This window comes from Nonomuraea sp. NPDC001831, from assembly GCF_042892035.1.
Taxonomy (GTDB): domain Bacteria; phylum Actinomycetota; class Actinomycetes; order Streptosporangiales; family Streptosporangiaceae; genus Nonomuraea.
Genome location: NZ_JBIATU010000004.1, coordinates 1 through 56746 on the forward strand (window position 1 = coordinate 1; position 56746 = coordinate 56746).

The 56746-nt window shown below is 72.0% G+C and carries 48 protein-coding genes and 1 pseudogene (1 of these 49 cut by a window edge); 22 read left to right on the forward strand and 27 right to left on the reverse strand.

Annotation, left to right across the window (positions count from 1 at the left end; all coding sequences use genetic code 11):
- Positions 1-164: 164 nt before the first annotated feature.
- Together ACFYYW_RS15185 and ACFYYW_RS15190 are read right to left on the reverse strand one after the other, a co-directional pair.
- Positions 165-569: an STAS domain-containing protein gene (locus ACFYYW_RS15185; RefSeq protein WP_387648920.1), complete on the reverse strand. Its 405-nt coding sequence runs from the start codon at positions 567-569 to the stop codon at positions 165-167.
- Entirely contained in the window at positions 569-952 is a 384-nt protein-coding gene (locus ACFYYW_RS15190; protein WP_387648923.1) for an STAS domain-containing protein, read from the reverse strand. The genes ACFYYW_RS15185 and ACFYYW_RS15190 overlap by 1 nt, the downstream gene beginning before the upstream one ends.
- Positions 953-1179: 227 nt before the next feature.
- Between ACFYYW_RS15190 and ACFYYW_RS15195 the strand changes: the two genes are divergently transcribed.
- From ACFYYW_RS15195 to ACFYYW_RS15205, 3 genes are read left to right on the forward strand one after another with little or no spacing between them, the layout of a single operon-like run.
- Positions 1180-1497, forward strand: coding sequence for a helix-turn-helix domain-containing protein (locus ACFYYW_RS15195; RefSeq protein ID WP_352326291.1), 318 nt, complete (start codon positions 1180-1182; stop codon positions 1495-1497).
- A 51-nt stretch (positions 1498-1548) separates the two neighbouring features.
- The gene (locus ACFYYW_RS15200) at positions 1549-2121 is read left to right on the forward strand and encodes a dienelactone hydrolase family protein (protein WP_387648926.1); all 573 of its coding nucleotides are present in this window, start codon (positions 1549-1551) and stop codon (positions 2119-2121) included.
- A gap of 51 nt (positions 2122-2172) precedes the next feature.
- Positions 2173-2295 carry a hypothetical protein gene (locus tag ACFYYW_RS15205; RefSeq protein WP_352326287.1) on the forward strand — a complete coding sequence of 41 codons (123 nt, stop codon included), beginning with the start codon at positions 2173-2175 and terminating at the stop codon, positions 2293-2295.
- Between the two features lie 19 nt (positions 2296-2314).
- Here ACFYYW_RS15205 and ACFYYW_RS15210 read toward each other — a convergent pair whose 3' ends face one another.
- Together ACFYYW_RS15210 and ACFYYW_RS15215 are read right to left on the reverse strand one after the other, a co-directional pair.
- Positions 2315-2800 carry a DUF4232 domain-containing protein gene (locus ACFYYW_RS15210; protein ID WP_387648929.1) on the reverse strand — a complete coding sequence of 162 codons (486 nt, stop codon included), beginning with the start codon at positions 2798-2800 and terminating at the stop codon, positions 2315-2317.
- A gap of 165 nt (positions 2801-2965) precedes the next feature.
- Positions 2966-5971: a M4 family metallopeptidase gene (locus tag ACFYYW_RS15215; protein ID WP_387648931.1), complete on the reverse strand. Its 3006-nt coding sequence runs from the start codon at positions 5969-5971 to the stop codon at positions 2966-2968.
- 240 nt (positions 5972-6211) lie between these two features.
- On the opposite strand from ACFYYW_RS15215, the gene ACFYYW_RS15220 reads away from it, so the two are divergent.
- Both ACFYYW_RS15220 and ACFYYW_RS15225 read left to right on the forward strand, forming a co-directional pair.
- Entirely contained in the window at positions 6212-6412 is a 201-nt protein-coding gene (locus tag ACFYYW_RS15220; protein WP_387648933.1) for a hypothetical protein, read from the forward strand.
- Positions 6409-8622: a hypothetical protein gene (locus tag ACFYYW_RS15225; RefSeq protein WP_387648936.1), complete on the forward strand. Its 2214-nt coding sequence runs from the start codon at positions 6409-6411 to the stop codon at positions 8620-8622. The genes ACFYYW_RS15220 and ACFYYW_RS15225 overlap by 4 nt, the downstream gene beginning before the upstream one ends.
- Positions 8623-8637: 15 nt before the next feature.
- Here ACFYYW_RS15225 and ACFYYW_RS15230 read toward each other — a convergent pair whose 3' ends face one another.
- The 3 genes from ACFYYW_RS15230 to ACFYYW_RS15240 all read right to left on the reverse strand — a co-directional run bounded on the left by ACFYYW_RS15230 (position 8638) and on the right by ACFYYW_RS15240 (position 14360).
- Positions 8638-10053, reverse strand: a complete 1416-nt coding sequence (locus ACFYYW_RS15230) for an amino acid permease (RefSeq protein WP_352326281.1) — start codon at positions 10051-10053, stop codon at positions 8638-8640.
- Positions 10054-10142: 89 nt separating this feature from the next.
- Positions 10143-13511: an OmpL47-type beta-barrel domain-containing protein gene (locus ACFYYW_RS15235; RefSeq protein ID WP_387648940.1), complete on the reverse strand. Its 3369-nt coding sequence runs from the start codon at positions 13509-13511 to the stop codon at positions 10143-10145.
- Positions 13512-13925: 414 nt separating this feature from the next.
- On the reverse strand, positions 13926-14360 hold the full coding sequence (locus ACFYYW_RS15240) for a hypothetical protein (RefSeq protein ID WP_387648943.1): 435 nt from the start codon (positions 14358-14360) through the stop codon (positions 13926-13928).
- 137 nt (positions 14361-14497) lie between these two features.
- On the opposite strand from ACFYYW_RS15240, the gene ACFYYW_RS15245 reads away from it, so the two are divergent.
- Both ACFYYW_RS15245 and ACFYYW_RS15250 read left to right on the forward strand, forming a co-directional pair.
- Entirely contained in the window at positions 14498-16486 is a 1989-nt protein-coding gene (locus ACFYYW_RS15245; RefSeq protein ID WP_387648946.1) for a sensor histidine kinase, read from the forward strand.
- Positions 16487-16497: 11 nt separating this feature from the next.
- Positions 16498-17124 (forward strand): response regulator, encoded by a 627-nt coding sequence (locus ACFYYW_RS15250; RefSeq protein WP_387648948.1) that lies wholly within the window; start codon positions 16498-16500, stop codon positions 17122-17124.
- 403 nt (positions 17125-17527) lie between these two features.
- On the opposite strand, the gene ACFYYW_RS15255 is transcribed toward ACFYYW_RS15250, so the two are convergent.
- Genes ACFYYW_RS15255 through ACFYYW_RS15275 form a run of 5 tightly spaced genes read right to left on the reverse strand, consistent with a single transcriptional unit; the run spans position 17528 to position 21055 of the window.
- On the reverse strand, positions 17528-17707 hold the full coding sequence (locus tag ACFYYW_RS15255; RefSeq protein WP_352328482.1) for a hypothetical protein: 180 nt from the start codon (positions 17705-17707) through the stop codon (positions 17528-17530).
- Between the two features lie 27 nt (positions 17708-17734).
- Positions 17735-18190 carry a S26 family signal peptidase gene (locus ACFYYW_RS15260; protein ID WP_352328490.1) on the reverse strand — a complete coding sequence of 152 codons (456 nt, stop codon included), beginning with the start codon at positions 18188-18190 and terminating at the stop codon, positions 17735-17737.
- 5 nt (positions 18191-18195) lie between these two features.
- Positions 18196-20016, reverse strand: a complete 1821-nt coding sequence (locus ACFYYW_RS15265; RefSeq protein WP_387648952.1) for an ABC transporter ATP-binding protein — start codon at positions 20014-20016, stop codon at positions 18196-18198.
- Positions 20013-20543, reverse strand: coding sequence for a hypothetical protein (locus ACFYYW_RS15270; protein WP_387648954.1), 531 nt, complete (start codon positions 20541-20543; stop codon positions 20013-20015). The genes ACFYYW_RS15265 and ACFYYW_RS15270 overlap by 4 nt, the downstream gene beginning before the upstream one ends.
- Positions 20540-21055, reverse strand: a complete 516-nt coding sequence (locus ACFYYW_RS15275) for a MauE/DoxX family redox-associated membrane protein (RefSeq protein WP_387648956.1) — start codon at positions 21053-21055, stop codon at positions 20540-20542. Before ACFYYW_RS15275 ends, ACFYYW_RS15270 begins: the two co-directional genes overlap by 4 nt.
- Before the next feature lie 128 nt (positions 21056-21183).
- On the opposite strand from ACFYYW_RS15275, the gene ACFYYW_RS15280 reads away from it, so the two are divergent.
- Entirely contained in the window at positions 21184-24555 is a 3372-nt protein-coding gene (locus tag ACFYYW_RS15280) for a BTAD domain-containing putative transcriptional regulator (protein ID WP_387648960.1), read from the forward strand.
- A gap of 474 nt (positions 24556-25029) precedes the next feature.
- Here ACFYYW_RS15280 and ACFYYW_RS15285 read toward each other — a convergent pair whose 3' ends face one another.
- Positions 25030-25437: a VOC family protein gene (locus ACFYYW_RS15285; protein WP_387648963.1), complete on the reverse strand. Its 408-nt coding sequence runs from the start codon at positions 25435-25437 to the stop codon at positions 25030-25032.
- Positions 25438-25516: 79 nt separating this feature from the next.
- Between ACFYYW_RS15285 and ACFYYW_RS15290 the strand changes: the two genes are divergently transcribed.
- A complete protein-coding gene (locus tag ACFYYW_RS15290) occupies positions 25517-26266 on the forward strand; it encodes a helix-turn-helix domain-containing protein (protein ID WP_387648965.1) in 750 nt (249 codons plus the stop codon).
- 387 nt (positions 26267-26653) lie between these two features.
- Here ACFYYW_RS15290 and ACFYYW_RS15295 read toward each other — a convergent pair whose 3' ends face one another.
- A complete protein-coding gene (locus tag ACFYYW_RS15295) occupies positions 26654-27562 on the reverse strand; it encodes a hypothetical protein (RefSeq protein ID WP_387648968.1) in 909 nt (302 codons plus the stop codon).
- A gap of 657 nt (positions 27563-28219) precedes the next feature.
- On the opposite strand from ACFYYW_RS15295, the gene ACFYYW_RS15300 reads away from it, so the two are divergent.
- The gene (locus tag ACFYYW_RS15300) at positions 28220-28405 is read left to right on the forward strand and encodes a hypothetical protein (protein WP_387648970.1); all 186 of its coding nucleotides are present in this window, start codon (positions 28220-28222) and stop codon (positions 28403-28405) included.
- Positions 28406-28723: 318 nt separating this feature from the next.
- Here the strand turns inward: ACFYYW_RS15300 and ACFYYW_RS15305 are convergent, their stop codons facing one another.
- Positions 28724-29470, reverse strand: coding sequence for an enoyl-CoA hydratase-related protein (locus tag ACFYYW_RS15305; RefSeq protein ID WP_387648973.1), 747 nt, complete (start codon positions 29468-29470; stop codon positions 28724-28726).
- A 159-nt stretch (positions 29471-29629) separates the two neighbouring features.
- On the opposite strand from ACFYYW_RS15305, the gene ACFYYW_RS15310 reads away from it, so the two are divergent.
- From ACFYYW_RS15310 to ACFYYW_RS15320, 3 genes are all read left to right on the forward strand, one after another.
- Complete coding sequence (locus ACFYYW_RS15310) at positions 29630-30964, forward strand: PLP-dependent aminotransferase family protein (protein ID WP_387648975.1); 1335 nt, start codon at positions 29630-29632, stop codon at positions 30962-30964.
- A gap of 3 nt (positions 30965-30967) precedes the next feature.
- Positions 30968-31195, forward strand: coding sequence for a hypothetical protein (locus ACFYYW_RS15315; protein ID WP_387648978.1), 228 nt, complete (start codon positions 30968-30970; stop codon positions 31193-31195).
- 288 nt (positions 31196-31483) lie between these two features.
- The gene (locus tag ACFYYW_RS15320; protein ID WP_387648981.1) at positions 31484-31864 is read left to right on the forward strand and encodes a hypothetical protein; all 381 of its coding nucleotides are present in this window, start codon (positions 31484-31486) and stop codon (positions 31862-31864) included.
- A gap of 83 nt (positions 31865-31947) precedes the next feature.
- On the opposite strand, the gene ACFYYW_RS15325 is transcribed toward ACFYYW_RS15320, so the two are convergent.
- Positions 31948-34497, reverse strand: a complete 2550-nt coding sequence (locus ACFYYW_RS15325) for a hypothetical protein (protein ID WP_387648984.1) — start codon at positions 34495-34497, stop codon at positions 31948-31950.
- 221 nt (positions 34498-34718) lie between these two features.
- On the opposite strand from ACFYYW_RS15325, the gene ACFYYW_RS15330 reads away from it, so the two are divergent.
- Positions 34719-35498, forward strand: a complete 780-nt coding sequence (locus tag ACFYYW_RS15330; RefSeq protein ID WP_387648987.1) for a neutral zinc metallopeptidase — start codon at positions 34719-34721, stop codon at positions 35496-35498.
- An 824-nt stretch (positions 35499-36322) separates the two neighbouring features.
- Here ACFYYW_RS15330 and ACFYYW_RS15335 read toward each other — a convergent pair.
- Positions 36323-37771, reverse strand: coding sequence for an FAD-dependent monooxygenase (locus ACFYYW_RS15335; RefSeq protein ID WP_387648990.1), 1449 nt, complete (start codon positions 37769-37771; stop codon positions 36323-36325).
- Positions 37772-37834: 63 nt separating this feature from the next.
- Between ACFYYW_RS15335 and ACFYYW_RS15340 the strand changes: the two genes are divergently transcribed.
- Together ACFYYW_RS15340 and ACFYYW_RS15345 are read left to right on the forward strand one after the other, a co-directional pair.
- On the forward strand, positions 37835-38506 hold the full coding sequence (locus ACFYYW_RS15340; protein ID WP_387648993.1) for a TetR/AcrR family transcriptional regulator: 672 nt from the start codon (positions 37835-37837) through the stop codon (positions 38504-38506).
- A gap of 420 nt (positions 38507-38926) precedes the next feature.
- Positions 38927-39259 (forward strand): hypothetical protein, encoded by a 333-nt coding sequence (locus ACFYYW_RS15345; RefSeq protein WP_387648996.1) that lies wholly within the window; start codon positions 38927-38929, stop codon positions 39257-39259.
- Between the two features lie 103 nt (positions 39260-39362).
- Here ACFYYW_RS15345 and ACFYYW_RS15350 read toward each other — a convergent pair whose 3' ends face one another.
- A complete protein-coding gene (locus tag ACFYYW_RS15350) occupies positions 39363-40979 on the reverse strand; it encodes an RICIN domain-containing protein (protein WP_387648999.1) in 1617 nt (538 codons plus the stop codon).
- A 713-nt stretch (positions 40980-41692) separates the two neighbouring features.
- On the opposite strand from ACFYYW_RS15350, the gene ACFYYW_RS15355 reads away from it, so the two are divergent.
- Positions 41693-42241, forward strand: coding sequence for a hypothetical protein (locus tag ACFYYW_RS15355; RefSeq protein ID WP_387649002.1), 549 nt, complete (start codon positions 41693-41695; stop codon positions 42239-42241).
- A gap of 125 nt (positions 42242-42366) precedes the next feature.
- On the opposite strand, the gene ACFYYW_RS15360 is transcribed toward ACFYYW_RS15355, so the two are convergent.
- From ACFYYW_RS15360 to ACFYYW_RS15370, 3 genes are all read right to left on the reverse strand, one after another.
- Entirely contained in the window at positions 42367-42606 is a 240-nt protein-coding gene (locus tag ACFYYW_RS15360) for a hypothetical protein (RefSeq protein WP_352324544.1), read from the reverse strand.
- 14 nt (positions 42607-42620) lie between these two features.
- Entirely contained in the window at positions 42621-42773 is a 153-nt protein-coding gene (locus tag ACFYYW_RS15365) for a hypothetical protein (RefSeq protein ID WP_387649005.1), read from the reverse strand.
- Positions 42774-43025: 252 nt separating this feature from the next.
- The gene (locus tag ACFYYW_RS15370; protein WP_387649008.1) at positions 43026-43496 is read right to left on the reverse strand and encodes a MarR family winged helix-turn-helix transcriptional regulator; all 471 of its coding nucleotides are present in this window, start codon (positions 43494-43496) and stop codon (positions 43026-43028) included.
- A 135-nt stretch (positions 43497-43631) separates the two neighbouring features.
- On the opposite strand from ACFYYW_RS15370, the gene ACFYYW_RS15375 reads away from it, so the two are divergent.
- Positions 43632-44987, forward strand: a complete 1356-nt coding sequence (locus tag ACFYYW_RS15375) for an MFS transporter (protein ID WP_387649010.1) — start codon at positions 43632-43634, stop codon at positions 44985-44987.
- Between the two features lie 13 nt (positions 44988-45000).
- Positions 45001-45648: a nitroreductase family protein gene (locus tag ACFYYW_RS15380; RefSeq protein WP_387649012.1), complete on the forward strand. Its 648-nt coding sequence runs from the start codon at positions 45001-45003 to the stop codon at positions 45646-45648.
- A 15-nt stretch (positions 45649-45663) separates the two neighbouring features.
- On the opposite strand, the gene ACFYYW_RS15385 is transcribed toward ACFYYW_RS15380, so the two are convergent.
- From ACFYYW_RS15385 to ACFYYW_RS15395, 3 genes are all read right to left on the reverse strand, one after another.
- Positions 45664-46059, reverse strand: a complete 396-nt coding sequence (locus tag ACFYYW_RS15385; RefSeq protein WP_387649015.1) for a hypothetical protein — start codon at positions 46057-46059, stop codon at positions 45664-45666.
- Positions 46060-46151: 92 nt separating this feature from the next.
- Positions 46152-46376, reverse strand: a complete 225-nt coding sequence (locus ACFYYW_RS15390) for a hypothetical protein (protein ID WP_387649018.1) — start codon at positions 46374-46376, stop codon at positions 46152-46154.
- Between the two features lie 459 nt (positions 46377-46835).
- A complete protein-coding gene (locus tag ACFYYW_RS15395; RefSeq protein ID WP_387649021.1) occupies positions 46836-47648 on the reverse strand; it encodes a MurR/RpiR family transcriptional regulator in 813 nt (270 codons plus the stop codon).
- Between the two features lie 55 nt (positions 47649-47703).
- Here ACFYYW_RS15395 and thrC point away from each other — a divergent pair, with 55 nt between their 5' ends.
- Positions 47704-48768, forward strand: coding sequence for a threonine synthase (gene thrC, locus ACFYYW_RS15400; protein ID WP_387649023.1), 1065 nt, complete (start codon positions 47704-47706; stop codon positions 48766-48768).
- A 141-nt stretch (positions 48769-48909) separates the two neighbouring features.
- Positions 48910-49524: pseudogene (locus tag ACFYYW_RS15405) on the forward strand (transposase); the annotation flags it as partial.
- Positions 49525-49621: 97 nt separating this feature from the next.
- Here the strand turns inward: ACFYYW_RS15405 and ACFYYW_RS15410 are convergent.
- The 3 genes from ACFYYW_RS15410 to ACFYYW_RS15420 all read right to left on the reverse strand — a co-directional run bounded on the left by ACFYYW_RS15410 (position 49622) and on the right by ACFYYW_RS15420 (position 55767).
- A complete protein-coding gene (locus ACFYYW_RS15410) occupies positions 49622-50620 on the reverse strand; it encodes a CU044_5270 family protein (protein ID WP_387649026.1) in 999 nt (332 codons plus the stop codon).
- Positions 50613-51203 carry an RNA polymerase sigma factor gene (locus tag ACFYYW_RS15415; RefSeq protein WP_387649029.1) on the reverse strand — a complete coding sequence of 197 codons (591 nt, stop codon included), beginning with the start codon at positions 51201-51203 and terminating at the stop codon, positions 50613-50615. The genes ACFYYW_RS15410 and ACFYYW_RS15415 overlap by 8 nt, the downstream gene beginning before the upstream one ends.
- A gap of 259 nt (positions 51204-51462) precedes the next feature.
- The gene (locus ACFYYW_RS15420; RefSeq protein WP_387649031.1) at positions 51463-55767 is read right to left on the reverse strand and encodes a trypsin-like peptidase domain-containing protein; all 4305 of its coding nucleotides are present in this window, start codon (positions 55765-55767) and stop codon (positions 51463-51465) included.
- 264 nt (positions 55768-56031) lie between these two features.
- On the opposite strand from ACFYYW_RS15420, the gene ACFYYW_RS15425 reads away from it, so the two are divergent.
- A protein-coding gene (locus ACFYYW_RS15425; protein WP_387649033.1) for a winged helix DNA-binding domain-containing protein crosses the window boundary here: on the forward strand, positions 56032-56746 show its 5' portion. It continues 410 nt past the right edge of the window; the window shows 715 of its 1125 coding nt (coding positions 1-715); it begins with the start codon at positions 56032-56034; its stop codon lies beyond the right edge, outside the window.

The following is a 56746-nucleotide window of genomic DNA, read 5'->3' on the forward strand; positions in this document are numbered from 1 at the left end:
GACCTCACCGGCCGGTCAGCGTCACCACAGCTCCCCGAATCAGGGACGAAATACACCTCAAGTGGTGACCCTCATCCTCATAATCAACTCACTAGCCGGCGGTGGCAGGGCGGGATCTGCAGGTGAGCACCCGGTGGCCGCCGGCCGCCTCACCCACGAGACGGTCAGACGGCCTCGGACGGCTCGGCGGGCTCACCCGGCTCCCCGGGCTCCCCGGGCGCGGCGTCCCGGAGCGCCTCCACCGCGGTGACGGCCTGGGAGACGCGGTCGTGGAGCGTCACGAGCTCGGCGGTGCCGGTGATCTCCAGTATCCGGGCCACCGTGGGCTGGAGGCCGGCCAGGTGCACGTCGACGCCGTGCGCGCGGGCCAGCGTGGCGGCGGCGAGCAGCACGGACAGGCCGGAGCTGTCCAGGAACGTCAGCCGGTGCGCGTCGATGACCAGGTGCTCGTCCAGGCGGCGGCGCACCTGGTCGAGGTAGGTCTCCAGGTGGCCGGAGGCGGTGGCGTCCACCTCGCCGGCCACCGTGATCACGGTGATCCCCGGCAGATAGCTGCTGGCCAGGTGCATCACAACCGCTCCACATCATCCGGCAGTCGATCGGGCTGGGCGTCCGCGGCCGCGCCGGCGGCCTCCTCCACGCAGGCGTGGATGTGCAGCGCGTCCCACACCCCGGTGATCTGCAGGATGCGGGCCGGGATGTCCCGCACGGCGGCCAGGCGCAGGCTCCCGCCCGCGTCGTGGACGTCGTCGTGCGCCTGCAGCAGCACGTGCAGGCCGCTGCTGTCCATGAAGGTCAGCTCGCCCAGGTCGAGGATCACGGACCGGCCGGGGCGAAGGGCGTCGCGGATGGCGCCCTCCAGGCGATCGGCGTTGGTGGCGTCGAGCTCACCGGAGACCGTGACCAGCGCGCCGGCCGGAACCGGCCGGCAGCTCATGTCGAGCACGGACATGGCGGCCTGGTGGCGGCGCTCGACGCGACGGCAAGGTACGTCTGGGTGACGGACATCTGTTGTTCCCCAAGTGGGCCTGGCCGGTAGGGACGGCGTCTGAGCCGCCCTCGACCCAAGGTTAGGGGCGAAGAGGGTTGCAGGAAAGAGCTTTCGTCATAGGATCTTCAGGTAAGCATTTTCGTCCGCCCCGCGGAACCGGGACGTCCAGGTAGAAAGCGTCAGAGGCTGTGCCCGACCCTGAAGACCATCCGGCGACGTGGACCTTCCTGACCCATCACGCCCGCGTGCTGGTGGAGATCGCCCGTGACCCCGGCGTGCGGCTGCGCGACATCGCCGCCCGCATCGGCGTCACCGAACGCACGGTGCAGAACATCGTCTCCGACCTCTTCCAGGCCGGCTACCTGACCCGCGAGCGGATCGGCCGCCGCAACCGCTACAGCCTCGACCTCGACCGGCAGTTCCGCTACCCGACCGAGGCCGGGCTGCCCGTCCGCCTGCTGATCGACATGTTCACCGCCCGCGACCTGCCCGGCGAGGACGGCTGACCCGCCGCGGCCGGGCCGGGCGCACTCGTCCAGGGCCGCTAAGCTGCGCGTATGGCGCGGATTCTCCTCCTGCACTCGATGTACGGCCTGCGGCCCGCCGTCCACCAGGCCGCCGAAATGCTCCGGGGGGCGGGGCACGAGGTGCACGTCCCCGACCTCTACGACGGCCGCGTCGTCGACACGCCCGAGGAGGGCATCGCGATCAAGGAGGAGATCGGCAGCGAGGAGCTGCTGAAGCGGGCCATCACGGCGGCGGCCCCGCTGTCCGGCGACGGCCTGGTCTACGCGGGCTTCTCCCTCGGCGCGGCCATCGCCCAGAACCTCGCGCTGGGCGACGAGCGTGCCCAGGGGCTGCTGCTCATGCACGGCACCTCCGACATGGCCGAGGGCGCCGCCGCCGACGACCTGCCGGTGCAGCTGCACGTCGCCGACCCCGACTTCTACGAGCCGGTCGACTGGCTCAACGCCTGGTACCTCCAGATGCGCCGGGCGCGGGCCGACGTCGAGGTCTTCCGCTATCCGGGGGTCGGCCACCTGTTCACCGACCCCGGCCTGCCCGACTACGACGCCCCGGCCGCCGAGCGCGCCTGGGCGGTCGCCCTCGACTTCGTCGCCGGCCTCTGACGCCCGCCCCGGCCCGGGTACGACCCCGGCCGCGCCGGGTAGGGGCCGGGGATGAGGTTCGGGAACTGGGAAGTGCGACCGCTGGGCGGCTGGCCGGGCTGCCTGGCGATGATCCTGATCTCGCTGCTGCTGTCGGCCGTGCTCACGGTCGTCGTCAACCTGCTGCTGCGCTGACCGGCCCCCCGTCTGGAACTCAGGCCAGCGGGGTGACGTCGAGCCGTCCGCCGTCGCACACCTGGCCGGCGTCGAAGGGCACGTTCAGGTACGACCGCTCGTCCGGCGGGATGACCAGCAGGCGGGCGGGGCTCGGGCAGGCGGTCTCGTCGCCGGTCTCGACGACCGTCCAGTGCAGTGTGGTGCGGGCGCTGCCGCCCGGCTTGACCGTCACCCGGTGCTTGGGGCCGGTGGCGCGGCGGACGCGGGTGCGCAGGGTGTCGCCCTGCTTGTCGATCATGATCAGGCCGGGGTGGCCGTACAGGGTGCAGGCGGTGCGTGAGCTGTTGGTGAACACCAGCGGCGCGTTCCTGTTGCCCGCTCCGGCGTCGATCGTGCCCAGGCGAACCTGGAGCTGGCCGGCCGAGCAGCGGCGGACGGGGGCGGACTCGCCGGCCAGCGCCGGCGCGGCGCCGCCCGCCAGCAGCAGCCCGGCCACGAGCGTGGCGGTGGTGAAGCGTCTCATGTGGTGTTCGACGCAGGGAACGCGGTGAAAGTTACGGCCGGACGCTCCCGGACTTGATCGGACGGTGCCGGAGCGCCCGGAAACCAGAACGGAGGGGGTCCGGTGGGACCCCCTCCGCTCCGGCCCTCAGTCACCCCCCGGGTACGTGGGGCACCGGGCGGACCGTCATCCGATCCGCTGCCACAGAGCCGGTACGACGTCGGGCGTCCAGTCCGGCTGCGAGGTGTGGGCGATCACGCAGCGGTAGCGGACACCCTGGTAGGTGACCTCGTCACCGGCGTTGTAGGCGTGCCATTCCTGCCAGGTGTCACCGCTGCCGCCACCGTTCACCGTCAGCGAGAACGACGTGCCGTGGCTGGCGGAGCCGTTCGCGTTGAGGGTGATCGTGTACGTCTGCGCCGGCGTGCTGGACGACGTGGTCACCGTCACCGTGGACGACTCGCCCGAGTTGATGGACGACGGGCTGAAGGTCACGGTCGCGCCCGGCGGCACGCCGTCGGCCGCCAGCGTGAGCGGGATCGGTCGGCCGGTGGTGACCTGCGTGCTCAGCGTGGTGGTCGCCGTCGCGCCCGCCGTGACGGTGGCCGACGACGGGTTCGCGGCGACGGTGAAGTCGCCCGCCGGCGTGCCGCCGGTGACCGTGAGCGCGTAGCTCGCCGTCTGCGTCTGGGCCGTGCCGGTGGCCGTCACCGTGATCGGGTACGTGCCGTTCTTCGCCGTCGAGGCCACCGTGAAGGTCAGCCTGGACGACTGGCCCGACTGGATCGTGGCCGGGTCGAAGGCCGCGGTGACGCCGTTCGGCAGCTTGGCCGCCGACAGCGTGACCTGCTGGGGCTGCCCGCCGGTCGTCGCCGTGTTCACCGTGGTGGCCACGGTGCCGCCGGCCGTCGCGGTGCCCGCCTCCGGGTCGAGCCGGACGGAGAACGCGTCCGGGTCACCGGGCCGGGAGACGGTCAGGGTGTAGTTCTGCGTCTGCGTCTGGGCCGTGCCCTGGGCGATCACCTGGACGGTGTACGTCCCGGCCGGCACGGAGGACGCCGTCGCGAGCGTCAGCGCCGACGACTGGCCGGACTGGATGGTGGCCGGGTTGAACTGGGCGGTCACGCCCGCCGGGAGCGTGCCCGTCCTGAGCTGGATCTGCTGGGCGTTGCCGCTCGTGGTCGTGGTGGTCAGCGTCGAGGCGGTGCTGCCGCCCGCGTCCACCGACCCCGACGTGGGGCTGAGCGTCAGCGAGAACTGGTCGGGGATCGGCCGGTTGACGGTCAGGGTGTAGTTCTGCGTCTGCGTCTGGGCCGTGCCCTGCGCGATCACCTGGACGGGGTACGTCCCGGGGGCCGCGTTCGCCGCCACGTTGAGGGTCAGCGTGGACGACTGGCCCGACTGGATGGTGGCCGGGCTGAACTGGGCGGTCACGCCCGCCGGGAGCGTGCCCGTCCTGAGCTGGATCTGCTGGGCGTTGCCGCCGGTCGTCACCGTGCTCAGGGTCGTGGCGGCCGAGCCGCCCGGGTCGGCCGCGCCGGAGCCGGGGCTGACCTGCAGCGAGAAGGTGTCCGGGTTGGCCACGCAGGTCGGGTCGCTGGTGCCCCGGACGCTCACGGCGTCCCAGGCCGACTTGACCGCGTTGAACTCCACGCAGCTGTTCGGGAACAGCGCCTTGGCCGCGTTGAGCGAGGCCACCCGCGCCTTGGCGTGGGTCCACGGCTGCGTCTTGGCCTGCAGCGTGCCCATGAAGATCTTGCCGGCCTTCTGGATGCCGATGCCGGTCACCGAGGACGGTCCGCCGGTGCAGATCGGGCTGCTCGGCTTGCCGCCGCCGGGGTTGTTGCCCTCGGCCAGCAGGTAGAACCAGTGGTTCTGGGGCCCGGCCGCCGCGTGCACCTCGGTGGTGGGGATCGCGGTGCTGTAGCAGTTGGGGTCGCCGACCTGGGACGGGTTGTACATGTACCGGATCGGGCCGTTCCCGACGAGGTTGACCTCTTCGCCCACCTGGTAGTCCGGCGGGTCGTTCGGGTTGTTGGCGTAGGCCTCGGTCAGCGCGCCGAAGATGTCGCCCGTGGACTCGTTCAGGCCGCCGACCTCGTTGTTGCCGGTGTCGCCGCCGGGGGTGTTGGTGAAGACGGAGTGGCCGAACTCGTGGCCGACGACGTCCATCGGGGTGGCCTGCTGGTTGCCGGCCTGGTTGTGGCCGAAGGTGGTGTACGAGCCGTTCCAGAAGGCGTTGACGTCGTTCAGCCCGACCCGGATGGGGAACGAGCGGCCCGTCCCGCTGTGGCCGTTGCGGCCCAGCCAGTCGCGCAGCATGTTCCATTCCATCTGGGCGGCGTACAGCGCGTCCACGCAGGCCGTCTCCAGGTCGGTGCCCGAGCCGTTGCCCCACGAGTCGCTGCTCTTGGTGTAGGCCGACCCGTTCTGGCCGCCGCACTGGAGGCCCGGCCTGGTGGTGTCCACCATCCGGTACGAGCCGGCGGAGCCGCTGGTGTCGATCGTCACCGTGCCGTCGTAGAAGCCGCGGCCGGTGCCCTCGTGCACCTTGTCGAACTTGTCGATCAGCGAGCCGGAGCGCGCGTCCACGAACACGTCGAGGATGCTGGGCCTGCCGGTGGCCGTCCGCCCGGTGACCTGGACCCGCCAGGCCAGCTTGGGGGTGGCGCTGGTGGCGTGCACGACCAGCTTCGCCGTGGTCACCTCGTCCACCTGGGGCAGGAGGGCCCTGGCGGTGGCCGTCGCCTGCCTGGCCGTGACCGAGGGCTCGGTGCCGACCTTGATCTTCGCGGTCTGGCCGGTGACCACCTGCTGGATCACCTGGCCGGCCCGGTCGGTGCCCACGACGACCTCGCCGCCGTAGACGGGCAGGCCCTTGTACGTACGTTCGTAGGTCAGATATTGCAGGCCGTAGGTTCCGGCGACGTTGGACGAGAGAGTGAAGGCGTCGCCGGAGCCCTTGTGCAGGCGTTCGGCGCCGGCGGCGAGTGCCGCGTCGGCGTTCACTTTCGCGCGGTCGCGCGATTTGGCGTCCGCCGGCGCGAACGCCGGGGGTTCGGTCCTGGCGACGGTGGTCGCCGCGGTGGATAAGTGCGCCTTCGAGGTGGCGCCGGCGGCGCCTGTCATCGAGGCGGTAAGGGCCGCCGCCGCCAATATGGCGATCGTGCCCGACTTGAACGTGCTGTTCACTCTGGGTGACTCCTCTCACATGTCCCCGGGGGTGTGGGGATCGAAGGAGCCCTTTGGCTGGGGCTTGCTTAAAGTTGTCACCCAGGGTGGTCAGGCGAACAGCTCACAAATTTCCATAACGCCACGGTATGCCGGGGGCACCGGCAGATCCGGCTCCACAAATCCTTGATCTTCAGCAAATGGACGCTGATATCCTCCGAAAAAGGGCGGGCTCGAAGGCTCGAAGGACGGGGAGCGCACGTGCGGCACGCACCGGACCAGGCAGACCGGATCCGCGCCCGGGAGCGCGTCGTGCTCGACGCGCCCGGCCCCGAGCCGGAGCCGCCGCCCCCCGGGGCCGAGCCCGCGCCGTGGCTGGCGCGCCTGCTGGACTTCTCCGGGCAGGCGTTCGACGGCGACCGCACGTGGCCGGCCCTGTGGCCGAGGGACGCGGCCCGATGAGCGACTCGACAAACGACCCGACGAACGGCTCGACGAACGGCTCGACGAACGGCTCGACGAACGACGCGATGAACGGCCCGGCGAACGACGCAACGAGCGGCTCGACGAGCGGCTCGACGAGCGGCCCGGCTACCGGCGCGACGGGCGGTACTGAGCGGGCGGACCTCGTCCTCGGACGGCGTCTCGGGCGGGGCGGCCGGGGCACGGTCCACGAGGTGCCCGGACGCCGGATCAACGGCCAGTTCGAGGTCGTCTACAAGGAGTACGACCCCGCTGTCCTGCCTGGCCTCGACGCCGGGGTGCTCACCGAGATGGCCGGGCTGATCGGCCGGCTACCCGGATGGGACGCGGCCTGGTTGTGCGACAAGGCCGCCTGGCCCGCCGAGATCGTCCGGCACGACGGCGCGGTCCGCGGCTTCCTCATGCGGTCGGTGCCCCACCGATTCTCCTTCGACCTGCGGACGCCGTCGGGAACCGAGCGCCGACCAGCCACGATGGAGCTCCTGCTCAACCACGACGCCCACACCCCTGCCGACGATCCTGCCCACGTCAGCACCGGCGACCCCGCCGACGCCGGCTCTCACGTCGGCGCCCATGACGGCTCTCACGTCGGCTCTCATGACGGCGCTCACGGCGGCGGCATCGGTCGGCGGGTCGGCGATCGCGACCGCCTGCTGCTGCTCGCCGACCTGGCCGACACGCTTGCCCGCCTGCACGCGATGGACATCGTCGTCGGCGACCTGTCGCCCGAGCACCTGCTGTTCGCCACGGACGGTTCCCCGGAGTGCTTCCTCATCGGCTGCGACACGATGCGGCTCGCCGAGGCGGCGGCGTTACCCCAGGTGGAGACGCCCGGCTGGGAGATCCCCGCCGACGAGCCCGACGGCACCCCGCAGGGCGACGCCTACAGGTTCGCGCTGCTGGCCGTACGGCTCCTGGCCCGCGACCGGACCTCCACGGACCCCGGCCGGCTGGCCGCCGTCGCCCCCGCGGCGGCCGACCTCGCGGCGGCGGCGCTCAATGGGCCCGCTGACGAGCGGCCGCGTCCGGAGCAGTGGGCGGAGGAGTTGCGGCAGGCCGCCGCGTCGGCCACGCCCGCCCACGCACCGCCCCCACCACCCCCGCTCCTGCCCCCGCCACCCCCGCCGTCACTCCCACTGGTGCCATCACCGTCATCCCCACCCCTGCCTCCGCCACCATCGCAGGGACCGCCGCTGGTGCCACCGCCACCGCCATCGGCACCGTCGCGGGGGGCGCCGTTCCTGCCGTCGCCCGCACACATGTCGCCGCCACCGCCGCAGGGGCCTTCGAGGCCGCCTTTCCCAGGGCCCGGGGGGCCGCACCCGTCCGGTGCCGGTCTCAGTACGGGGATGAAGGTCGGTCTGGGGGTCGGCTTGGGAGTGGTCGGTGTGGCGCTCGTCGTGGCGGCTGCGGTGTTCGTGGTCTCGGTGGTGAAGGATCTCGGCCCGGAGCGCGGGGACAGCAGGCTGACGGCGGCGTCCTCCGGCTCGCCGGACGCGGTCGTCCCCACCCCGTCGCCGTCCCCGGCCACCCCGGGGCCCAGCGAGCAGCCCACTGAGACGCCCACTGAGACGCCCACTGAGACGCCCACTGAGACGCCCACGCTCGAACCGCCCACCGAGGAGCCGTTCGACCCGGGTGACCTCGACCGCCAGGACACCGACCCGATCCCGCTGACGCCGAGCGCCCTGCTGCCCAGTTCCTTCACCACGGCCAAGGGCGTGCGCTACACCCTCCGGTCGAGCGGCGTGGACAAGTGCCCGGACGCCTACCACGCGGCCAACGTCCGCTCGGTCCTGCGCAAGGCGCGCTGCTCGAAGATGGTCAAGGGCTCGTACGTGAACCCCGGAGCCCCCGGGAACAAGCGCATCATGGTCTCGGTGTGGGTCGTGCCGCTGAAGAACGACGGCCGGGCCGACACCGCGTACGCCCGGCTCGACGACGCCTACGCCGACGCCTGGGGGATCGTCTGCCCCAGGAAGGGCCCCGGCTCGGGCCTGTGCCACTCGACGAGCTGGAGCCGGGCCCAGACCTGGGGATGGGTGGGGTACACCCACCGCTACCTGCTGCACACCATGGCCGTCTACACCAACCGCGCCAACTCCACCAGCACCCGGCCGTGGCTCAAGGACGCCTCCAAGGCCGCGTACAAGGCGATCGGCCCCAAGGTCTACCAGGACACGAACTGACCCCGCCGCCGGACGTCAGTCGGGGCGGTTCAGCGCCGAGTGGCGGCGCCCGTAGGCGAAGTAGATCACCAGCCCGATCAGGAACCACACGACGAACCTGAGCCAGGTCAGCGGCTCCAGGAACGTGATCAGCCAGAGGGAGAAGAGCACCCCGATCGCCGGCACCACCGGCATGCCCGGCATGCGGAAGCCGCGCGGCAGGTCGGGACGCCGGTAGCGGAGCACGATCACCGCCGCGCAGACCACCACGAAGGCCAGCAGGATGCCGATGTTGGTCAGCTCCGCCGCCTCCCTGATCGGCAGGAACCCGGCGATGAGCGCGGACCCGGCGCCGACGATCCAGGTCACCCTGGACGGCACGTGCCGCACGGGGTGGAGCTTGGCGAACCAGGAGGGCAGCAGCCCGTCCCGGCTCATCGCGAACCACACGCGGGTGACGCCCAGCATGAACGTGAACATGACGGTCAGGATGCCGACGATGGCGCCGACCGCGATGACGCTGGCCAGCCCGGACAGCCCGACGGAGGCGAACGCCGAGGAGAAGCCGCTCTCGGGGTCGATGTCCTGGTAGTTCTGCATGCCGGTGAGCACGAGGCAGGCCAGCACGTACAGGACCATCGAGATGGCCAGGGAGTAGAGGATGGCCTTGGGCATGTGCCGCTGGGCGTCCTTCGACTCCTCGGCCGCCGTGCTCATGGCGTCGTAGCCGAAGACGGCGAAGAACACGGTGGCCGCGCCGGTCACCGCCCCGCCGAAGCCGAAGGGGAAGAACGGCGTGTAGTTGGCCGTCTCGATGTAGAAGAAGCCGACCACGATCACCAGCAGCACCACCGCGACCTTGATCGCGACGACGAACGTCTCGAACCGGGCGGCCGACCGCATGCCGAGGTTGAGCAGGAACGCGATGAACAGGCACAGGATCGCCGCGAACAGGTCCACGACGTGTCCGGGCCCGGTGCCGGGAGCGCCGAGCATCCAGGCGGGCAGGTCGATGCCGAACTGGCCGAGGAGGAAGCCGAAGTAGCCGGAGATGCCGATCGCCACGACCGCGACGATGGCGGTGTACTCCAGCAGCAGGTCCCAGCCGATGAACCAGCCGACGATCTCGCCGAGCACCGCGTACCCGTACGTGTACGCCGATCCGGCCTTCGGGATCATGCCGGTGAACTCCGCGTAGGAGAACGCGGCGGCGGCGCTGGCGATGCCGGCGATCAGGAAGGAGATCACCACGGCGGGCCCGGCGGTCTGGTTGGCGACGGCGCCGGCCAGCGCGAAGATGCCGGCGCCGATGATGCCGCCCACCCCGATCGCGGTGAGCTGCCAGAGCCCGAGCACGCGGTTGAGCTCGCCCTCGTGCTCGGTGGCGATCTGTTCTACTGGTTTGCGGCGGAATATCCCGGACCCGCCGTCGAAGCCTCGCGCAGACGTCATGGCGGGGTCCTGCCCTGACAGGAAGCCCGCCACGCGCATGACGGCGGAAGTCGGACAGACCGGCTGGAAGGAGCCGGTCCGTCCGCTGCCTACCCGGCGTGTCCCACGGTGACCTGGGCGCGGGCCTCGGTGGCGTTGCCCGCGCGGTCCACCGCCCGGTACGTGATCGTGTAGACCCGGTCCTGGCCGCCGTCCCGCTCGGCGCGCAGGGCGAAGGAGCTGTCGGCGGTGCCGGTGGCGGCCTCGCGCACGTCGTCCCGGGCATCGCCCTGGGAGCTGGTGATCGAGACCAGGGTGACGGTGACGGGCCCGGCGTCGGACTCCTTCAGCGCGACCTCTACCGGCACCAGCCTGCGGTTCGGCGGCCACAGCCGGGCGGGGTCCGGCGTGACGGTCAGGGCGGGGGCGGTCGCGTCGATCCGGACGGTGACCGACTTCGGCTCCTCGACGTTGCCCGCCCGGTCGGCGCTGCGGAAGGCCAGCACGCTCTCGTCTTCGCGGTCCACCCGGACGGGGGCCGTGTAGGGCTGCCAGGGGCCGTCGCCGATGCGGTACTCGGTGCGCGCCACGCCGGAGCCGGCGTCGGCGGCGGTCAGGACCACCTCCACGGGCCCGTCCGACCAGCCGGCGGGCACCCCGGACGCGGTCGTCACCGGGGGCTCGCCGTCCTCGTTCGCGGGGGCGGAGTGGATCTTGAAGCCGTCCACGATGAAGTACGAGCCGTCCTTCTTGACGCCCTTGAGCGTGTGCGGGCCGGGCGCCAGCCCGGTCCTGGTGTAGACGACCTTCTGGTACTCCCGGGTCGGGTTGCTGTTGTCGATGGTGGCGTCGAGCTTGCCGTCCAGGTAGAGGTCGACCTTGCCCTCGTCGGAGTTGACCTGGGCGATGTACTCCACGCCGGTGCCGTGGAAGGCCAGCTCGAAGGAGTCGCCGTCGGTCTGGGTGGCGTGCAGGTCGTCGAGGGTCGAGCCGCCGCCGCCGCGCCGGTCGTTCTTCCAGTCCCATCCCTCGCCGGTGTAGGTGACGCCGGAGACGTTGTCGATGGTCTCCACGCCGTACGCCTTGGTCAGGCTCAGCTCGGTCAGCGCCTGCGTGCGCCAGACCTTCAGCGGCACCGGACGCCCGGCGGGCGTGCGGTTGTAGACCTTCCAGAAGCTGTCGCGGCCGGTCACCTTGGTCCCGGCGATCTCCCTGATCACGTCGCCGGTGCGCAGCCCCTGGCCGTGGGCGTGGGACCCGGCCGGGACGGCGGCCAGGAACAGGCCGTCGTAGTCGGTGAGCCCGACCGAGGACTTCACCTCGTCGCTGTGGACCTCGGTGGCCGTCGCGCCCATGAGCGGCTCGGCCAGGTTGCCGATCGTCATGCCGGTCTCGGGCGCACGCCAGGTGAGCGGCGGCGGCGTGGGCGAGCCCGGCTTGCCGAACCCGGTCATCGGGAACGGCTGGAAGCCCAGCGCGAGGGCGGGGGAGCCGGCCCTGAGCGTGTAGTCGAGCTTGGCCGGGTCGGCGTACGGGCTCTGCCCCTCGAACAGCGGGTCGGCGACCACCGAGCGGGTGTCCAGCCCGCGGGCCCGCCACGCGGCGGTGATGTCGGCGACCGGCTTGCCGTTGTTCCAGAACAGGTTGTCGTCGTAGACCGTCCCGGACGTGGACGGGTCGCTCTGGATGAAGTCGTAGGGGTCGTCGGTGACGAAGACGTTCTTCTCGACGACGTCGCCGTTGCTCGCGTAGGAGACGTGGAAGTGGCCGCCGCCGTTGACGAAGATGTTGCCGCGCACGGTCCTGAAGAAGCCCTCACGCAGCTTCACCCCGCCGTTGAGCAGTAGGTTCCCGGTGACCTCGTAGTTGGAGGAGCCGTCGTCGAGGTCGACGTCCCAGTGGGAGGAGTGCCGGATCCGGTTGTGCCGGATCTTCGTCGTCTCCATCGCGTCGAGCTTGGCGTACGCCTTCTTCTGGGTGTCGCCGGCGGTCAGCGGCCAGAAGCGGTCGCGGCCCCAGGTGTTGATCGGCCCGTGGTCGGAGGTCTCCTTCACGCAGTCGAAGATGTCGTTGTCCTCGATGACGTGGCCGCCCCAGGTGCCGTCGTTGATGTCGACGCAGGCGCGCGGGCCGTCGTGCACGGTGTTGCCGGACACCGTCACCCGGCGGCTCATCGAGATCTGCACGCCCGAGCTCTGCTTCTCGAACCGGCCGTTGCGGGTCATGTGGTTGCCGCTGATGGTGATGTCGCGCGGGTAGTCCTCGGTCTTCGGGCCCGGCGTGGTGTCGGTGATCGTGCGTCGCATGTCGTCCCAGGTGGACGGCTCGCGGACGGCCGCCGGCGAGCCGACGACCGCGACGTCGCTGGCCCCCGACCCGCGGAACTCGCCGCCGGAGACGACGTTGCCGTCGGCGTACCCGTCCATGAAGACGGCGTTGCCGCCGACCTGGTCGAACCGGGCGTCGCGGATGGCGACCCGCTGGGTGTCGCGCAGGTAGACCGCGCCGGCGCGGACGATGGCCCAGTCCCCGAGCTGCAGTTTCTCGTACGGGCGGCTGAAGAGCGTGCGATGGGTCTGGGTGAAGGTGAACCCGGTGAAGGTGAGGTCGCGTACGGGCGCGGAGGGCGAGTCGCCGACCACCCGCACGAGCTCCTCACGCTCGGCGGTCTCGACGCGGGCCGTGGCCGGGTCGAGGCCCGCCGGCGGCTGGAGGTAGAGGCGGCCGGTGTCCTTGTCGTAGAACCACTCGCCGGGGGCGTCCAGCTCCTCCAGGACGTTCTCGACCATGCGCTTCTGCGGATGCAGGCCGTCGCCCCGGTTGTTGTCGCCGACCCACTTCAGGATCGGGGCGCCGCCGGCTCCGACGCCGGTCACCCTGAACGAGTTCCCGCCCCATTCGCCCTGGTGCAGCCCGCGGACCAGCGCGGTCGTGGGGTTCTTCCAGCGGGCCACCCGTTCGGGGGAGATGGCGTCGGCGGCGTACCCGTCGAGCACGGGCTCCCTGGGATCGACGTTGGGGTAGCGGGCCAGGATCTGCCGGGCGCCGTCGAGGAAGAGCTCGTCGAAGTCGAGACCCGCGCCGATGTCGGCCACCAGGGTCGCGCCCTGGTACGGGGTCCAGGCGGGGGTCAGCCGGCGTCCGCCGCTGAGCACGACCTGCTCGCCGGGGGCCGCCTCGTAGACGGCCCCGGAGTCGGCGGGGGTGAAGGTGAGGGGCTCGGCGAGGTGGTAGACGCCGCCGCGGACGCGTACCCGGGGCGGCTCGGGCGCGGTGGGCAGGATCGCGCGCACCGCGCGCCGGGCGCGGTCGATCGTACGGAACGGCGCCGCCTCGGTGCCGGCGGCGGCGTCGTCGCCGTCGGGGGAGACGTGGAAGACGGTGCCGGCCGCCTGGGCGGAGGCGGGGGAGAGAGCGGTCAGTCCGGTCGCGGCGAGCGTTGCCGCGAGGAGCAGCCGCCAGGGCTTGCCGTGGCGCACAAGGGCCTCCAGTGGGGGGATGGCCCTCATTGTGGCCAACCCCTCAGACGAAGGCGATCACGCCAAGGTCACATTTCATCCGACCAATCACCCTCTTGAAGCTCCTGATACGTCGAAAACTACGTTTTGTCCGCCATATGATCGGATCTCTCTGGGTGTGGCCCATGCCCGAGCAGGTGGTTGTGGCTCGTCTTGAGGGTCAGGCCTCCCAGTGCCCCGCGCCGTTTGCAGCACACGCAGATGGCGGTCATCGCATGGCAGGCTCGGCCGTCACGTGCTCTTGAGGATCCTGGCGACCTGGACGCGGCTGCCGCTGACCGGGAGTGGCTGGCTTCCATGATGGCTGGACGTGCTGCGCACGGGTCGTGATGGTCCACCTTGCGCCGCCGGTTCCGGCGATCGACGTTCTCCTGCTCACGCAAGTGGCTTACGGCGGCGCAGCAGCCTGACCAGCCGGATCGCGGCCAGCACGCCCACCCCCAGATGCGCGCACACCAGAACGATCTGGAAGATCCGCTGCCCGCCGGTGAGGTCGGCCGCGTAGCCTCCGTCGTAGAAGCCGGACATGAACGCCAGCACCCCCGCCACGACCAGCAGCCCGGCGGCGGGCGCGGCGAGCGCCCGGCGGCGGCTGGTCGCCCCCGCGACCAGGACGACCTGCGCGACCATCATCGGGATCGGCGCCGACAGGCGCGCCTGGGGGCCGAGCGCGTCCAGGAACGTGGCGTTCAGCCCCGCCGTCAGCGAGATGACCGCGCCGGCCAGATCCAGGGCGAGCAGCAGCCCGACCCCGGCGAGCAGCGAGACCTTCAGCGGCCGATCGGTGGTGGTCGTGGTGGCGACGGACATGTTCTTCTCCTGAGGTCGTAGGGAACGGCCTCAAGGATGTGCGGGGCGGCCGCCGGGCGTCATGAGTCTCATGTCCCGACCCGGAGGGGACTTCTCGTCCCGTGACGGCGGGACACCCGGGTGGCACGATTCACTCCATGAAGGACAGATCGGTACGGCGAGCCTCGCTGGTCGGCGGGGTGCTCGTCGCCCTCGTGGTCGGCTCGCTGGCGGTCGAGCCGCGGCTGCGGGCGCTCGGCGTCACGGGGATCGTCGAGCGGTTCGACGCCTTCCGCGGTGTGGCGGCGCTGTCGTTCGGCGTGCCGGGGCTCTTCGTGGTGTCGCAGCGGCCGGGCGGGCCGGCGGGCCGGGTGGGCTGGGTGATGGTGTTCACCGGGGCGGCCCAGGCGGTGGGGCTGGCGCTCGGCACGTACGGGCTGCTCGGCATCAACCAGGGTGTCGAGGGCGGCGTCGGGGGCGGGCGGCTGCCGGGTGACGACTGGGCGATGTGGGCGTCCAACTGGTTGTGGATGCCGGCTTACCTCGTCGTGCCGACGGTCTTCCTGCTGATCTTCCCGGACGGGCGGCTGCCCTCGCGCCGCTGGCGGCCCGCGCTGGTGGCGGCGCTCGTCGCGATCGGGGCCAACACGCTGGACTGGATGCTGCGGCCGGTGCCGTACGAGAACGTGCCCGGCCTGTTCCCCGACGGGTACGCGGGCGTGCTGGCCGGTCTGCGCGGCCTGCCCGACGTGCTGGACGGGCCGGTCGTCGCGTGCACGGCGGGGGCCGTGGCCGCCGCGGTGGCCTCGCTCGCCGTCCGCTACCGGTCGTCGGGCGAGGAGGTGCGCAGGCGGCTGCAGTGGGTGGTGGCCGCCGCGCTGATCACGGTCGCGCTGGCCGGGGTGGCGCTCGCCGCGCCGTGGGGGGCGGGCGCGCTCGTGCTGGCGGCGGTGCCGCTGCCGGTGGCGGTCTCGGTCGCGATCGTCGCCCACCGCCTGTGGGACCTGGACCTCCTGCTGTCGCGGGCGCTCGCCTTCGGCGCGCTCAGCGTCGGGCTGCTGATCATGTACGCGCTGGTCGCGTTCACCCTCGGTGGCATCGTCGGCGCGGGCGTGTCGGCGGTGCTCGTGGCGCTCGTCGTGCATCCCCTGTACGCCCGGGTCCTCGCCGCCGCCAACCGTCTGGTGTACGGCGACCGCGACAACCCGGCCCGCGCGCTGCGCATGCTCGGCACCCGCCTGTCCGGCGCCGGCGTGCCGGGCGAGTTGCTCGACCAGATGGCCGCGGAGGTCGGCAGGGTGTTGCGCGTCCACTACGTCGCGGTCGAGGAGTCCGGCGCGGTCGTCGCCTCCTGGGGCCGTCCGGGCGAGGTCGCCGAGAGCGTGTCGCTGCTGCACCGGGGCGAGCCGGTCGGCGCGCTGCTGCTCGGCGAACGGCTGCGCCCGAAGGACCACAGGCTGGTGGGCGAGCTCGCCCCGCACGTCGCGGTGGCCGTGCACGCCCACCGCCTCGGCGCCGACCTGGAGCGCTCGCACGGCCGTATGCTCGCCGCCCGCCAGGAGGAACGCGACCGCCTGCTGTACGAGCTGCACGACGGCCTCGGCCCCAACCTGGCCGCGCTCGCGCTCCAGACCGACCGCGCCCGCCGCCTCGTGGACACCGACCCCGCCAAGGCCAAGGGGGTGATGGACGAGCTGTCCAGGCGCATCCGCGCCACCGTCGAGGACGTCCGCACGATCGTCAACGACCTGCGGCCGCCGCCCCTGGACGACCTGGGCCTGGCCGGCGCGCTGGCCGAGCTCGGCAGGGGCTTCGCCGGCGACCTCGCGGTCGACGTGGAGGTGCCGCCCGACCTGCCCGTGCTGCCACCGCCGGTCGAGCTCGCCGCCTACCGGATCGCCGCCGAGGCGCTGACGAACGCCGTACGGCATGCCATGGCCTCCCGCTGCACGGTCACGCTGCGTGCCACCGACACCCTGGAGCTGCGCGTGCAGGACGACGGCGTGGGCGTCGGCGCGCCCGTCCGGCGCGGGTTCGGCCTGGCCTCGATGCGGCGCAGGTCCGAGGAACTGAACGGCACGTTCGAGCTGGTCACCGGCTCGGGACCGGGCACGCTGCTGCTCGTCAGACTCCCGCTGGCGGCCTGATGATCAGGGTCATGGTGGTGGAGGACCACCCGGTGTTCGCCGAGGGCCTGGTCGCACTCCTCGGCGACGCGCCGGAGATCGACGTCGTGGGCGTCGCGAGCACCGGCGAGGCCGCCGTCGCCCTCGCCGGACGGGTCGCGCCGGAGGTGGTGCTGATGGACCTGCACCTGCCGGGCATCAGCGGCGTGGAGGCGACCGCCCGCATCCTCGCCGACCGGCCGGAGACGGTCGTGCTGGCGCTGACGATGCTCACCGACGACGAGAGCGTGCTCGCCGCGATCCGCGCCGGGGCCCGCGGCTACCTGCTCAAGGAGTCGACCGGCGAGGACATCGTACGCTCGGTGCGGGCGGTCGCGGCCGGGCAGGTGGTGTTCGGCGCCTCTACGGGCGAACGCCTGCTGTCGGTGCTCGCCACGACCGCGGCACGCCCGCGCCCGCTGCCCGAGCTGACCGACCGCGAGGTGGAGATCCTCGACCTGGTCGCGGTCGGTCTGAACAACCAGGCGATCGCGCGGCGGCTCGTGCTGAGCGAGAAGACCGTGCGCAACCACGTCTCCAACATCTTCGCCAAGCTGCACGTCTCCGACCGTTCGGCGGCGGTTGTCCGGGCGCGGGATGCCGGGCTCGGCTCCGGCTGATCATCGCCGACTTCCGTCCGCCCGCGACGTGCTCGGCGAGGCGTTCAATACATCGCACGCCCCGTCAGAACACGGGCCTCGGATCGGTGCGTGATCTGTCACACCAGGTCAGACCTGCCAAGGGCCCAGCCGGGGGAGCCGGCAGGGTGTTTGCGCCCGATCACCGGGGTAGGCCCCGATCGTGCGATGGTCTGGCGTGCGGGCTGGACCCTGTCCGTGGTGATCTGCCGCCCCGCGCTGTGCGTGCGGGGCGGCCACCTCGCGCAGCAGGCCGATCGTCGCGCTGTCGTGGGATTCGCCCGGCTGGAACGCTGCGCCGGCCGCCCTCACCTTGAACGACGTCCACGGCTGGTGACTGGGCCGGAGGCCGGGCGGCGGGCTGCCGTCCGGCCTCCGAGGTTGGTCAGAACGAGGGGCAGGGGTTGTTGCAGGCGGTGTAGTTCGACGTGCAGTCGGTGTAGAAGAAGATCCGCTTGTAGTAGGAGCCGCCACAGTGGTCGCACCAGGTGCGGTACGTGCAGCCGGCGCCGGCGGTCGTCTGGGGGAGGACACGGGCGAGCACCCGCTCCGCGAGCTTGACCATTGCTGTTGTCCTTTCCTCACCTTTTCCTCACCGCCCGGCGGGACGCCGGCGCGGAGTTCGCGGCAGGTGGCCGACGACCACGCCCAGGAGCTGCCGGGCGGGTACGTAGCCGAGCCTGCGGGAATCGAGGCTGATCGGCCGGTTGTCACCGAGCACGACCAGCTGTCCGGGTGGTACGACGGGCTCCGGCCGGGTCGCCAGCGCGGGCACTTCGGCGCGCGGCACCGGATCCCCGGGCACCGCCGCCGCCCGCTTGACCATCCACTTCATGCCCAACCCGGGAGCCGCGGCGACCACCACGAGCCGTCCTGGCCGCACCCGGGCCAGGGGCGACCTGCGCACCAGGACACGATCGCCGTGCCGCAACGCGGGCTCCATGCTCCGCCCGCGTACGGTCACCGTGAGGAACCGCGCCCGCAACACGAGAACCAGGACGACGAGGAGAACCAGGACGACCACGCCGACGACGCCCGCCACGGCCACCGCGGTCAACGGACGCCCGCCGGGGCGTAGCCGCGGGCCTGGGTCGCGAACAGCTCGGCGTACCGGCCGCCGGCGCGTACCAGGTCCTCGTGGTCGCCGCGCTCGACGATCCGGCCGTCGGCGAGCACGGCGATCGTGTCGGCGTCGCGTACCGTGCTCAGCCGGTGGGAGATCAGCAGTGTCGTCCGGCCGGCGCGGTGCTCGCGCAGGACGGTGTGCACCTCGTGCTCGGCGGCCGGGTCGAGACCGGCGTTCGGCTCGTCCAGGATCATCAGCTCGGGACGGTCCCGCAACAGCCCTCTGGCCAGCGCGATCCGCTGCCACTGCCCTCCCGACAACGTCACGCCCGACTGCTCGTCGTCGGAGAACAGCTTGGTGAGCAGCGTGTCGTAGCCGCGCGGCAGCGCCCGTAGGATCGCGTCGGCGCCCGCGCGGACGGCCGCCGCCTCGATCCGCGCGCGCCCGGCCGTCAGGTCGCCGACCGCGATGTTCTCGGCCGCGCTGAGGTCGTAGGCGGCGAAGTCCTGGAAGACCGCGCCCAGTCGTTCGCGCAGCGCCGCCGGGTCGAGTTCGCGCAGGTCCACGCCGTTCCAGAGGATCGCGCCGCGCTCGGGGTCGTAGAACCGGCACAACAGCTTGACCAGGGTGGACTTGCCCGCGCCGTTCAGGCCGACCAGCGCCAGCGAGTGGCCGGAGGGGATGTCGAGATCGACGCCGCGCAGCACCCACGGCTGGTCGGGCCCGTAGCGGAACCACACGTCCCGCACCTCGATCCCCCGCGGGACCGGGCCGGGGGACGGCGCGCCGCGCCCGGACGGCGTGCGCGGGGCCAGGTCGGGTGCGGTGTCCAGGACCGCCCGGTAGTGGCCGAAGAGCAGCAGCGCCTCGTGCGCGGCGGCCAGGCTGCGCACGCCCGCCGCCAGCCCGCCCTGCGTGCCTGCCACCGCCGCCACGAACACCGACAGATCGCCCACCGACGCCCGGCCCGCGGCCGCCTCCGCCACGATCCACACCAGCCCGGCCCCCCAGATGGCGGCGGCCAGCAGCGCCTGCCCGCCCTGTCCCCGGAGCTGCCGCAGCGCCACCCGCCGCCGCTCGGCGTCGATGGCCCGCAGCTCGGCCAGCATCCGGCCGCGGAAGAAGTCCCCGAGACCGAACAGGCGGATCTCCTTGGCGGCGTGCGGCATGCTCAGCAGCCGGGCGAAGAACAGCTCCCTGCGCTGCCCGTGTCCCGTGGTCCGCATGACCTCGGCCTGCTCCCGTCCCAGCCGCAGGTGCACGCGGAGCAGCGGCAGCGCCGCGACGGCGACGAGGACCGCGACGGCCGGGCTCACTCCGGCCAGCGTGGCCAGGAATCCCGTCGTCATGAGCACGGCCTGCGCCAGGCCCAGCGCGCTGGTCACCACCCGGCCGGGCCCGGCACTGCCGGCCCGCTCGGCCAGGTGCAGCCGGTCCTGGAACGCGGGCTCCTCCAGCCGGGCGAGGCCGGGCAGCGCGTTCACGGCCGTGTAGAGCCGGTCGCGGACGAGCAGGCCGACCCGGCGCTCGAACTCGGCGCCGGCGAAGGTCAGCACGTACGGGCCCGTCCCGGCGACCGCGGCCAGCGCCAGCAGCGCGGCGACGTACGGCGCCAGGGCCGCCGCCGTGGTGCCCCGCCCCGCCACCTCGTCCAGGACGAGCTTGGTGTACCAGGCGGTGAGCACCGGCGCCACGCCCGTCGCCGCGGTCAGCACGGCCTGCAGCACGACGTACCATCGGCCCGCCTCCCAGGCGAGCGCCACGGCCTGCCAGAGCGACCGCGCCGGGCTCCCGTCGCCCGGCCTCACACCGGCTCCGCGGTCGGCAGCGCGGCGGGCTCGGTGCCCGAACCGCTGATCACGCCGCGTTCGTCCAGCAGGTAGAAGGCGGGCAGCCCGCGCAGTCCGAAGGCGCGCCACACCGGCCCCTCCGGCTCCTCCTCGATCACCACCTTGGCCGCCGGTCCGATCCTGGCGGCCAGCTCCGCCACCTCGTCGGGCGTGCCGATGAGCACCGCCAGCACCTCCTCCTGGCGGAAGCGGCCCCGGCGCACGTAGTCCAGGAGGCCGGGCAGGCGCTCGCCGCACAGCGAGCAGGCGGGGCTGAAGAAGCCGACCAGGCGGATCGCGCCGGCGTCCACAAGCTCGCCGTCGCGGGTGGTGGCCGTGAACGGCGCGGGCGTCGTTCCGGGCGGGAGCACCGGCAGGGGGATCCGTTCCGGCGCGGGCCCGGCTCCGCGGGCGCCCCCGCTGCCGCGGAGCCGGGCGATGAGCGCCAGCACCAGCAGGAGGTTCAGCACGCTCAGCACGGTGACGAAAATGATCAAGTACGTCATCGGAACACGCTCCTGAGATCGTCGATCTTGATGAGCAACAGCGCCGCGACAGCTCCGGCCAGCCCCGCGACGGCGCTCTGCGCCAGGGCGCCGGCCAGGACCGTCGCCGCCGGGGCAGCGCCGGCGACGTACCCGAGGACGCTCACGCCGGTGAGCAGCACGTTCCTGACCACGTGCACCGGCCGCAGCGTGCGCGGCGGGCCGCCGAAGCACAGGCAGGACGTCGGCGTACGCCGGGCCACGGTGAACGCGACGGCCGCCGTGAAGACCGTGCAGACCGCCGCGGCCAGGGCGAAGCCGTACCGCGGCGGGACCGGCGCGACCAGCAGCACGACGACCGCCGACTCGGTCGTCGTCACCGCGCCCGCCGCCCACCCGCGCCACCGGCGGCGGACGATCCCGCTCTCTTCCAGCGACCGCGCGAAGGCGGGCAGGTCGCGTGCCTTGCCCGCGACCGCGGCGCCGAACACCACGACGAGGGCGACGCCACATCCGACGGCGAGAAGGTCCATGCGCCGAACCGTAGAAAATCGGCGCCTCGGATTTACTGGCAAGCTTCTTAACTATTTGCCAGTATGTCCACCAGGCACACGGGGTGTCTGAGGCGGGGCGACCGGCAGGAATCGCGGCGGGAATCCATATGAGCTCGGGCGGTGAAGCGCTCCGGCGCAGGCGGGTGGCGGCGGGATGGAGTCAGCTCGAACTGGCCACCCGCGCCGGTGTAGGCGTGCGCACGCTGCGCGACATCGAGCGGGGACACGTACGCCGCCCGCAGCGCGCCTCCCTGGAACGCCTGGTCGCCGCGCTGCCCCTGGCCGACGCCGACCGGGCCGAGCTGCTGGCCGGCTTCGAGCGCGCCGCGCCGCCGTGGATCGGGGTGCTCGGCCCCCTCGCCGTCCGACAGGGCGGCGTCGAACTGGACGTCGGCGCGGCGATGCCCCGGGCCCTGCTCGGCCTGCTGGCGCTGCACGCCGGGCGGCCGGTCCCGTCCGACGAGATCGTGGACGTGTTGTGGGAGGACCGGCCGCCGCGCACGTACGACAACCTCATCCACGTGTACGCCGGCCGGCTGCGCGCGGTCCTCGGCACAGAGGCGATCCGGCGCACGTCCGCCGGCCACCTCCTCGCGTCCGCCGCCGATTGCCTGGACCTGGCCGCCTTCGAGGCGCTGACCGCCCGCGCCGGCACCCTCCCCGACGAGCCCGCGGACGACCTCGCGGCGGCGCTCGCGTGCTGGCGCGGTCCGGTGCTCGCCGGATCGCCCGGCCGTCTGCGCGAGCACCCGATCGCGGTGGCCGCCGCCAGGACGCGCGTCGCCGCCGCCCTGGCCTACGCCGACGCCGCCTCCGGCGCCGGGCCGCAGGTGGTGGCCGCGCTGTGGCGGGTGGTGCACGACGAGCCGCTGCACGAGGGCCTGGCCGCCAGGCTGATGACGGCGCTGGCCGAGCAGGGCGAGCAGGCGGCGGCCCTGCGCCTGTACGGCGAGATGCGGGCCAGGCTGGCCGCGGAGCTGGGCGTGGAACCGGGGAGCGAGCTGCGCCGGGCCCGCGAACGCATCCTCACCCGCCCGCCCGAGGTCCCGGCCGGACGGCAACCGGAACGGGCGGTGACCGTGCCCGCGCAACTGCCCGCCGCCGTGGCCGCCTTCACCGGCCGTGCCGCCGCGCTGCGCCGCCTGGACGGGCTCCTGGAGGGGCGGCGGGAGGGGCGGCGGGAGAGCGCGGCCATCGCGGTGCTCACCGGCACGGCGGGCGTCGGCAAGACGGCGCTCGCCGTCCACTGGGCGCACCGCGCCCGCGACCGGTTCCCCGACGGCCAGCTCTACGTCAACCTGCGCGGCTACGCCGCCGCGCACCCGCTCGGCCCGATCGACGCGCTCGCCCGCTTCCTGCACGCACTCGGCGTGCCACCCGAGCAGGTCCCCGCCGACCCGGACGAGGCCGCCGCCCTCTACCGGACGATGCTGGCGGGCAAACGGGTGCTGGTCGTGCTGGACAACGCCTCGGACCCCGGCCAGGTGCGCCCGCTGCTGCCCGGCACGGCGGGCTCGGCCACGCTGATCACGAGCAGGGACACGCTGGCCGGGCTGGTCGCGCTCGACGGCGCCCGGGTGCTGCCACTGCCGGCGCTCACCGAGGCGGAGTGCCGCGACCTGCTCGCCCGGCTGCTCGGCCGCGCGCAGGTCAGGGCCGAGCCGGCGGCGGTGGCCGAGCTGGCCGCCCTGTGCGCCCACCTCCCGCTCGCCCTGCGCATCGCCGCCGCCAACCTGCTCGGCGCGCTCGCGCCCGCCGCCTCCAGTCAGCCCGTACGGCCCGCACACCGGCCCGCACACCGGCCCGCACACCGGCCCGCCGCCGGGCCCGTCGCCGGGCCTATCGCCCGGTACGCCGAGCGGTTGCGGGCAGGTGACCGGCTGGACGCGCTCCAGATCCCCGGGGACGTCGAATCGGCCGTGCGGACCACGTTCCACTTCTCCTACACCGCGCTCACGCCGCCCGCGCGCCGCCTGTTCAGGCTGCTGGGCCTGATCCCCGGCCCCGACATCACCGTCCCGGCCATGGCCGCGTTCCTGGAGACGACCGAAGAGGAGGCCGAGGCGCTGGCGGCCGCGCTGCGCTCGGCGAGCCTGCTGGACGAGCACCTGCCGGGCCGGTTCGCCCAGCACGACCTGCTGAGGTTGTGCGCCGCCGAGTACGCCCGCGACGAGCGGGCCGAGCTGGTCCGCCTGCACCGCCACTACCTCGACCGGGCCGACGCGGCGGCACGTACGCTGTACCCGCAGTTCCTGCGGCTGCCCATGCCGCCCGCCGCCGAACGCTTCCCCGACCACACGGCCGCGTCCGGGTGGCTCGACGCCGAGTTGCCGAACCTGCTGGCCACGGTGACCCACACCGCCGAGCACGGCCCGTACGAGCTGGCCTGGCTCATCGCCGACACCCTGCGCGGCTACTTCTTCCTGCGTCACCAGGTGGCGGAGTGGCGCACGATGGGCTACACCGGCCTGACGGCGGCCAAGGCGGCCGACGAGCGACGGGCGCAGGTCGCGCTGCTGCTCAGCCTCGCCGGGCTGAACGGGTTCCAGGGCCGCCAGCAGCAGGCGCTCGACCATTACGCGGAGGCCATGCGTCTGGCGGAGGAGACCGGCTGGCACGAGGCGCTCACCGCCGCCCTGTGCAACGCCGGCGCCACGTACGCCGACCTGGGCATGCTCCGCGAGGCCGTCGATCACCTCGAACGCGCGCTCGCCCTCAACGAGGACCTCGCCCATACCCCGGCCAAGGCCATCAACCTGGGCAATCTCGGCTGCCTCTACCTGGAGATGGGCCGCCTGCACGATGCCGAGGCCAGCCTGACCCGTTCGCTGAGTCTGTGCCGCGAGCTGGAGCACCGGGCCAGCGAGGCGAACGGCCTGGCGATCATGGGCGAGGTGCTGCACGGCCTGGACCGGCTGCCCGTGGCCCGCGACACCCTCCTGGCCGCGCTGGACCTGCACCGGGAGATCGGCAACCGCGGCAACGAGGCCGACACGCTGCGCAACCTGGCCGCGGTCGAACGCGACGACGGCAACCTCGGCGAAGCGCTCCGGCTGGCCACCACGGCGCTTGAGGCCTCCCATCAGACCGGGCACCGCAGGCTCGTCGCCGACACCCTGCACACCCTCGGCCTGATCCACCTCGCGCTCGGCGACGTGGACGCCGCGCTCGACCACCACAGCCGGGCGTTGGAGCTGGCCAGGGCGGCGGGCAACCGCTATCCGGAGACGAAGGCGCTGCTCGGCCTCGCCGCCGGCCAGAGCCTGCGCGGCGCCGGCGAACCGGCGCTCCGCCACGCCGACCTGGCCCTGGCGCTGGCCCGTACCGCGGGGTACCGCCTGCACGAGGGCCTGGCGCTGGCCCTGCGCGCCCACATCGGCGGGGACGCCGGCGACGCGCGCAGGGCCGGAGAGGTGTTCACGGAACTCCGCCTGACCGCCAAGGCGTGGCGACGCGCCTTCCTCCCTGCGGCCCGCTGACCGGGCGCCGGGCCGGTCCTTCAGGACTTCGCTGCCAGGGTCATCCGCATGCGATCGAGTCACCTCGCCCGGGATGACGCCGTGGACCTGCTCGATCGGCACGGGATGCCGAAGGAGACGTACCGGAACCTGTACGAGGAGGAGTCAATCCTCGTGCCCGGCCCCGCCACGGTGACCGGCGAACTCTCCCGCCGACCAGCACGGGCGCACGCCGTGGGTCGACGAGCAAACGGCTCCCGGTCGCCGCTGCCGGGCTGCACGTGCTGCAGGACCACGCAAGTGATCATTCTTCTCCGTCGGGCCTGGCCGGGGGATGTCCGGTGTTGATGGGCGGCCGAGTCCTCCGCGAGATACGACATGGACCGCGTGGGTGCGGTCGTGATCGCGTCTGGGGCGCCCAGCCGGGCCCCGCACCCTCCACAGGAAAGGCCACCTCGTCCCGGGCCGCGAGCCGAAGCGCGCTGCTCGCCCGTTCTAGATGGGACGATGATGGACGTACTCCACCACTGTCCCGTCGGGGTGCCGGGCGTTGAAACCGGCTCCGGTCGGCACGTCCTGAAGCGGGAACACGATCTCCGCGCCCTCAGCCACCAGCCGCTCGTAGTACGGCCGCACGTCGTCCACCAGCAGGGTGCCCACAGTGTCCCGGAACGGGCGCAAGGCCGCCTCGTCACCGGCGATGATCAGGAACGCCCCCACCGTGGCCAACTCCAGCCCCATCGCCGCGAAGGCGAACCGCGCGTCGATCGCCGTCCCCTGCAACCGCTCGTAGAAGTCGATGCTCTGGTCCAGTTCCTCAGACGGCACGAACACCCGGATCAGCACGCGGGGTTCGGCCAGGTCGGAGGAGTCGTCGCGCAGTCGCCACATGTCATCGCTCATGGCATCCACAGTGGCGCCGGGCGCCGCCGACAGGCAGGGGAGAGTTCATGGGATGAGTGGCACTCATAGGCTGGCGGTCATGAACGAGACCCTTCGCCGCGAGCTCGGCGCCCACCTGCGCGCGGCCCGCGAGGTCGTCGACCCGGCGGACGTGGGTCTGGCCGGCGGTGGACGGCGGCGGACCCCCGGACTGCGCCGCGAGGAGGTCGCGACGCTCGCCGGGGTCAGCGTGGCCTGGTACACCTGGCTGGAGCAGGGCAGGGCGAGCACGACCCGGCAGGTGCTGGACGCGATCTGCCGGGTGCTCGGCATGGACGCGGCGGCGCACCGCCACACGCTGGCACTGGCCGGGTTCCTGCCCGCCTCCCCGGCCACGGCCGCGGGCCCGGCCGTGCTCGGGGAGCCGATCCGGACACTGCTGGACAGTTGGACGTCCACACCGGCTGCGGCCGTGGACGTGCGCTTCGACGTGCTCGCCGGCAACGCCGCCTACCGGCGCTTCTGGGGCGATCCGGACAGCGTGCCGATCGAGCGGCGCAACCTCCTCATCATGCTCGCCACCCCCGGGGGCCACCGCCTGACCGACGCGGAGCCGCTGCTGCGCGGCCTGTACGAGCAGTTCCGGGCCAACACCGGGCACATCCCGGACGACCCACGCGCCGCGGCCGTCGTGGATCTCCTGAAGCTCGAACGGCCCGACGCAGGGCACTGGTGGAGCTGCCGGGCAGTGCGGGAGTTCGCCCCTGTCACGGTCGGCGGGTTCACGTTCTGCCTGCTGCGGCCGGTCGGCGAGGAAGGCGTCGTCATCTTCGCGCAGCTCCCGGCCTGACTGTCCGGAATTGCAGGATCAGGGGTCCTGAACAGGTAGCCCTGAATGCCGGCAAGCACGGCTCGTCTTGTGTTGGGCAGGTGGGGCGTCAGTTGAATGGCGGACGGTCATGCAAAGGGGGGACCGGCAAGGTGCTGCCTCTGTCATTGGTTCGAGTCCGTGCCGAAGGAGTGCCTCAGCGCGTGTACAGCGACGCGACGCCGGACTCCTGGCCGCCGCGCTGCCGGCCGTCGTCTCGCCACGATCCTGAGCGCCGTGCTGGCCACCCTCGACCGGACCACCCCGGCCGGGCAGCGCACCGCCGTCCGTGAACGGGCAGGTGATCTCTTTGATGATCGGATCTGCCGCTTTCGACGACCCATCGAGAGCTCGGACAAAGCCACGAATCTACGAAAGGCCAGGCATCTCCGCGGCCTGATCGTCGGCCGGTACGGTGACCTTCGCCGTGCCCCAGTCCGAGAACACCATCTCCGTCTTCACCGCCGCCCCCTCCAGCGGCACGTTCATGACCAGCTTGGCCGGCAGCCCGTCGGCGCCCACCCAGACGTCGTAGGAGCAGGTGACCCCCTGCGCCACCTGCTCCAGTGCGGTCCCAAGCCGGGCCTGGTACTGCTCGCCCAGGCCGGTGACGCCCTTCATCACCTTCTGCAGCCCCTCCTTGCCGAGCTTGGCCTTGACGGCGGCCAGCGACTGGTCGAAGTTGGCCGCCACGTACGCCTTGGACCCGGTCTGCTTCAGCGCCTGCCCCAGGTCGTAGGTGACGGTGTAGTGGATGCCGAGCGGATCCGGCGCGGAGGTGAGCTTGCCGGTGGCGTACAGGTTCGCGTCACGGGCCCGCGCGAGGTCCTCGACGGCGCTGTCAGCGCCCCCGGGCGCGATCAGCCCGACCATCCCCTTCTGCTCCTCGCCGAACTTCAGCCACGGCTTGCCCTTCGCCCAGTCGGCGTGCTCGCCCGTGGCCGCCACGTACGTGGCCTCCTCGGTCTGGATGACGTGCGTCTTCTTTCCCGGAGACAGGGGGTCCTCGGAGGTCATGTCCACCCGGGTCGCCGTGCCCTCCAGGTGAATGAGCACGTCGGACTTGACGGCCGCCTCATCACCGGTCACCGACACGGCCATCTTGAGACTCTTGTGCTTGGTGAGCTGGGTGTCCAGGACACGCACCACGGCCGCGACCTCGGTCAGGGCGGCCGGAGCACTGGGGGTGGCGGAGGCCGCCGGCACAGGCTTCTCGCCGCCGCCACATGCGGTCATGGTGGCGAGCAGGAGAACGGCGGGCGCGACTGCACGGCGCATGAAGAACTCCAAGAGGGGATTCGGCAATTCGTGCAGAAAGATCGCGCATGAGAAATCGACGGTTCTGCCCGCCCAGATATGGCGATTTATGCCGGGCGGCATCGTAGCAGCCGGCCTACCAGGGCAAATAATGGATCAAGAGGGCACGGCGCAGAGCAGACGAATGTCCCCCCGCTGCCACACCATGCCGACCTCCCGAACCCCAGGGTGGTCCGAAGCGGTGAAAAGGGGCTGGTGACATGGGGGTGAGCAGTAACCCTTCCGGACATGGGAGCGGGGGAGGCGGCGTCGTAGCGTGTGGGCATGGAGCTCGAAGCGCACAAGCCTGACAAGGCGCCTCCCACGTTGAGGGCGCGCATCCGCGTTGTCGCGGTGTGGGTCGCCGGTGCGAGTTTCCAAGGCGGGAGCGGTGGCGTTGCCCTATGCGGGCAGCTGCACGCAGACGCTGGCGCTCACTCACTCGTTGACCGTCCGCGTGCGCGATGTGGCCACCACGATCACACCAGGGGAGAAGCCGCCTCTGGCGCACTGGGAGGCGCTGAAAGACCTGCGGGAACGGTACTCGCTGCCCGAGATCATCAACACCACCGACCGAACTGGGCGGTTTCGGGAAAGGCCACGCCGGGCCGTCGCCGAGGGGCGGATGACGGGCCGACCGTGTCGTATGAGTTCTCGATCGCCGCGGGTGACGAGGGTTCGTTCGGGCGCGTCCGGTACACGATCTGCGAGCCGTGCGGAGTCGGCCTGCTCAACAAGATCAGTTTCTCACCCGAGTGGCAGTGCTGCGGGTTCGGCACGTTGGCCCTGCGCGAGCTGGAGACCCGCCACCCGGGCCTGACCTGATACACCACCGGCCAGTACGCGCACGCTCAGGCGAACCTGCGGCTGCGGGGCTTGCCGGAAGATGAGGCAGGTCAGGCGAACAGCTCACGGAAAGCCGCCTCCTGCTTGGCGCGGGTGCCTTGCAGGGCCTGGCAGAGGCGCTCGGCAGGGACCTCGAACGCGGAGAAGCGGACGGGGTTGCCGCACTCGTGCAACTCCGCCCATGACGATCGATCAACGGTGTCCTCCTGGCCCGGTCCTGGTCTGTCTTCTTGGCTCGTGGCGCTCACGCACGCGCCGGACGGTCACGAGCGAGCAGCGCCGACTCTTCCGCCAGGTTCAGGCCGACACACTCGTCCGGTCGAGGAACCGTTGCAGGCCGGTCCGCACGCCGTCGGTGGGCACGGTGGCGGCGAAGCTCGCCGCCTCGACCGCCAGGCCCTCGTCGATCGGCAGGTTGATCCCGCGGGTCACCGCGCGCAGACACGCCGCGACGGCCGTCGGCGCGTGCCGGATGATCCGGGTGGCCAAGTCCCGTGCGGCGTCGAGGAGCTCGTCTGCCGGTACGACGGTGTTGACCATGCCCAGCTCGGCGGCTCGGGCGGCCGGGATCGGGTCGCCGGTCAGGATCATCTCCAGGCCCCGCTTGCGACCGACGTGCCGCGGCAGGCGCTGGGAGCCGCCGAAGGGGGGCGGGAACCCGAGGGTGATCTCGGGTTTGGCGAAGGCGGCGTGCTCGGCTGCGATCGCCAGCGGAGCGGCCTCGGTGATCTCGCAGCCGGCGCCGTAAGCGAGACCGTTGACCGCGACGATCACGGGCTTGGCGAACTCCTCGATCCGCCGCGTCAGCCCGTGACCGCGGCGCACGATCTCGCGCAGCGCACGTTCGGGTCCTCCTGCGATGCTGGAGGCCAGCGAAGGGATGTCCGCGCCCGCGCTGAACGCCTTGCGCCCGGCGCCGGTCAGGATGACCGCCCGGATGTTGTCGTCGGAGTCGATGAGGTCGAGCTGCGCGAGGAGCGCGTCGATCGTCGGGTAGTCCAGGGCGTTGAGCTTCTGCTCTCGATCGATGGTGACTACCACCATCTGGTCTTCTCGCTCGATGCGCACGGTCATGCCGGGGTGCTCCGTTTCCTCTGGGTTCGACCTTCTGAGGCTACGAGCACCCATCTAGGACGATCCAATAATCGTCCTAGATACAATGGGGCGGTCCCCACGGGTTCTGCAACGGGCAGCAGGTGTGCCATGGGACCGTCGTCCTACAAGGCCGTTGTTCACGAGTTCGCGTCAGCCATCCGCTCCGGCGCGATTCCGACCGGTGCCCGGCTTCCGACCCACCGCGCCCTCGCGCGCGAGCGGGGGATGGCGCTGGCCACGGCCACCCGGGTCTACGCCGAGCTCGCCGCCTTGGGCCTGGTCGTGGGAGAGCCGGGCCGGGGAACGTTCGTCCGGGTGCGGTCCGGCTACGACGGGCTCGAACCGTCGCGCACTCTGCCGGTGCCCCGGGTGGCGGACCTGTCGTTCAACCAGCCCCTGGCCCCCGGGCAGGCCGACCTGCTGCGGCAGGCCCTGCGCACGATGGCGGTGTCGGGAGACGTCGAGGCGCTGCTGCGCCAGCACCCGCCGGGCGGACACCGGCACGACCGGGCGGCCGTGGCCACTTACCTGCTGGGGCGGGGGATCGACACGGCGCCGCGCAACGTCCTGCTGACGAGCGGGACCCAGCAGGCGCTCGACATCGTGCTGCACACCCTCACCCGACCCGGCGACGTCCTCGCCGTCGACGCGCTCAGCTACCCGGGCATCAAGCTCCTCGCCTCGGCACACGGCCTCGACCTGGCCCCCATCCCGGTCACGGCCACGGGACCGGACCTCGACGCGCTCGATCAGATGTGCTGCGCCCGGCCCGTCCGCGCGATCTACACGATGCCCACCGTGCACAACCCGCTCGGCTGGGTGCTCGACCGACAGCAGCGCGACCGGCTGGCCGCCCTCGCCCACTCGCACAACTGCCTGATCATCGAGGACGGCACCTACGCCTTCCTCGAAGCCTCACCGCCACCGCCGCTCCAGGCCCTCGCGCCCGAACGCACCTGCTACGTCGCCGGCCTGTCCAAGAACGTGGCACCCGGCCTGCGCTTCGGCTTCGCTGTGCTGCCCGAGCGCCATGTGGAGGCGGCCACGAGCGGTCTTCGTACCGTGGCTTGGGGAGCCCCGGGAGTCGTCACCGCGCTCGCCACCCGCTGGATCGCCGACGGAACCGTCACGCGCCTGGAGCAAGACCGCCGCGAGGACGCAGCCGCCCGGCAGGACATCGCCCGCGCCGCGCTCGCCGGCCTGGACCTCACGGCACACCCCGTCTCCTACATCGTGTGGCTCGGCCTGGAGTCGCACCAGCGCCCCGATCACGTCGCGGCCGTGCTCGCGGAGAAAGGCATCCTGATATCCACCGCGGACGCCTTCGCCACCGGCCCCCACCGTCCCCGGGCACTCCGGCTGGCACTGGCCACACCGCCCCGGGACGAGCTCGGGGCCGCGTTGCGCTGCCTGAAGGACGCAATCGAGACCATCCCCCCATGACACATGCCGACAGGACCCGCGCCCCGCGGCGCCGGGCGCCGCTCGGCGGCCGGCCGGGCGAAGAAGGGCAGCCCGACGCCGCTGACCGCCGCGCTCACGACCCCGTCCTCGAACGTCGGCGCCGTCGCCACCTGCCGCTCGGCCGGGTTCGACGAACGAGAGCCGACCCCGCGACCGCTGCCACGACAGCTGACGCCCTACCAGGCTGTCTACGCGTCGACGGCCTGGTAGACGCTGGTCCAGAAATCGTGGAGCAGCCGCGCCGGGGCGGGCACCGACAGCCCGACCTGGGTCAGCAGGATCCCGGTGAGCCCGTGGTGCGGGTCGGCGTAGACCGACGTGCCGGTGCCTGCCCAGCTCGCGCTATGCCGGTGATCGCGGGCTTGCCTGATAACGGAGGTTGTCCCCCAACCGCAGCAACCTTGCAGCCAAGATCTCTCTGACGATCATGCCAAGGCCGCGTGCAGCCGGTATCGGCTGCACGCGGCCGATGTTTGCCAGGTCCCCTCTCCGCCGGCGGTGTTCGTGACCTCCGGGCCGGTCCTGCCGGCCCTGGCCGGCGCGTCAGACGTCGCGGCGGACGGGATCATGCCGGCCGACCTCGGCTCCCACCTGCTGTCCGGCCTCCATACGTGGCCGACAAAGACGGTCCTGGGCACGGTCGACATCGTGCCGGGCATGATGCTGGGCATCTGGGCGGCCCGCCGCCGCATCCTGGACGAGCCCGAGCGGCACCGGACGCTGCCGCGCCGCGTCACCGTGATCTGCCTCGCCGCCGCGTTCGCCGGCCGGCTTCCGGGAGCCCTGCTGCTGTCCGGCGCGTGGACGCCATGGACCGCCTGCTCGGCGTCCCTGTCTCCGACGCCGTGTTCAAGATCGACCTACGTCCGGGGCGAGTGACCTGATCCCACCCCACGGCTCCCGCCGCACACCTCGCGCGACTCGGATGGCCGCACGAGACAGACCGGGCGGGAGCGGGAAACTCATCGCGGAGAAACGAGATTGTTCACGCAGGTCTCCTCGGTCGCGGGGTCCTTCTCGCCGTACTGGTTCGACCAGTAGTCCTGGGCGGTCATGAACCGCCACCACGTCAGGCAGGTCCTGATCAGATAGGTATGATCGGGGTGGACGATCGGGCGCTGCTCGGTGTAAGTGACGGGCTGTCCGGACTCGAACGGCGTGCCCCGGTAGTAATACGTCCATGAGGCCAGCGGCAGCATCGGCGGGCCGTGTGTCTCGTCGCAGTAGCGGGTGCCGTCGGGGCGGGTCAGCGTGCATTCCTGTTCGACCACGGTCTGGTCGACATAGCTGGACTGGACATCCCGTACCAGGTCCGGGTGGGTGACGCCGGTCAGCGCGACGGACACCTCGCCGGCCAGGGTGACGTTGCCGACCGCCGTGAAGCCACGTCTGTCCGACTCGGGGCTCGTGCCACCTGGGCCGTCATAAAGCCTCTCCCCCGCGGCGGGGTTGGCCAGCCGGAGCCGGTCGTTCGCGTACGCGGCCACGTCCCCGCTGGCCGACGCCTCACGGACCGGCGTGGTGGAGATCGTGTACGGGAGGTTGCCCGGGCTGGTCCACGCGGTCAGCGTGACCGGATCGCCAGGCGAGAGCGGGCCGGTGACCCGCGGCGGGGTCAGCGACACCTTCCAGCCGTGGCAGTTGCCGCCCGGATGCTTGCCGTGCTCACGCGCGCAGGCGTTCTGCCAGGGCCCGTGCTGCCCAGGGCCGTCGGTCATGTAGGCGACGAAGTCGTCGAAGCCGGCCTCGCAGGTGTGGACGACCAGGTAGGAGAGCGGGCGGGTCTGCGATCCGGCCTTCAGGTCTCTGACATACACATAGAAGCAGGACTCCCTCGGCCAGGTCTCGTCCATGCACGACCGGTTGAAGAGCAGTGCGGTCACGTGGTCGCCGCGGCTGTCGAAGGCCCGGCGGCAGGACGCGGCGGGCGCATAGGAGCCGAGCACCCACTTGTTCGCGCAGGCGATGCCGTTGCCGAGGCAGTCGGTGTCGCCGTCGTAGTCCGAGCGCAGTAGCCAGGATTCGACCGGTTTTGCGTCGGGCTGCCCGCCGCGCAGCCTCCTCGGGATCAGCAGCAGCCTCTCAGGATGACCTGGGTCGTTGCCGGAACCGAAACAGATCCCGGCGATCGCGCCGTACGCGCACGGCGTCGAGCGTCCCCCGCCGGAAATCGTCAGGCCTGGTGCGCCGAAGGCCAGCTCGCCCTGCCCGCGCCCGTTGAACGCCTGCAGGTAGGAGTGGTGCGCGGGGTTGAGCATGAGATCGGCGAGCGCGTCGGGCGGCCGGTACTTCGACGAGGCGGCCAGCGTCCCCTCCTCGGCGAAGTTGGCCCCCGTGCGCGTGACGGGCGCCAGGTCGCCGACCCACACCTGCATCATCGGAGACACCTCGTCCACGTCGAACAGCAGCTCGCCGCGGTTCTCGAGCCGCCGCCTGAACGTCGGGTTGCGCAGCTCTCCCATCGACTCGGTCGCCGCTTTCGCGGCGATCAGATCGAGTACGGCCCGCACCCGCGGCCGAAGCGCCTCGTCGCCCAGGTCGTAGAGGTTGAGCAGCCCGATCATGTCCAGCCTGGCGTAGATCCGCGAGTTGTACTCAAGGAAGTCGGTCCGCAGCCACGTGTCGAGCTGCTCGGTCAGCCTGGCGCGCAGCCCGTTGGTCTCGTTGTCGGGGTTGAAGTTGACGTCGTAGTCGGCGACGGACTTGTTGGTGGCCCCCTGCACGGTCACCGGGCTGAGCATCGGCAGCCACAGGTTGTGCAGGTAGCGGGTGCTGGTGATGAGCAGGTTGTGGTTTTCGGTCTCGGGGATGTCCTTCCCGGCGATCTGGCAGTTGACCGTGTCGTACGGGGAGGCCCCGCCCTGCAGCCAGACGACCCGCGACATCTTCTCGTCCAGCCTGGCCCGGTCCTGCTCGGAGTAGTGGTAGCGGGCCAGCAGCCAGGTGCGGATCACGAGCGAGATGGTCAGGTCCCAGTCGCCGTCGTGGCAGAGTTCCTGCATCTCGGTGCCCGGCCTGCCCCAGAGCTCGAACACTCGGCTCAGCTCGTCGTCCACGGTCTTCCACCCGGGCGCGTCGCGCCTGGTCGTGGGGCCGCCCTCCCACTTCTCCGCCCAGTCGGGCGCGAGATCGCGCAGGCACTGCGCCGCGTTCGCCGGCGAGGACAGCGGGGGATAGACGACCCGGTCCGGCTCGGGCTTGCCGTTGTCGCCGCCGTTCATCACCCGCTGGATGGAGCCGGTGCCGATGTTGGTGTCGAGCATGCGAAGCAGCGTGACCTGGGCGAGGACGTGCGCCGGGTAGTCCTCGCCGTAGTTGTCGGGCAGGTCGCCGCACGCCTTGACGAGCAGCGGCGGCACCCTGAACTGCTCCCGGGCGCCGCGCAGCTCGATGAAGTTGTCGGGCGGTTTGACCGGCGCGTAATCGATGTACGGCGCTGCGTCCGCTCCCGCGGGTAACCCGGAGAACAGGACGGCGCCGGCTAATCCGATGCTGAGCAGGATCCGTCTCATGAGCCGACCATGACGGAGCGGGCCTCAGCCCGCATGAGTAGCCCTCTGCTCAATTACGGCTGCTGGGCCATGAACATCCACTGCTGCTTCCGAGCCTCGCCCCGGAGACGCGCCGGGCGCTGACTGGCGGACAAGCCGACCGGGCGTGTGGCTCTTCGCAAGATCCACTCAATGGGGGTTTCGGGCTTATGCGGGCTGACACCCATGTAAAGTCCGGTGCCATGCGTCCGACGTCCTTGATCGTGCCATTACTCGTCGGCGTGCTCGCCGGCGCCGCGTTCAGCGGGACGGCCAGTGCCGCGTCGGCCCCGGCCGTGCTGACCAAGAACCCGCTGTACGAGGCGGGCAAGTTCGCGCTCAAGACCTGCGAGGAGCCGTATGCGGCCAGCGCCGACGTCGAGGTGTTCCGGCGCTATGTCGAAGAGGTCTCGCTCTGTCTGGACAAGGCGTGGGGGCCGCTGCTGACGAAGGCCGGTCTGCGGTACACCAAGCCCAAGGTGGTGTTGTCGTACGGCGAGCGGGTCAAGACCTCCTGCGGCATCTACGCACCCGACGCCACTGACAGCGTCTACTGTACGAACACCAAGACCATCCACATGATGGTCAGCGACTACGGGCTCAAGGGCGAGATCGACAATCCACAACTGCTGGAGGCCCTCAGCACGGGCTATGCCATCCATGTCCAGAACGTCGCGGGCATCATGAACGCCGTGGCCAAGACCATGAAGAAGCTGTCCAAGCGGGACGCGCTGGCCCTTCAGTCCAGATACACGCTGCAGACGCTCTGCTTCTCCGGGGCGTTCACCGGCAGTGTCTGGGATTCGCTCGGCCACACGCGCGAACATGGCCAGGACTACTACATCGATCGGCACGTCATCGACGGCAATTTCGCCGGCTTCGGCAAAGCGTCCAATCGTGTCTACTGGATCAGGCGGGGGTTCGAGTCCGAGTCGCCGTCCGTCTGCAACACCTTCACGGCTCCGGCCGCCAGGGTGAAATAGCGCGTGACCAGAGGAGGACGCCCGCCGCGCGGCCGTGATCAGCCTCTTGCCGGCGTGAGCCCGTAGATACCCAAGGCCTAAGACGATCTCCCCCGGCGGCGCCTGCATCCGACTGAACCCAGGGCTCCGAGAGCGATCAGTATGTTCCCCGTCACTGAAAATGGTGATCCAGGAAGGCTCTGTGGCCGCGCTGGTCATGACCTTCGTGCTGAAGTGGCCGATGCTGCGCATCCTGGGCCTCTGCGCAGTGCTGGTGCAGTGAATCCCAGCGCCTGACAGCGCGCCAAACGCCGGCCCGTTCTCACTCGCGGCAGGCTCTGCCCGGGCAATATTGGCCGCTTGCGGTCTCGCGGCGCGCTGATCGGGCCGCAGGCGGCCGTGTCGGGTGGGTCGGTGCAGCAGGGCGGAACCGAATCGGCCGGCCCCGGTGAGCCCGGCCGCGTCGGCATGCCCGACCTGGCCGCTGGAGGGGACGCCCGGGGCGGTGCCGGGCAGGACGGCCGGCATGCCCTGGCCGTTGTTCTTGCCGGGCGCACCTGCCCACGAGCTCGCCCTTGCCGTCGCCGGTCAGGTCGATGATCGAGACTCCCACGGTCATGGCCGCCATCAAGGTGCCCCGGCTCGGGCCCGGCCGCCCACGCACCCGACCGGAGATCGTCCGGGCCGGCAAGGCGTATTCCTCCCGTGCGATCCGGCAGCATCTGCGCGCTCGCAAGATCCGGTGCACCATCCCTGAACCCGCCGACCGCATCGCCGCCCGACAGCGGCGTGGCAGCCGCCGGGCTGGTCCGGCGTTCAGCAGGGTCCCGCCGTGGCGGGGCGGGTCAAGCCGCCCCAGTCCAGTCCAGCAGGGCCTGTTGCTCGGCCTCCATCGGCCCCGCCCAGGCGAGGTGCCCGTCCGGCCGGACGAGGAGCGCCTCGGCCTCCTCCAGGTCGGGCGAGGGCTGCCAGGTCGTGGCGGTGACGATCTGCATGCGGTCGTTCCGGCCGCCGGGCGCGCCGGCCCGCTTTCCCGTATGGACGAGCAGGAATCGCCCGTCATGTAGCAATTCGTACAGACGCTCAACCTCGGGCCGCTCCGCGACGCTGATCGGCAGGTCGGGCACCCGGGCCCCGGCCGGGAAGCCGTCGCCGTAGTGGATGCCGATCGCCGAGACCGCGGCGGCGAGGTCGTGGTTGACCTCCCCGATGCGCAGGAGGCCGTCGAGCATGCCGCGCAGCGCCATGACCGGCCGCCGGTACTGTGGCACCAGAGTCAGTTCCATCAGCAGCGTCTGCACCTCGGTGTTGGCGGTGACGGCCGCGCCGACCGGGCGGCGCTCGGCGTCGTAGGAGTCCAGCAGCCCTTCCGGAGCCCAGCCCTTGACCTGGGCGGCGAGCTTCCACCCCAGGTTCATGGCGTCCTGCAGACCGGTGTTGAGGCCCTGTCCCGCCGCCGGGAAGTGGATGTGGGCCGCGTCGCCCGCCACCAGGAGCCGGCCCTGCCGGTACCGCCCGGCCAAACGGGTCGCGTTGCCGAACCGCGACAGCCAGCGCGGCTCGGCGACGCCGAAGTCCGTGCCGGCGACGTTCGTCAGCGCTTGCCGGAACTCCTCGTACGTCAGGGGCAGGCCGGACGGCACCCGCATGCGTTCGGGATCGATGACCACGAACCGGGTCAGCCCGCCCTCCAGCGGCACGGCCAGCACGCCGCGGGCCTCGGCCGCGCGCACGGCGTCCGGGTCGGTGACCGCGAAGTCGCCGAGCATGCCGGACAGCGTCTCGTCGGTTCCGTCGAAGGGGATGCCGGCCGCCTGCCGGACGATGCCGCGTCCGCCGTCGCAGCCCACGACGTAGGAGGCGCGCAGCGTCTCTCCCCGGGCTGTCTGGACGACGACGCCGTCCGGCTCCTGCCGCACGGCGGTGACCTGACAGCCACGGACGATCTCGGCGCCCAGCTCGCGGGCGCGGGCGTCGAGCAGTTCCTCGGTCCGGGCCTGCTCCAGGAACAGGGTGTAGCCGTGCCGGGTGTCGAGGGCGGTGAAGTCGAGGCGCGTGTTCAGGCCCGCGAAGTGCCACCCGGGCAGGGTGTGACCGCGGGCGAGGAAACGGCCGGCGATGCCGCGCAGGTCCATCACCTCGATGCTGCGCGGGTGCAGCGTGAGCGCCCGCGAAAGGCTGGTGGGCGCGTCGTTCCGTTCGAGCACGCGGACCGCCACGCCCGCCAGGGCCAGCTCCGCGGCCAGCAGCAGTCCGGTGGGCCCGGCTCCCACCACGATCACGTCGATGTGCACGCTTGCGTCCCTCCTATTAAATGAACATCGTTCATAAAATTGAGGTCATTAGTATCACTGGGCATGGGACCCACGTCAACCTCCTCGTCCGCCCAGCGCTCCCGGGGCCGCCCCCGCAAGATGGGCGTGCCGGAGGCGGTCGCCACCGCTCTGCGCCTGGTCGACGAGGACGGGCTCGACGCGCTGACCATGCGCCGTCTGGCCGCGGCCCTCGACGTCCAGGCGGGCACGCTCTACCGGCACTTCGCCACCAAGCAGACGCTGCTCGCCGCCATGGCGGAGGAGATGCTCGCGGGCTGCGCCGACCCGCTGCCCGACGGGCTCGCCTGGCGTGATCAGCTCACCGAACTGGCCGGACGGCTGCGCACCGCGCTGCTGCGCCACCGCGACGGCGCACGCGTCTACGCCGGCACCCACTCCGTCGGCCCCAACACGCTGAACTACGCCGAGACCCTCGTGGGCATGCTGCGCGAGACATGCCCGACCCCCGAGGCCGCCACCCGTACGGCACTCACGATCATCCACTTCACCGTCGGCCACACCCTGGAGGAACAGGCCGCCCAGTCTCTCGCCGGCTCCGAGCTGCCCGCCTCACTGACCCTGCTGCACGCGGCCCTCGACCCCGACGCCTACCCCAACCTGGCTGCCGCCGAAGCCACACTGACCAGCACCGATTTCGCCGCCCACTTCGCCCACGGCCTGAACCTGATCATCAGAGGACTGACCACCGACTGACGCCGGCGTCGAGGACCGGATCGCGGAAGGGCATGTCCTCAGGCCAGGCGGGCCGCAACCGTCGGGGAGTCCGCGCAGGGGGGCGGCCACAGGAGACCAGTCGTCCAGAGCGACGCCGAGCAGTTGGAATGGGGTGCCCACCTCCAGGAGCGCCTGACGCAGGTGCCGTGGCGACCCACCAGTTCCTCGGCCTCACCGCTGCCCCCACCAGGATGAGAAGGCGCGGAACGGCACCCGCCGGTAGTGGCACGAGCATCTCGATGAGCACCGCACCCGATTCGCCGCCTACATGCGCCAGGTGCACGCATGTCAGCGGGGAACACGGCGTCCATGTTGTGGCGGAGCCAGACGGTTGTCCGGTGCATACGCGCTCCTCAGGAGCGTCGGTCTGCTCGTTGCGACCCCTGCAGGGGTGATGAGATGCCCGCGTGGAGGCGAAACCTCCTCGGCGGAGCCGAGCTTGGCAGCAAACAGGGCCTGTTCGCCGCCGCTGTCGAGATGTCCCCCCAGCTCCCGCCGGCCATCGAAACGATCTTCGCCGACGGCCTCGATGGCATCGGCGAGCGCATCGTCCGCACCCTCGTGGAGACCATCGACGCATCGGGCCGCACCCCGCTCGCGATGCTCCCGACCCGAACCAGCGATCAGTCCGAAACGCTGATTCGCGAGTACATCGACCGGGAGATCACCAGCCGAGTGGCGGCACTGCCCGGCACACCGGACGCCGCGTTCCGGGCCGGATCCCGACAGTGACGGGACACCGGGTTCGGCTGGTGCGCGGTCGCGTGCTGCGGCCCCTTCGGGTGCCGAACGAGCGGCGCAGCGGCGCGGGCGGGCGCACCAGCCGGTCATCCGGTCAGGAGACGCAGCGGCGCAGGGCCACCCGGCCGCCGTCCTTGCTCACATCGCTGGAATGCGGTGCCAGGCAGAGCTTCGTCCATTGGTTGGAGAAGGTGTAGCGTCCGCCCGGCATCGGGTTGACCGACCAGTACTGGTTGCCCGAATCCCAGCGGGTCTCGCAGCCCCACCACATGAGCTGCGTGTTCTCCCCCGGCGGAGTGCCGTTGTTGTACGGGGCGGTCAGGCAGTAGCCGTTGTCGTTCCTGATGTTGAACCAGCCGCCGTTGCGCGGCACAGCGGTCCACTTCTGCGACGACTTGCCGTTGCACGAGCGCTGGACGACCAGGCCGCCGCCGTCGATCGTGGCGCCGCGGTCGAGGCACATGCCGCTCAGCACGTTCTTGTAGGCCGCGGAGTTCACCGTCCACAGGTCGTAGCCGCCGGTCGGCTTCGGCTTGGGCAGATCGCCGCAGTTGTACTGCTGAAGCGGGGCGTCGTTGCTCAGCAGGTTGTTGTGGTCGAGCGCCATGCACTTGCCGCTCTTGCGGTTGTACAGGTAGAACGCCGGCTGCGCGTCGTAGTGCGGCGGGATCTTCACCCTCACCCGCATGACCGCCCAGTTCTGCTGAGGCGCGGAGGACGTGCAGTTCTGCTGGTCGAGGCTGAGCCAGTCGGCGAGCTCGTCGCCGGTGACGTCCGCGCACTTTCCGGAGGCGTCGTTCTTCTGCAAGAACGAGCCGTCGGCCTGCTTGGTACGGGTCCAGCGCAACGCCGAGGAGGTGCCGGTCGGGCAGTCTCGCTGCACGATCCTCGCCCCCGCGGTCTTGCTGTCGTCCTTGATCACCATGCACTTGCCGCTGTGCGCGTTGAACAGCCGGTACTGGCTCGGCAGCCACAGGCGGAAGTCGCCGTAGGACGACTCGTACGAGGTCGACTCGGTGTAGTCGCCGTCGCCGGAACCGCCGCTGCCGCAGAACTTCGAGATCTCCCAGTCGCTCATCGGCCGCGAGTTCAGCGCCCAGTCGTACGACCGGCTCTTGTCGGGCACGTACACGGTGAGGTTCTTGCCGTACTGCACGCCATTGCCGTCGTCGTAGTCGGCGGCGATGTCGACCACGGCCTTGATGAGCGGCTTGCGCACCGTCACCCAGGCGACGCCCCAGCCGGGCACGGTCGCGGTGTTGGTGTAGGTGTCGCTGCTGCTCCAGCTCCACGACCAGCCGAGCTTCGGCCCGACGGAGCCCTCCCAGTCTCCGAACTTCTTCTTCCCGCCGATGTCGAGCCCGAAGGAGAACGAGGTCGACGAGCTCTTCATCCCCGCCACGCCAACGCTTCCGCCCGCGGCGCCGCAGGAGCGGGCGACCGGGCGGGGCTTGCTGGAGTCACCGATCGCGTCCGGGATCTCCGCGTCGCCCAGCACCTGCTGGGAGCTCTTGTAGGTGAGCTTGCATTCGGGCACCTCGTAGACGAGGTCGCCCGCCTGCCGGTAGCTGAAGTTGAGGCAGTCCTTGGCGATCTGCTCGGGTGACTTGGCCGCGGCCGCGGGTGGGGGTGAGATGACCGACGTGCCGAGGACGGCGGTGGCCGCCGCGAGCATGACGGCACCGGCGCGAAGCCGGGGTAGAACGCGCATGACGCTCCTGATCAGAGTTTCCGACGTGCTCGCGCAGGCTAGGAGCCGGGAACAGCGTCGGACTGAACGCATCGGGAACGCGGCCTGAAATGATCATTTGGATCTGGACGCCGGCGACACCGCCTCCACACGGGCCGGCGGCAACGCGAAGGCCACCTCGACACCTGCAGGCTGTCATCCGGCGGCGGGGTCGTCCTCCACATCCTGGGCGGCTCGTTTCCGCAGCAGATGTACGACTCCGGCGACGAGCTTCAGAAGGATGCTCAGCGAGAGGAACACCCACATCCCTGTCAGCCAGGCGTCCGGCATTGGGTCGCGAAATCCGGAGAGCCCGTGGTGTCCGGGGCCGGGCGCCGTCCCGTTCGCCGTCGGCCCGGACAAGCTGAGCAGAGCGGGGTCCCGCGGTCAAGGTCGTTCTCTCCGGCCGGGAGTGCTTCATGTCGGCTTCGGGGTCTCGGTCCGCTTCCCTTTTGGGCGGGACGACGGCGGACGGGGTGCAGCGACGGCCGCGGAACTCCGCCCGGTTCCCGCAGGAAGGCGGCGGCAATCCTGGCCGGACGGCGACACCTTGAGCACCCGCCGATGGCAAATGCTGTTCGCGCGGACGCTGGGCGGGCGACGCGGATCGGTTCACCATACGTAAGCGCCCGCCCACAGTGGGTTTTCGAGCAAGGAACCGCCTGCCGTCCGCCTTCACGGAAAGGGCCCCGCCCATGTCGCCGCGACGTACCGCCCGAGGCTCGGGACGATCCGCGCCCGCCGTGCTCCTCGCCATGACCGTGCTGGTCACGGCGGGGCTGAGCCTGCTGCCCGCGTCCGTCGCGCGCGCGGCGCCCCTCCAGGTCTGCACCCTCCAGGAGGACATCGTCTACCAGCCGCCGCTGACGAACACGCCCCAGACGGTGGCGTTCGCCGTCCACGGCCGGCTCACCGCCTGCACGGACGGTTCCGCCCCCACCGGCTGGTACGACGAGTCCGGGACGGCGGTGGGCGCCACCTGCACCAGCCTGCTCTCCTCGGGCGACGGGACCCGGACCTTCCGATGGAGCTCCGGAGAGCACAGCACGTTCGCCTACCACCGGGTCGTGAACCGGGTCGCCGGCTACATCCAGGTCATCGCCACCGGCTCGATCCAGGACGGCAGGTACCAGGGCCTGCCCGCCGTCTCCCAGGGCCTCGGGCTCCAGCCCGACCCGCTCGCCTGCGCCGGCGGTGGCGTCACGCGGCTCACCGCGCCCGGAACCCTCACGATCGGCATCTGACGGGCGGCATCCGACGGGCGGCATCTGACGGGCGGCATCTGACGGGCGGCATCTGACGGGCTGCTTCCGCGCACGCCTTTCCGCGAGCGGAAGCAGCCGCAGGACGATGACGGTTCGCGGAGGCGTCAGTCGGTCGGGGTGCTCGAGGCGGGGTTCTCCTTGAGCCGCATGCACTCGTCGTAGTAGAGGAGCGCCTCGTTGGCGGCCTTCTCAGGGCTCCAGCCCCGGGCGACGAGGGCCTGGTAGTTGTGGTTGTAGATCTGGTAGCAGTCGGTCCGGCTGTCGGCTTGGGCGGCGACGGCGGCGGGGACCACCCAGGCGGCGGCCAGGAGCGTGGCGATGACGAGGCGGCGTGCGTGACGCATGGCGATCCTTCCTGTTACTTGGTTCCCCAGCCGGGCGAGTGGCAGGCGGGTCCGTTAGGTCCGGTGTTGCATGACGTGCCTTCGGTGGCCTGGGCCGGCAGGGACAGCGCCCCCACTGTGGCCGCGGCCAGCAGCGCGACGGTGATGACGGGACGAAGACGGGTCACATGGGCTCCTGCGGTGAGGTCGCGACGTACGCGAGATGCTTCCGTGACGGCCACCGGATGCCCCGATGATCTCCGGGGCCGCACTGCGATTGTCGGACGGCGGCGGCGGCCCCGGCTCCTCCCCGAGGCCGGTCCCTCCGGCCACAAGGAGGACGACAGCCACGGCCGCCCAGCGCCTCAAGAGCCGGCGCCTCAAGAGCCGGCGCCTCAAGAGCCGGCGCTTCAGGAACCGGCGCTTCAGGAACCGGCGCTTCAGGAACCGGTGTTGAGGAGTTTGCCGAGGAGGGCGGTGAGCTGGTCGCGCTCCTGCTGCGTGAGGGACTGGAAGGTGTCGTCGAGGAAGGCCGGGATCGCGGCCTGCGCCTCGGCCAGCCGCCGCCGCCCCTGGTCGGTGATGGTGACGGCATAGGAGCGGCGGTCGCGGGGGTTGCGTTCGCGGCGTACGTGGCCCGCCCGCTCCAGGTCGTCGCAGACGCTGACCATGACGCTGCGGTCGATGCGCAGCTCCTCGCTGAGCGTCTGCTGCGAGCAGGGGCCGACGGCGTCGAGCATCTGGAGCACGAGCTGCTGGCCGACGCCGAGCCCCTGCGCGGCGGCGTGGGCGTCGGCGGCGCGCGCCACGGCGGCCGAGGCCCGGCACAACGCGATGTCCAGCCGCTCGGCGGCCAGCCGCGGGAAGTACGCCTGGCGTGTGCGGTCGCCTGTCCTGGTGGTGGTCGCCATAGATCTCCCTCTTCGCTCCGGCACCGAGTCTAACGCAAACCGTCTCGCCTCCAATCGTTTGACAGCAGATGATTTGTAGCCGTACGGTCCCAATCGTCTGTCAGCAAATTGTTTGTACTCAGATGGAGAGTGGACGTGGCACGGACTGAGCGCGTCGAACGGACGGCCCTGGTGGTGTTGTGCGCGGCGGTGTTCCTGGACTCGATGGACCTGTCCCTGATGGGCGTGGCCCTGCCCGCCATCGGCCGCGACCTGTCGCTGCCCGAGAGCCTCCTGCAGTGGCTGATGTCCGGCTACGCGGTCGCCTACGGCGGGTTCCTGCTGCTCGGCGGCCGGATAGCCGACCTGTTCGGACGGCGCCGGGTGTTCCTGACCTCGCTCGCGGTGTTCGCCGCCGCGAGCCTGGCCGGCGGCCTGCTGTCGGAGGGCTGGCCGCTGGTCCTCACCCGGGTGGTCAAGGGGGTGGCGGCGGCGCTTACCGCGCCCGCCGCGCTGTCGCTCATCACCACCACCTTCGCCGAGGGCGCGCCGCGCAACCGGGCGCTCGGGGTCTACTCGCTGGCCGGGGCCACCGGCTACACCGCCGGGCTGATCGCCTCCGGCCTGCTGGCGGAGATCAGCTGGCGGCTGGTGTTCTTCCTGCCCGTGCCGGTCGCGGCGCTGGTGCTGGCCGCGTCGCCGCTGGCACTGCCGCGCGACGTCCGGCCGCAGCGGGCGCGCGGCGGGTTCGACGCCGCCGGGGCGGTCGCGGTCACCGGCGGCGTGCTGCTGCTGGTGTTCGCGCTGACCGAGCGGAACTGGCCGGCCGGCGTGGTGGCCGCGGCGCTGCTCGGCGGTTTCGTGCTCATCGAACGCGGGCGGCCCAGCCCGCTCGTCCCGCTGGAGGTGTTCAGGTCCGGGACGGTGGGCGCCGCCAACCTCGCCGCGCTGACCTGGGCGTGCGCGACCATCGGCTGGCAGTTCGTCACCGTCCTGTACCTCCAGCAGGTGCTGGGCTACACCGCGCTGGCCACCGGGCTCGGGATCGTCCCGATGGGCCTGGCGATCGTCGTCACGGCCAACCTGGCCGGCCGGCTGATCAGCCGCTGGGGGCTGGGACGGGTGGCCGCCGCCGGGATGCTCGTCCAGGGGGTGGGCATCCTGCTGTTCCTGCGGGCCGGGGCCACCGGCGACTACCTCACCGTGCTGCTGCCCGCGCTGGTCGTGCACGGCGTCGGCAACGGGCTGTCCTTCCCCAGCCTCAACATCGCCGCCGTCGCCGGGCTGCCCGACGCGCGGCAGGGGCTGGCCTCGGGGCTGGTCACGTCCTCCGTCCAGATCGGGGCGGGGGTCGGGGTGGCGGTGCTGGCCGCCGTCCTGCCGCTGGGCGGGTCGCCGCTGGCCGGTTACCGGCTCGCGTTCCTGGTGGCGGGCGGGTTCTCGCTGCTGGGGGCCATCGCCGCCGCCTACGGGCTGCGCGCCCGCCGTCCCGCCGCCGTACCGATCGACTGAAAGGGAACCTGCCGTGACACTGGATCTCACGCCCGACGAGTTGCTGAGCACCACCCGCGCCGTGCGCAAGCGCCTCGACTTCACCCGTCCGGTGCCCCGCGAGCTGATCGAGCAGTGCGTGGACCTGGCCGTACAGGCGCCCACCGGACGCAACCGGCAGCGCTGGCACTTCCTCGTCGTCACCGAGCCCGAGCAGCGGCGGGCCGTGGCCGACCTCTTCCTGCGCTCCCTGTCGCGGGCCACCGGGCAGCCGCTGAGCGAGCGCGACCTGTGGCGCATGAACTACCACCGCGGCTCCACCGAGCGGGTCTTCGACGGGCTGCGTCACCTGGCCGCCAACATCCACCGGGTGCCCGCGTTCGTCATCCCGGGCGTCGAGGGGCGCACCGACCGCGCCACGGTGGAGGCGCAGGCGGGGGCGTGGGGGTCGATCCTGCCGGCGGTGTGGAGTTTCATGCTGGCCGCGCGGGCCCGCGGCCTCGGCACGGTGTGGACGACCGCGCAGGCGCCCCTCGAACGGGAGCTCGCCCAGGTTCTGGGGGTGCCGTACGAGAAGGTGATGCTGGCCGCGTTCATCCCGCTGGCCTTCACCATCGGCACCGAGTTCAGGCCCGCTCCCCGCATCCCGCGCGAGGAGGTCCTGCACTGGGACCGCTGGTGAGAGCCCGTTCCGGTGCTACCGGGCGGTGATCCCGATCCGGGCGAGCTGGTGGTCGAGGACGGCGGCCGCCCCCGCGAGGTCCAGCACCCCGACCAGCACGCCGTCGGCCGGACCGCGCGCGAGACCGAGCAGGATGTGGGCCTCGGTGTCGGCGCCGCCGCCGGACCCGGAGGCGGCGGTCACGAGGGCGGCGATCTCGCGGTGGACCGCCGCGCCGCCCGTCCGGTACAGCGCGAGCACGTCGGGGTCGGCGACGGCCCTGGCGAGGAAGGCATGCCCGGCGAGCACGAGGACGGAAGCGTGCGCGCCCAGCTCGACGACGGCGAGCAGCGCCCGCCGCAGCATCCCGGCCGGGCCGCCGGCGTCCTGCGCTTGCCGTGACGGCTCCGTTCCTGATCGGATGGAAGCCATAACAGCAGGTGGCAGGAGCGGCCCGAAGACGTGGAAGCTCGTCGCCGGCACCCTGCTCGGAGCCGCAGCAGGCATTCCGCTTGAACTCCTGCTCAGCGCCTTTCCTGACATGGCGTCACGTCCTGGCCGGCATCGTCATCAGCGTCGCAAGTCTGATCGCGGCGACGCTGCTGGTGCCCACGAAGCAGAAGCGCGATCAGCCGCAGGTGGTCGCTGTGGGGACCGCTCACGATCGTCATGAAGTACTCCGACAAGGAGTGGGACGAGGCGTTCGACGAGATCGCGCAGGACCCGGGCATCTCGACCGTGCCTGTCACGAGCTACATGATTTTCGATGGGAGTGATGCAGCTGACCGACACCATCACGGAGGATGTCCTCGCGTGCACGCCTTCCCCGAACCGACCAGAAGCAGGCGACGAGGTGGAGCAGATACCGCAGACAGGCTCGGGAGGAGTGGTTTCAAGCCAATACGGGGCAGTCGAGGGTGACCGAGGCGGAGTTACGCTTGCTCGCTGAAGCGCTGCGACAGGGGGACCGCCCGCTCAATCGCCAAGCTGCTCGTCCACCACGAGGCGCGAGGCCAGGAGTTGTCGCGGCTGCTGCTGGCCGCGTCGAGTGGGCGGGCGTGAGCCTGCTGATGCTCGACACCGAGACCGGCAGCACCGCCGAGCACGTCCACCTCACCCGCGGCTGAACTCGCTTCGGCATCGTGCGCCGGCCTACGCGGGCGCGCCCGACGGCACACTGCTGGACTGCAGCTTCTTCGACCAGCGGTTCACAACATCTCGGTGAGCGCGTCGAGGTCGGCCAGTCGTCCGCCGGGAGCGAGGCGGGCCGCCACGGCGACCAGCAGCAGTTCAGTGACGGCGATCTGGTGCGCGAGCGGCGCGATCGGCCCGGCGGCCTCGCGCGGCAGCCTGATCAGCACCTCCGCCCGCGCCGCGAGCGGCGACTCCCCGGCGTCGGTGATCAGCGCCAGCCGCGCCCCCCGGGCGCACGCGGCCTCGGTGAAGCGGGCCGTCGCGGGGGAGTAGCGCCGGAAGTCGTACGCGACCACGGCCGCAGAACCGCCGAGGTCGAGCAGCGTACGGGCACGCGCGGACGCCGAGTCGGGCACCCGATGCGCCCCCGGACGCAGGCCGGCGAGCTGCCTGATCAGGTATTCGGCGGCCAGCTCGCTGAGCGGCCCGCCGAGCGCCCAGACCGACGCGGCTCCGGCCAGCAGGTCGCCGACGGCGTCGAGCAGGGGCTCGGTGACGGCGGCGAGGGTGCTGTCGAGCCCGGCACGCAGGTCTTCGGCGGCCCGCTGGGTGCCGGGCGGACGGGCGACGAACTCGCGTAGGCGCGACCGGTCGCGGACGCCGTCGCGCACGGCCGCCTGGAACCCGGCGAATCCCGCGTACCCGAGCCGGTCGAACAGCCGGGAGGCGGTCGGCGGGCTGACCCCGGCCCGCTCGGCGAGCGCGCGCAGCGAGCCGAGCGCGGCGAAGGGGTGGTCGTCGAGCAGCACCCGCACGACGGCCCGCTCGCCGGGTGGCAGCTCGGGGTAGACCGCGTTGAGCCGGGTTGTCACGGGATCCTCATCCATGCTGACAAATGTTACACGTGGCGCGGCGCATGAAACGAATGTTACGGTCGCCGGTATGAGTACCTGGAACGGACTGATCGACAGCGACTACCGGCGCTGGCTCCCGGTCACCCCCGACACGCCCGCCGTCTCGCTCAACGAGGGCAACACCCCGCTGCTGCGCTCGGCGCACCTGTCCGCGGTGACCGGCTGCGAGGTCTGGCTGAAGGTCGAGGGCGCCAACCCCACGGGGTCTTTCAAGGACCGCGGGATGACTGTGGCGATCAGCAGGGCCGCCGAGGCCGGGGCCGAGCTGGCCGTGTGCGCCTCCACCGGCAACACCAGCGCCTCGGCCGCCGCCTACGCCGCGCGCGCCGGGCTGACGGCCGCCGTGCTCGTGCCGAAGGGGCGGGTCGCGCTCGCCAAGCTCGGGCAGGCGGTCCGTTACGGCGCGCGGATCGTCGAGATCGACGGCACGTTCGACAACTGCCTGCGCGTCGCCCGCGAGCTCGCCGCCCACCACCCGATCGCGCTGGTCAACTCGGTCGGCAACGAGCTGCGGCTCGCGGGGCAGCGCACGGTCGCCTACGAGATCGTGGACGCGCTCGGCGACGCGCCCGACATCCACTGCCTGCCGGTCGGCAACGGCGGCAACATCACCGCCACCTGGGGCGGCTACCGGGCCTACGAGCAGGAGGGGCTGTCTGGCCGGTCGCCGCGCATGTGGGGCTTCCAGGCGGCGGGGGCCGCGCCGCTCGTCCACGGCACGCCGGTCGCCGATCCCGAGACCGCGGCGAGCGCGATCCGCATCGGCAGCCCGGCCACCTGGGACGGCGCGCTCGACGCCCGCGACCGGTCCGGCGGGCTGATCGCCGCGGTGACCGACGCGCAGATCTTCGAGGCGTACGAGCTGGTCGCGCGGCGCGACGGCGTCTTCGCCGAGCCCGCCTCGGCCGCCGGGATCGCCGGTCTCCTCGACCAGCACGCCCGGGGCAACCTCGCGCCGGGCCAGCGGGTCGTGATCACGCTGAGCGGCAACGGCCTGAAAGACCCGGACGCCTCCCTGCGCGGCGGCTACACCGCCACGGAAACCAGTTCGGCCACCTCGGCCGTGGCTCGAGCCCTCGGCCTCGCCGCCTAATGGGAGTCACCGGGTCGGCTGTCCGGGCAGACTCGGTGCCTGATAGCCGCTGGTGAGTGAGCACTCTCGCCGCCTGGATCGTGAATCCTAGGGTCAGATCGTGCCCTCACCGGTGGTCAGGGGCCTTTGATCGCTGATGGGATGTCGTGCCCTTCGTTGACTGGGGTGAGCACTGGTCCATTAGGTCGCCGACCGGCTCCTGCGGGCTGCTGGTTCTATCGTCGATCTTGGGGGTGCGCAGTGTTGTTCGTCGGGGATGACTGGGCTGAGGACCATCACGATGTGGAGGTCCAGGACGAAGCCGGGAAGGTCCTCAAGCGGGTCCGGCTGCCTGAGGGGATGGCCGGGATGTCCCGGTTCCATGAGCTGGTAGGTCGGTTCGTGGCCGAGGACGCCGAGCCGTCTGAGGTGCTGGTGTGTATCGAGACCGACCGGGGCCCGTGGGTGCGGGCGCTGCGCGCCTGTGGTTACCGGGTGCGGGCCGCCGCGGGTGTCCGCGCCGTCTTCTCCGTTCAGATGCCCGCCCTGGCCGCCGAGGGTTTCGATTTCGACGGAGAGGTGGCCCACGCCGTCAACCTCATCGAGGGCGCGCAGACTGCGGGAGTGCCGCAGTTCGTACACACCTCCACCAGTGGCGCCGGTCAGCACACCGAGGCTCCCGGCTGGGTCGCAGGCCGCTGGGGCTCCTTGGACGCCAGCCTGGGAGCCGAGAGCACGATCCAGGACCGGGTTCGTGCGGCCGGCGTCTCCCGCTGGACGATCCTCGAACCGGGTTTCTTCCTGGAGAACTTCCTGCCGGCGGCATCCGAGGTGCGGAGGCCGCCGGTTCCTCCGGCCGAGAGCTTCCGCCGGGCTACTCCACGATCGGCGGGCGGTCGGCGACGCCGACCTTCAGCTGCGCGCTCGACGACACCACGCTCCCCACCGGCGCGTCGGCCAGCTTCGCGTCCACGACCACCCCCCGGCGGCCGAGGTAGTCGTAGGTCTTCCGGTCGAAGATGTACTCCTCCCTGACCCCGTCGGGCGAGACCATCGCCGCGGCGATGCCCGTGCGGCCCGCGGCGTCCCGCGCCTCCTTCACCGTCACCACCCCGGGGATCGTGGCCGCCGCGCGGAAGAGCGCGGCCCGCTGCGCGGCGGGCAGGTAGGCCTCGTCGAGCAGCCCGCCCACCCGGTTCCACGCCTGGTAGTCCTGCAGCCCGTCGTCGGGCAGGCGCGTGTAGAGGTGCCTGCGCATGCCCTCGGTGTCGGTCGGCAGCTTGCTGACGTAGGCGTAGTCGTTGCGCAGGAACTCGGCGCGGTCATCGAAGTCGGCCGCCCGAAACGGACGGCCGGGCCTGCCCACCAGCGCCTGCTCCGCTCGTGCGGCCGGTGGGAGCGGGTGGCCCGGATACGGCAGCGGCGCCAGGATCTCCTCCTGCAGGACGCCCTTGACCGCGCTGCCCTCGACCGGCAGCCAGATCGTGCGCTTGGAGCGCGACAGCCAGATGCCCCCGTCCCCTGCCGAGGTGTCCATGCTCCGCGACTCGAAGACGAGGAACTGGCCGGGCCTGGGATGCAGCTCCGGACGGCTGCCGGCCTGCTCGGCCGCCCGCGACAACACCTCCACGGCCGCGACCGTGCGGATCCGCGGCGGCGTCGGCGCCGGGACGGGCGGGCTCTGGACGACGAACACCGCCGCCCCCACCGCGGCCGCCAGCCCCCCTGCCACGGCGGCGCGCAGCGCCAGGCGGCGAAGGCCGGCGCGGGGCCGGGCCGCCATGCCGGCCATCAGGCGCTCCGCCTCGACGCGCAGGTCCTGCTGCGCGGGGACCTCGGAGCGGAAACTGTTGAGCTGGGCCAGCTCATCCATGGTGAACCTCCTCGACGGCGAGTGCTGTGGGGTCGGTCCCGCCCAGTTCCGCCCGGATCTTCGCGCGGGCCCGGTTGACGCGGGAGCGGACCGTTCCGACGCGGATGCCGAGCGCCTCGGCGGCTTCGGGGTAGCTGAGGCCGCCCCAGGTCACCAGGAGCAGCACGTCGCGGTGCCCGGCGGGCAGCGCGGCGAGCGCGGCGGCCAGGCGCTGCTTCACGGCCTGCGCGCTCAGCCGCTCGTCGCTGCGCGAGGTGAAGGGTTCGGTGACCGGGTCCACCCCGGTGCGGGCCAGCAGGTTCAGCTGCCTGGCCTCGGTGCGCTTGTGGCGGCCGACGAGGTTGGTCGCGATGCCGTACAACCAGGGCAGGGCGTTGTGCCTGGCCAGGTCGTAGCGGCCACGCTGGCGGAAGGCGGCGAGAAACGTCTCCGCCACCACGTCCTCGGCGACGTCGGGCCCGAGGCGGCGGACGACGAATCTCTTGATCTCAGGCGCGTGCCTGCGGAAGATCTCCGCGAACACCTCGGGCTCCTGCCGGGACCGCGCGAGGACGGCGGAATCGGCGGGGCTCGTCTCTGACATGCTCTGGCCTCTCGGCTCACGGATGGGACACCCCCACTTGCCCGCTCGCGGCCGACCGGTTCCCGCCCGGGTGGTGGCGGTGGCCCACGCCTACGGACCGTCCCGCGGCCCGGCGCTCCTGGACGACCTCAACCGCCGCCACCACCTGGACCGGCACCCGCTCACCAGGCGACGGGAGCACGCGGTCCGCGCCCACCTGCTCCGGCTGACCGGCCCCGACCCGCTCAGGTCACCTCGTCGAAGTGCGGCACGTGGAAGGTCATGGGCGTGCGCATGGCGTGCGGTCGGCGCCTTCCGGCAGCCGGGCGAGCTCGGCGGCGGTGAACGAGCGCCTGCCCAGGACGGCGCACAGGTGCGCGGCCCAGTCCTGCGGCGCGGTGGACATCAGGCGTGCCTCGTCGGTGTGGTAGAGCAGTTTCCTGCCCTGGTCGAACAGGGTGACGTAGCCCAGGGAGTCGTTCAGCCGCATGATGGCGAACGACGTGTCGTAACGCAGGTCCGGATTCGACCGGTGGAGCTGGAGCAGATCGAAGGCGTCGCCGCCGGCCGGGCCCGGTGGCTCCGCCGGAGCCGGCGGACCTGAGGTGGGCAGCGACCAGGCCGTGAAGGGTTTGTCGGCGGTGGCGGCGTAGGTGATCAGGCGGGTCAGGTCGGGGCTGACCGCGACGGGGACGAGTTCACCGCTTCCGGGAATCAGGTGGCTCCTGGTGGCCCGGCCGAGCGTGAGGTCCCAGAGTTCGACCTTCCTGGCCGTGCGTTCGATGACCAGCGCGGCGTTGCCGTCGACGTTCGGCAGCACGTCCAGCTCCTGGTCCAGCTCCTGCGGGCCGGAGGTGGGGAGGCGGCTGCGCAGGTCCGGGCCGGAGGCCGCCTGCCGTAGCGGCGTGGTCTCCCATACGGAGAGCACGCCGCGGGCGAAGACGACGAGCCGGCCGCCGGCGACCGCGTGCAGGCTGAGCGGCGCGGGCCCGTGCGACCCCGCGGGCAGGCGGGCGGAGCCGATCGGGCGCAGGTCGGGGACCGACATCAGCACCAGGTCAGGCGAGTCGGCCCTGATCACGGCTATCTCCCGGCGTCCGGTCAGCGCGACCACCCGCGTGGCCACCTCAGCGCCCGAGCCGCTGCCCGGCGTCACGGACCGTTCGTTGACCAGCAGCTTCGACGCCGTGTCCCACACGCGCAGCCGCGCGTCCTTGTCGTAGGTGACGACGTGGCCGCCGTCATCGGTGATCGCGGTCTCGAGCACCTCGTGGGGATTCGTGTCGAGGGTGTGGGCGACGGGGAATCTGACCAGCCCGGGGCCGCCGACTGCCCAGATGCTCCAGCGGCCGTCGCGGCCGGTGACCACCGGAGCACCGCTGTACCCGGCCGGCGCGCCGATGATCCGCCGGGCCCGCAGATCGATCACGGCGCCCTCCACGAACAGCAGCCTGCCGCCGTGGCTCAGCGTGCCCGGCCTGCTGACGTTGCCCTCGCAACCGCTGAGAGACAGGGGGAAGTCGGCGATGGTGGCGCCGGTGCGCAGGTCCACGCCGCGCACCCGGATGCCGTCGCGGGTGGGGACGCAGCCGGCCATGCTCGTGCCGTCGTGGGCGAAGACGGCCGATGTCGGCACGGTCCTGGCCGGCCGCGACTGTCCTGGCTCGAAGACCAGCAGCCGGTGGTCGTCCGAGGAGACCGACAGCAGGCCGTCCTCGCCGAGCTGGAGCGTCTGCGTCCGACCGGGCACGGGGACGCCACGCGACTGACGCCGTCGCAGGTCCCAAACCGTGACCGTACGTGACTCCGCGGGGTGAACGGCCAGATACCGCCCTGCCGGGTCGAGGGCGAGCAACGCCTTCCCCCTGGGAACGGCCAGCTTGTCGAGCAGCCGGCGCTCACGGGGATGCCACAGCTCGACCGAGCCGTCCTCGGTGGCGATGGCCAGCACGCCGCCGCCGGCGGACAGTGCCGTTCCCGCCACCGGCGACGACAGCACTATCTGCTGCGGCAACGCTGAGCCGCCGTCCGGCTGCCAGATCTTGACCGCGTGGCTCTCCTCCTGGACGATCACTCCGCCGTCCTCGGCGGCGAGCAGGCGTTCCGAGGTGACGCCGGAGCCCGGCAGCAGACGGTCGGCGCTGGCGAAGTCGCTGTAGCGGTTGAACAGGGCCCGTTCCACCTGCGGCGCGCCGGGGGCGCTCCCGTAGGCGGCCACCGCCTCCAGGACCGCCAGATCAGGGTTGCCCAGATCTTCCTCGGCGCGCCCGGCCAGGGTCTGCGCCGCCGAGGTGCGCAGGTGCTCCTGGTCCGTCAGGTGGTCGCGATAGAGCTGGAGGCCGGAGATCAGGATCGCGACCAGGAGGACCCCGACCGCGGTCCCCATGGCCCGCCATCTGAACCGCACCTGAGCCGCCCGGTGGCTGCCGGCCTCGATGAAGGCGCGCTCGGCCGGACGCAGATCGTCATGGCGCAGGTCCAGCCAGCGCCGCGCGGCGGCCAGGTCGGTGCCGCGCAGCGGCCGGTCGTTCTCGCGCCCGGCCGACCAGTGGGCGAAGGCTCGTTGCAGGTCGTGGTGCCAGGTGCGGAAGTCGCGATCGGCCCGCACCCACTCGCTCAGCCTGTCCCAGCGGCTGATCAGCGACTCGTGGGCCAGCCGCAGCGTACGCACACCCTGCCGGTCCTCCGCGGCGACCAGCAGCCGGGTCGTGGCCAGTTCCTGGCCGAGCCGCCATTGCTCCTCGCTGAACGCCTCCTGCGGCAGCACGGCGCACGAGGGATCGTGATCGGGCGCCTGCCGGACGAGCTGGACGAGCAGGGATCGCACCCGAGGGTGGTCGGCGGGCGACAGCTGCTCGTTCCAGACCTGCTCGGCGTAGGCAGCCAGCGCTCCCGTCGCGCCGCGGATCTCGCGGTAGGCGTCGTGGCTCAGCACGCCGTCGCTCTGCCGGTCCCACAGCACGGTCAGCGCGAACTCCACCAGCGGGAGCCGTCCCGGCTCGTCGCCGACGTCGTCGAGGATGCGTTCGACCAGGTCCGCCTGGAAGGCCACCCCTCTCTCCCGCGCCGGGCCCTCGATCGCCTCACGCAGCCGCTCACGGTCGAGCGGCATGACGGGGAAGAGCACGTCCTGCTGGAGGTCGGCCGTCCTCAGCTGGTCGAGCACCCTGTCGGAGTAGTCGACCCGTACGGTCATCACCGTGTGCGCCCCCGCCGCCGCCGTCCGCAGCAGGGGCAGCAGCGCCGCCACGAACTCCTCAGGCGGATGGGCCGAGGTGAAGACCTCCTCGAACTGGTCGATGATCAGCACGAGTTCGTCCGCGCCGGTACGGGCCCGCACCCGCTGGACGACCTCGACGATCCCGCCCTCGGCCAGCGCCTCGGCCAGGCCGGGCAGCTCGGCCAGGCGAGAGGTCTCGCTCCGCTCCGGTTCGAGCGCCGGCAGCAGGGCCGCGGCCAGCGCGAAGACCGGCCGGCGTCCATGCGCGGGACGGACGGTGAGCACGCACACCCCTGCCGTCTCCCGCAGCCGAGGCAGCAGCCCGGCCATGACCAGTGAGGACTTGCCGCTGCCCGAAGGGCCGTACACGACGGTGACACCGGGCCGCGAGACCCGCTCCAGCAGCTCCCGTACCTCCTCCTGCCTGCCGAAGAAGACGTCGGCGTCGCCCTCCCTGAACGCCTCCAGCCCCCGGTACGGCGCCGGGGCAGCCGCCTGGGCCGCGAGGTCGGGCAGGACGCCCAGCAGCACGTCCGCGGGGATCACGTAGGCGGTGCGGGCCGCGTGACCGCTGCTCCCGGCGACCAGGATGCCGATCGGCGCGTTCAACTCCTCGTCCCATACCGTGGCGCCGCTGAATCCGGGACGGAAACCGTGCCCGCCGCGCCCCGGGTTCTCCACCTGCAGCCGGCCGTCAGCTCCTCGACCGAGCAGTCGTCCCGACGCCCACACGCCGCTGTCGGCCCGCCCGCCGGGAAACCCGAGCACCCGGAAGGAGTGACCCCAGTAGTCGTCGGCAGTGGCCGGCCGAGCCGGCTGCGCGCCCTGCGGCGGCGGCTCGGTCAGCCGCAGCACCGCGACGTCGGCCGTGACGTCCCATGCCACCACTTCGGCGCTGATCGGCTGGTGCGCCCGGCCGAGCAGCGGGAAGTCCACCAGCACGGGTTCGCCGGGACGGTCGGCGGCGCGCCGCCGCAGCGCCCCGATGACGACGTGCGCGCAGGTCACCACCTCGCGCGGGCCCACCAGGCAGCCGCCGCCGGCCACTCCCGCCGGTCCCTGGACGCGGGCGGCGGACAACCCCGACCGCGCCCCCTTGGATCCTCGTGGCCGGGGACGCTCGTCGTCCGCGTCCCCGGCGGTGCGCGGGAACGGGGCAGGCTCGGGCACGGGGGCAGGTTCTGGCCTCGGGGACGGCAGGTCCCGGCGGCCGTCCCGCCTCGTCGTGGCGATCGTGAACACCATCGTCGCCGCGGCGATGATCATGCTGATCACGCTGGACTGTTTGTCCAGACGATCCAGGAGCCAGTCGGGCACGGGCAGCACGCCCGCCAGGAATCCGACCGCGCCCGCGACGAACGCCACCGTGGATGCGCCCAGGGCCGCCCGCCTGGCCCAGCGACGCCACGAACGCCTGTGGTCACGATCTGGATCCGGGGATGTCGGCACACTTCAAGGGTGCCCTTCACCGGGCCTCGCCGGTTGGGAAGATCACCGTCCCGTTACCCAATCGATGGGCCCCCGCGCGTCGGCAGCTCCGACGCCAACCTGCGCCGCCGTGCCCGAGTAGCGGAACGAACCTTTCCGCCTGTCCTTCTACGGTGAAGGGAACGCACCGAGGAGGAATTCGTGATCGAACTGTCGTGGCCGCAGGTCAGCGCACGGCGTCTGGAGCGGGCGCGGCTGGCCGCCCCAGCCGCCGACAAGGGCCAGGCCGCCGTCGTGGCCGCCATGTGCGGGGCGCACGCCCAGGTCATGTCGGCGGCCGAGCTCTCGATCGGCCTGCGGCTCGACGGTGTCACCCGCGCCCACGTCCGCGAGGCGTTGTGGGAGGAGGGAACCCTGGTCAAGACGCACGGGCCGCGCGGAACCGTGCACCTGCTGCCGGCGGCCGACCTGCCCATGTGGCTGGGCGCCCTGTCGTCGCTGCCCGCGGGGCCCGGCGGGGCCGAGGGCGTGCGGCTGACGGCGGAGCAGACCGACCAGGTCGTCCAGGCCGTCCGCGACGCGCTGGGCGGGGCCGACCTGACGATCGACGAGCTGAGCGAGGCGGTCGTCGCGGCCACCGGGCCGTGGGCGGGCGACCTGGTCATGCCCGCGTTCCAGGGCATGTGGCCGCGCTGGCGGCAGGCGATGGCCACCGCGGCGCACCGCGGGGCGTTCGTGTTCGGGCCGGTCAGGGGGCGCAAGGTCACCTACCGCGCCGCGCCGGCCGCGCCCGTGCCGCCGGACGGGCGGGCCGGCCTGGTCACGGCCTACCTGGCCGCGTACGGGCCGGCCACCCCGGCGCAGTTCGCCCAGTGGATCGGGGCGCCGGTGCGGTGGGCGGCGGAGGCGTTCGCGT

What these genes read in the sequence shown, in the direction of transcription:
- ACFYYW_RS15295 (WP_387648968.1), bottom strand. Translation starts at nt 27,562, where the DNA reads ATGCGCCGTGCAGTCGCGCCCGCCGTTCTCCTGCTCGCCACCATGACC.
- ACFYYW_RS15285 (WP_387648963.1), bottom strand. Translation starts at nt 25,437, where the DNA reads ATGAGCGATGACATGTGGCGACTGCGCGACGACTCCTCCGACCTGGCC.
- ACFYYW_RS15240 (WP_387648943.1), bottom strand. Translation starts at nt 14,360, where the DNA reads ATGTCCGTCGCCACCACGACCACCACCGATCGGCCGCTGAAGGTCTCG.
- ACFYYW_RS15200 (WP_387648926.1), top strand. Translation starts at nt 1,549, where the DNA reads ATGGCGCGGATTCTCCTCCTGCACTCGATGTACGGCCTGCGGCCCGCC.
- ACFYYW_RS15190 (WP_387648923.1), bottom strand. Translation starts at nt 952, where the DNA reads ATGTCCGTGCTCGACATGAGCTGCCGGCCGGTTCCGGCCGGCGCGCTG.
- ACFYYW_RS15330 (WP_387648987.1), top strand. Translation starts at nt 34,719, where the DNA reads ATGCGTCCGACGTCCTTGATCGTGCCATTACTCGTCGGCGTGCTCGCC.
- ACFYYW_RS15270 (WP_387648954.1), bottom strand. Translation starts at nt 20,543, where the DNA reads ATGACGTACTTGATCATTTTCGTCACCGTGCTGAGCGTGCTGAACCTC.
- ACFYYW_RS15290 (WP_387648965.1), top strand. Translation starts at nt 25,517, where the DNA reads ATGAACGAGACCCTTCGCCGCGAGCTCGGCGCCCACCTGCGCGCGGCC.
- ACFYYW_RS15415 (WP_387649029.1), bottom strand. Translation starts at nt 51,203, where the DNA reads ATGTCAGAGACGAGCCCCGCCGATTCCGCCGTCCTCGCGCGGTCCCGG.
- ACFYYW_RS15230 (WP_352326281.1), bottom strand. Translation starts at nt 10,053, where the DNA reads ATGACGTCTGCGCGAGGCTTCGACGGCGGGTCCGGGATATTCCGCCGC.
- thrC (WP_387649023.1), top strand. Translation starts at nt 47,704, where the DNA reads ATGAGTACCTGGAACGGACTGATCGACAGCGACTACCGGCGCTGGCTC.
- ACFYYW_RS15325 (WP_387648984.1), bottom strand. Translation starts at nt 34,497, where the DNA reads ATGAGACGGATCCTGCTCAGCATCGGATTAGCCGGCGCCGTCCTGTTC.
- ACFYYW_RS15340 (WP_387648993.1), top strand. Translation starts at nt 37,835, where the DNA reads ATGGGACCCACGTCAACCTCCTCGTCCGCCCAGCGCTCCCGGGGCCGC.
- ACFYYW_RS15350 (WP_387648999.1), bottom strand. Translation starts at nt 40,979, where the DNA reads ATGCGCGTTCTACCCCGGCTTCGCGCCGGTGCCGTCATGCTCGCGGCG.
- ACFYYW_RS15355 (WP_387649002.1), top strand. Translation starts at nt 41,693, where the DNA reads ATGTCGCCGCGACGTACCGCCCGAGGCTCGGGACGATCCGCGCCCGCC.
- ACFYYW_RS15310 (WP_387648975.1), top strand. Translation starts at nt 29,630, where the DNA reads ATGGGACCGTCGTCCTACAAGGCCGTTGTTCACGAGTTCGCGTCAGCC.
- ACFYYW_RS15250 (WP_387648948.1), top strand. Translation starts at nt 16,498, where the DNA reads ATGGTGGTGGAGGACCACCCGGTGTTCGCCGAGGGCCTGGTCGCACTC.
- ACFYYW_RS15210 (WP_387648929.1), bottom strand. Translation starts at nt 2,800, where the DNA reads ATGAGACGCTTCACCACCGCCACGCTCGTGGCCGGGCTGCTGCTGGCG.
- ACFYYW_RS15245 (WP_387648946.1), top strand. Translation starts at nt 14,498, where the DNA reads ATGAAGGACAGATCGGTACGGCGAGCCTCGCTGGTCGGCGGGGTGCTC.
- ACFYYW_RS15255 (WP_352328482.1), bottom strand. Translation starts at nt 17,707, where the DNA reads ATGGTCAAGCTCGCGGAGCGGGTGCTCGCCCGTGTCCTCCCCCAGACG.
- ACFYYW_RS15385 (WP_387649015.1), bottom strand. Translation starts at nt 46,059, where the DNA reads ATGGCTTCCATCCGATCAGGAACGGAGCCGTCACGGCAAGCGCAGGAC.
- ACFYYW_RS15305 (WP_387648973.1), bottom strand. Translation starts at nt 29,470, where the DNA reads ATGGTGGTAGTCACCATCGATCGAGAGCAGAAGCTCAACGCCCTGGAC.
- ACFYYW_RS15345 (WP_387648996.1), top strand. Translation starts at nt 38,927, where the DNA reads ATGCCCGCGTGGAGGCGAAACCTCCTCGGCGGAGCCGAGCTTGGCAGC.
- ACFYYW_RS15205 (WP_352326287.1), top strand. Translation starts at nt 2,173, where the DNA reads ATGAGGTTCGGGAACTGGGAAGTGCGACCGCTGGGCGGCTGGCCGGGC.
- ACFYYW_RS15410 (WP_387649026.1), bottom strand. Translation starts at nt 50,620, where the DNA reads ATGGATGAGCTGGCCCAGCTCAACAGTTTCCGCTCCGAGGTCCCCGCG.
- ACFYYW_RS15225 (WP_387648936.1), top strand. Translation starts at nt 6,409, where the DNA reads ATGAGCGACTCGACAAACGACCCGACGAACGGCTCGACGAACGGCTCG.
- ACFYYW_RS15395 (WP_387649021.1), bottom strand. Translation starts at nt 47,648, where the DNA reads ATGGATGAGGATCCCGTGACAACCCGGCTCAACGCGGTCTACCCCGAG.
- ACFYYW_RS15360 (WP_352324544.1), bottom strand. Translation starts at nt 42,606, where the DNA reads ATGCGTCACGCACGCCGCCTCGTCATCGCCACGCTCCTGGCCGCCGCC.
- ACFYYW_RS15280 (WP_387648960.1), top strand. Translation starts at nt 21,184, where the DNA reads ATGAGCTCGGGCGGTGAAGCGCTCCGGCGCAGGCGGGTGGCGGCGGGA.
- ACFYYW_RS15275 (WP_387648956.1), bottom strand. Translation starts at nt 21,055, where the DNA reads ATGGACCTTCTCGCCGTCGGATGTGGCGTCGCCCTCGTCGTGGTGTTC.
- ACFYYW_RS15185 (WP_387648920.1), bottom strand. Translation starts at nt 569, where the DNA reads ATGCACCTGGCCAGCAGCTATCTGCCGGGGATCACCGTGATCACGGTG.
- ACFYYW_RS15370 (WP_387649008.1), bottom strand. Translation starts at nt 43,496, where the DNA reads ATGGCGACCACCACCAGGACAGGCGACCGCACACGCCAGGCGTACTTC.
- ACFYYW_RS15315 (WP_387648978.1), top strand. Translation starts at nt 30,968, where the DNA reads ATGCCGACAGGACCCGCGCCCCGCGGCGCCGGGCGCCGCTCGGCGGCC.